A 57,202-nucleotide genomic window follows, 5' to 3' on the forward strand; every position below is an offset into this window, starting at 1 on the left:
CCGAAGCACAACCAGCCCGGTACCGCTCCCGCGGCCCGCACTCTCGCGCTGACAAAGGAATACATTACGCACCCACCCCCCACCCCCGCAACACGAACCCACATCCCGGGCGTGTCCCCACACCAAACCACCAAATTCTGCGCTTGCGGTGCTCACACGGTCGTCGCTGCGCACGCACTCGAATCGGCTCCTTCTGGAGAAAAAGACCATCCTCCACCCCACCTGCTCTCGCATCCCGGGCGCGCCGTCGCGCAAGGACCCGCTTCCCCAGATGCTTGAATAGTGGGGTGAATCAGAGCACCCCCCATTCCCCTTCCCCGGCAGACTTCGGTTTTGCGGTCGAGCACCGTCTTGAGAGAGGCGGTACCTCGGGAAGTGCAGGGCAACCCCTCGGACGCACCGGCACGATCACGACACCGCACGGTGAGATTCAGACTCCGGCGTTCATTCCAGTCGGTACCAAGGCGACGGTGAAGGCGACGTTGCCTGAGACAGTGGCTCAGCTCGGCGGCCAGGCGGTACTCGCGAATGCCTACCACCTCTTCCTGCAACCGGGGAGCGACTTGGTGGACGAAGCAGGTGGGCTCGGCCGCTTCATGAATTGGGACGGGCCGACCTTCACCGATTCCGGAGGCTTCCAGGTGATGTCGCTCGGCGTAGGCTTCAAGAAGGTCATCTCCATGGAAGAGAATGCGCACCGCAGCGACGACGTCATCGCGAAGAACAAGGAGCGTCTCGCGCACGTCGACGAAGACGGGGTGACTTTCAAGTCATTCATCAACGGCGATACCCACCGCTTCACACCCGAAGTTTCGATGCGTATCCAGCATCAGCTGGGCGCGGACATCATCTTCGCGTTCGACGAGTGCACCACTCTGATGAACACTCGCGGGTATCAGGAGGACTCGGTCGAGCGCACTGAGCGCTGGGCTGTCCGATGCCTCGACGAGCATGCGGCGCAGACCGCTGCGCGACGGCACCGTCCATACCAGGCGCTCTTCGGCGTGGTGCAAGGCGCGCAATACGAAGACTTGCGCCGGCGAGCGGCTCGCGGACTGACCGAATTGACCGGTCAGCTGGCGCTGGAACAAACCTTCGACGGGTTCGGGATCGGCGGGGCGCTCGAGAAGACCGAGCTCGGCACGATCTGCAGCTGGGTATCCGATGAGCTCCCGGAGAACAAACCTCGCCATCTACTCGGCATCTCGGAGCCCGATGACCTCTTCGCCGCCATCGCCGCGGGAGCCGACACCTTCGACTGCGTCGCTCCGTCACGACAGGCGCGAGGGGGCACCATGTATTCGAGCAATGGCCGCATCAACGCGAAGGCCGGCTCTCAACGTCGACGCTTCGAGCCGCTCGACCCCCAGTGCGACTGCTACACCTGCGAGCACTACACAGCGGCCTACCTCCACCACCTGTTCAAGGCGAAGGAGATGCTTGCTTCGACTCTCGCAACGATTCACAATGAGCGCTTCATCGTGCGACTCGTCGATCGGATCAGGGACTCGATCGTGGCCGGGGAGTTCGCCGAGCTTCGCGACGACGTGCTCGGGCGGCAGTACGGCTCCGATTTCGCACGTAAGGCCGCGGCCCGCGCTGCCGCGGGTTAGGCCCGCGCGTCGGCAGTCCCTTCGGCCGCACGTACGGCCTTGATCACGCGCGTCGTGATCGGGAGGAGTACCACCTCGGCGAGCACCTTCACCACGTAGCCCAGGACGACGTACATGACGAAGTCAAGCCCGGTGATGACACCGGCGAAGGCGATCGTGCAGAAGAGCAGAGTGTCTACGAACTGCCCGGCGACCGTCGAACCGATGAGCCTCGTGCGCAGGAAGCGGCCCGACGTGCGCCGACGCATGCGGTCGAGCACCCAGGCGTTCAAGAGCTGCCCCGCGAGGAATGCGACCAGGCTTGCCGCCACGATCCGGGGCACGAACCCGAGCACGGCTGCGAAGGCTTCCTGGTTCTCCCACCCGTCGGCCGGCGGCGACACCTGTACCGCGAGGATCGTCAGCGACGCGAGCAACGCGAGTCCGAACGCTGCGTAGATCGCCTTCCGGGATGCCTTCAGCCCATACACCTCCGCGAGCACATCGCCCAGAATGTACGCGAGCGGGAAGAGGAAGACTCCCCCGTCAAACACGAGCGGCAGCGAGAAGCTACCGAACGAGATCGCACCGAAGGCGATCGGCTTGACCGCGACCACGTTCGAGATCAGCAGGATCCCGACGAAGATCGCGGAGATCGCCGCGTAGCGCGAGCCGAGCGCTGCAGCCCGAGCACCCGGAGTGAGGTACTGCTGCCGATCAGGTTCATTGTCATTGCGCACGATACCCGCCTCGGTCTTCGTCCTACTCATCGATCTGCCCTACTCCCAGTGCTCCGCGGATCATGTCCATGTTCAGTTTCGCCGCGACACGAGCACCGTTGCCCGCCGCGATGATGAGCTGCTGCGGGCCGGGCGGCACGATGTCGCCCACCGCGTAGACGCCTCGGATCGAGGTCTCTCCCTGCTCGCTCACTGTGATGAGCCCCCAGTCGTCACGATCGAGCGGCTGGTCTCCGAGGAACTCGACAGGAGCATGCCACCTCGGACGCACGAAGCCCCCCACCCGTGGAATCACCTCACCATCAGTGAGTCGCACGCCCGTCATATCGGCCTTCTCGCCCACGATGTCGTCGATCCTGCGTCGTTCGACCATGATCCCGATCGCAGCGAGCTGTCTCTCTTGCTCGGCGCGCACCGTATCCGCACCGTTCGTGAACACGATGAGGTCAGAACTGAAGCGGCTGATGAGCAGGGCCCTGGCGAAGAGATCGCTCGTTTCTCCGATGAGCACGAGCGGCTTATCTGTCTTCTCGAACCCATCGCACTCAACACAGCTGTGCAGAGCGGTTCCGTAGTAAGCACGGATCATCGGCAACGCCGGCAGCTCCTCGGTGAGACCTGCAGAAACCAGTACTCGACGGGCGATGAGGTCGACGTCTGCGGCACCCCTGATCCCGGTACCGCGCACTCTGAAGCCCAGTCCGTCCGGGAAGCCGACAGCCCGGGCCTCCTCGGCACTCAGCTGCACCACCTCTCGCACCATGGCCTGCGCGAATATCGCACTCGGGTATGACTCGAATTCTTCTCTCCCGAGGCGCCGCAGCTCGAGCGGCGGCGCACCGTCTCGAGTCAAGAAGCCGTGCGACTGCAGTGTTGCAGAGTGTCGCGGTCGGTTGCTGTCGAGGATCGCAATGCGTCGATTCGCCCGCACCAGGTTCAGCCCCGCGGAGAGTCCCGCCGGGCCGCCGCCGATGATGGCAACGCCGATCGGGGCGACGTTCGCGTCACCGATGCGGCCCTCGAGAGTCATGACGCCTCGGCACCGAGTTCCCGCTGCAAGCGGCGCAGACGTGCCAGGGTCTCGTCGCGTCCGAGCAGTTCGAAGGACTCGAAGAGCGGCGGAGACACCCGGCGCCCGGAGGCCGCAACGCGCAGTGGTCCGAATGCAACACGCGGCTTCAACCCGAGTCCGTCGATGAGCGCGGCCTGCAAGGCGCTCTGAATCTGCTCAGTCGTCCACGCCTCATCGCTGAGAACCTCGAGCGCTTCGAGGCCGGCCTGCAGTACCTGCGGAGCATCGCTCTTCAGCGACTTCATCGCGTCCTCTTCATAGACGAGCGCCTCGGAATTCGTGAAGAGGAAGCTCATGAGCCCGGCGACATCACGCAGTACGGTGACTCGGCTCTGCACGAGCGGTACCGCCCGTCGCACGATTTCGCGCTGGGTCTCGGACGGCTCGATCGGCAGAGCTCCTCCTGCGACGAGGTAGGGCAGGATCCTCCGCTCGAAGTCTGCTTCGGGCAGCAACCTGATCTGGTCAGCGTTGATCGCGTCTGCCTTCTTCTGATCGAAGCGCGCAGGGTTCGGGTTCACGTCGCGCACGTCGAACGCAGCGACCATCTCATCGCGGCTGAAGACATCCCGGTCAGGCGCGAGAGACCAGCCGAGCAGCGACAGGTAATTGAGCAGGCCCTCCGGGATGAAGCCACGGTCGCGGTGGTGCAACAGATTGGACTCGGGATCGCGCTTCGAGAGCTTCTTGTTCCCCTCCCCCATGACATAGGGCAGGTGACCGAACTGCGGGATGGCCTCGGCCACGCCGATCTCGATGAGCGCGTGATAGAGGGCGATCTGACGCGGCGTCGACGAGAGCAGGTCCTCACCGCGGAGCACGTGGGTGATTCCCATGAGTGCGTCGTCGACCGGATTGACGAGCGTGTAGAGCGGTGCGCCGTTCGGCCTGACCACGACGAAGTCGATAGTCGAACCCGCAGGGAACGTGATGTCGCCGCGGACGAGGTCGGAGAACGACAGGTCGACGTCAGGTACTCGGAAGCGCAGGGCTGGTTGACGACCTTCGGCTCGGAAGGCTGCCTTCTGCTCATCGGTGAGATCGCGATCGAAGTTGTCGTAGCCGAACTGCTTCGGGCGGCCGGCGGCCTCATTACGCGCGTCGATCTCTTCTGCGGTGGAGAAGCTTTCGTAGAGATGGCCTGCCGCGAGGAGGCGGTCAATCACGTCGCGATAGATCTCACCGCGCTGCGACTGCCGGTAGGGGCCGTGCGGCCCGCCCTCGCTCTGCCCGTCAAGGCTGATGCCCTCGTCCCAGTCGAGGCCGAGCCATCGCAGGGAGTCGATGATCTGGGTGTAGCTCTCCTCGCTATCGCGAGCGGCGTCGGTGTCCTCGATCCGGAACACGAACGTACCGCCGGTATGTCGCGCGTACGCCCAATTGAAGAGGGCCGTGCGCACCATGCCGACGTGAGGGGTGCCGGTCGGCGAGGGGCAGAAGCGAACGCGCACATCCGAGCCGGTGGCGGTCGAGAACTTGGATTCAGCAGTCTGTGACATCGCAGTCATTCTATCGGGACGAACCACCGTGGCGGCGAGCGACGCTCTTAGAGTGACCGGCGAATGAATTCAGCGACCGACCCGGCCCAGGGCGAGGATCGCCATCGCCGCAGTAAGCAGCATCGCCCCGGCAATGAGCGAGAGCACAGGGAAACCTCCGGCGGTGAACAGGGCTCCGGAGGCAGCGCCGAAGAGCGCACCCGCCGCGTTCATCGCCGTGTCCGATTGTCCCTGGCGGCGTGGCCGCAGCGCAGACGGAGTGAGATCCGTGAGCAGTGCCGCACCGGCGACCGTCGCGGCACACCATCCGACACCGAGCAGCACAAGCGCGGTCTGCACGACCGGGACATTGTCGCCTGCGATCGCCGTGCCCACCGCAGCAAGCGCCAGAACTGCGACCCCCGTCCACATCACCGGTACGGCGCCGAAGCGCCCGGTCGCGGCTCCTGCGAGTGGAGACAGTGCGTACATGCCCGCAATGTGCAGGCTGATCGTCACGCCGACAAGTGTGATGCTGCCGCCGTGTTCGACCAGGTGCAACGGTGTCATCGCCATCAGACCCACCATGACGGTGTGAGACAGAGCGATGACACCGATCACGAGGAACTGGGCGCGGGTGCCCTCCGGTCCGATGAGCGGGTGGTCTCCGTCGCTCACTCTGGCACCGTGTGGCGCAGTACCGTCAGCCTGAGCACGAGTGAGCGCCTCGGCTTCCTCTGCCTCCAACCTGCGCGCCTCGATCAACGGGTCGGGTCGCAACCCTCCCCAGACCGCGATGGCCGAAAGGAGCTGCGATGCGACGACGAAGACGAACACACCGGAGAGAGCTGGGATCCCGACGAAGGCGCCAACAACCTCCCCCGGACCGGCCAGGTTCGGCCCTGCAACCGCACCGACGGTGATCGCCCAGACGACCAGCGAGAGATCCCGCGCACGATGCTCGGGCCGGGCAAGATCTGCGGCGGCGAAGCGAGCCTGCAGTTGCACAGCTGAGGCGATGCCGATGAGGCCTAGCCCGAGGAACAGGAGCGCACCAGTCCCGGTGACCGCAGCTGCGATCACCGTGAGTGCCCCCACGGCCGCTCCCAAGTTGCCTGTTGCGAGCGAAATACGGCGGCCGCGCTTCGCCGCGAAGCGAGCGAGCGGAATTCCGGCAGTGGCAGCCCCGAGTGCACTCATCGTCGCGCCGAGACCCGAAAGCGTACCGCTTCCGGTGACCTCTACGATCAGGAGCGCTCCAACTGAAAAGGACGCACCGATTCCGAGACCGCCCAGGATCGTCGAGAGCGCCAGAATCGCAACGATGCGGCGCTGGGCGCGGTCAGTCTCCCGGCTCCGGGAGAGTCCGATGGTCATTCCGCATCCGCGGGAACAAGACCCCAGCAGCTGCCATCGACTCGAGAGAGCATGCGTTTCGCGAGACGCACCTGCGGGCTCTCATTGGCGGTGTCCATAGACACGAGCCCGATGGTGCGTGTGCGAGGCGGATCCAGTTGAATGGCCGCAGTGCCCTCGGGAAGCGCAGGGGCCGCAGCGAGTGCGAGACCGGGAACCATCGCCACGGCGCCGCCTGCGGCAGCCATGGCGAGCATCGCGGGAACGTTGTCGGTCTCCTGGATGATGTCCGGTTCGAACCCCTCCTCTCCGGCAGCCGTGGTCAGATACCCGCGGCACTTCTCGCAGCCGGCGATCCAGTGGTCGGAAGCAAATTCACTGAGGTGCACGCTGTCGGCCTCGATCCGGTCTTCCGTGACGACGAGACGCATCTCCTCCCGCCACAGCGGTGTGAAGATGCTGCCGGCCGGCAACTCGGTCGTGCCCTCATAGTCGAAGACGAGTGCGCAGTCCACCTCACCGTCGCGCAGCATCTCAACCGCGGGAGGCGGTTCGGCCTCACGGTACTGCAGCGAGATCTGGGGAGCCTCCTCCGACAAGGCCCGCATGATCGCCGGCACGATGGTCGCGGAGGCGGAGGGGAAGCCAACGAGTCTCAGTGTTCCGGCACGCTCGCCGCGGAGGTCATCGATCGCGGCGAGCGCTGCGTCGATCTCGGTGACAACGGTGCGCCCGTGATCGGCCAAGATCTGACCTGCCGTGGTGAGCCTGATGCCCCGACCAAAACGCTCGATGAGCGGCACGGCGAGCCGCGTCTCCACGCGCTTGATGCGTTGACTCACCGCCGGCTGGCTGAGGCCGAGACTTGCGGCGGCGGCGGTGAGCGATCCGGTTGTCGCCAGGGCGTGCAGGATCCGAAGCTCGGTCGAATCGATCGAGCCGACGGGGTCATTACGGTTCGCACTCATAGGAGCGATTCTAACTCGAACATAACCAGAAGGAAAGCGACAGATAAGAATGATTCTGTTTGATTATGCACAGGAAGTGGCTAGCCTGACGACATGATCACCGCGCCCGCACGCTTCCAGAGCCAGAGCCTATTCGCCTCGGTACCCGGATACCTCTCCGCGTGCACTGGTGGTCTACCGAGCCACGAGACGACCGCCGCCGTGCGCCGCTTCATCGACGACTGGTCGGAGGGGCGACTCGATGCCGTGGAGGTCGGTCGATCTCTGGAGCGCTGCCGTTCTCTTTATGCAGAGATTTCAGGAGTGGACCGATCGCGCGTCGCAGTCGGCACTCAGGTCTCGCAGTTCGCATCGGTCGTCGCCACCTCCGTGCCCGACACCGCGGAGGTTCTCTGCGTCGAAGGCGACTTCGCCTCCCTCGTGCACCCCTTCGTGCAGCTTGCCGACCGCGGCATACGCGTGCGCTACGTGCCGCTCGACGACCTGGCCGATGCGGTTGCCCCCGAAACCGCACTCGTCGTCTACTCGCTCGTGCAATCGGCGACCGGTCAGGTCGCCGACTATGAGACGATCGGTTCCGCGGCCGCCGCTGTCGGAGCCCGCACGTTCGTCGACCTCACGCAGTCGCTCGGATGGCTGCCCGTCGGAGCAGACAACTTCGACTTCTCGGTATGCCATGCCTACAAGTGGTTGTGCGCACCGCGTGGCACCGCATTCCTGACCGTACGGGCGGGCCTGGACGAGACACTCACTCCGCTCGCGGCCGGATGGTGCTCGGCCGACGACGTCTGGAGCTCGTGCTACTCCCAGCACATGCCACTCGCGGAGAATGCCGGACGCTTCGACCTTTCACCCGTGTGGCCCTCGGTGCAGGGCACGGAGGCGGCCCTGCGGCTCTTCGCGCACCTCGACCCGGCGGAAGTGCACGACCACGACCTGCGGCTGGCCGAGGCCGCGCGATCTGCGCTGCATCTCCCGCCGAGCGACTCGGCGATCGTCACCTGGGCGGATCCTGACGGCTCAGACCTCGCTGCCCTGCGCGCATCAGGCATCACCGCCTCCGGACGTGCCGGCAATGCTCGCGTCGCCTTCCACCTCTGGAACGACGATGCCGATGTTGCGCTCCTGGCACGTGCGCTCGGACGATGACTCGCCGCTCGATCAGCCGGCAACGGCCAGCGCTGCGTCGCGCTTGTCTTGCTCGGTGGCAACGAGCTGACCGCAAGCCCCGTCGATCTCCTTGCCACGGGTGTCCCGCAGCGTCGTCGGGATCCCTGCCGCATTGAGTCGATCGACGAACTCGCGGGTGACTTCACGCGTCGACGATGTCCAGATCGAGCCCGGAGTCGGGTTGAGCGGAATCGGGTTCACGTGCACCCAGCCGCGGCCGCGCTCGTTCAATCGCTGAGCCAAGAGCTCCGCACGCCAGGCATGATCGTTCATGTCTTTGATCAGCGCGTACTCGATGGACACCCGCCGCCCGGTCTTCTCGTAGTAGGCGTAGGCCGCATCAAGCACCTCATCCACCTTCCACCGACTATTGACCGGGATGAGGTCGTCGCGCAACTCGTCGTCGGGCGCATGCAGCGAGAGCGCGAACGTGATCGGAATGTCTTCGTCGGCGAGCTTCCGAATCGCGGGCGCGAGGCCGACGGTCGACACGGTGATGCCGCGGGCGCTCATGCCGAGCCCCTCGGGCGACGGCGCGATCATGCGGTGCACCGCGTTCATGACGCGCTTGTAGTTCGCGAGGGGCTCACCCATGCCCATGAACACGATGTTGTTCACGCGCTCGGGCTCCGCACCGTTCCCAGATTCCCGCATACGCCCGAGTCCGCCCTCGGCGATGACCCGGTTCGCCTGCACCACCTGATCGAGAATCTCCGCGGTCGACATGTTGCGCGTCAACCCGGCCTGACCCGTCGCGCAGAAGGGGCAGTTCATGCCGCACCCGCACTGGCTCGATACGCAGAGCGTGATGCGCCCCGGATAGCGCATGAGCACCGATTCCACGAGCGCCCCGTCGAAGAGCCGCCAGAGGAACTTGACCGTGGCCCCGTCATCGGTCACGAGGCGCTTCACCTCGGTGAGCAGTGGCGGGAAGAAGGCCTCCGCCAGTTCTTGCCTGCGATTCTTCGGGAGATCCGTCATCTCCTCCGGATTCGTCGTGCGATGCTCGAAATAGTGCACCGAGAGCTGCTTCGCACGAAACTTCGGCAACCCCATCTCCACGACCTTGGCCTCGCGCTCCGCGAGCGTCATGTCGGCAAGGTGCGTATCGGGCTGCTTCACGCGCGGCGACGCAAACTGCAGTGTGGGGCGCCCGTCAGGGTTCGTGATCTGCTTCCAACCTTCGGCCTTCGGGCGCACTTGGACCCCGCTGGTCGCGGCACTGGCCTCGGCCCCCGGCTGCGGCCGACGCTTGGGTCGAGTCGGCCGGAACTCAGTCGGCTGCGTATCGTGGTTGAGCTTATTGGGATCCATCGCCGTCTATTGTCTCATCTGCGCGCTGAACACCCTCATCGGCCCTATCTCGCCCGAGCCTGCCGCCGCCTTCGGCGCATCTGGGCCCGGTGCGAGAGCCGTCGTCGCATCTTCACGACCACGAGGGCGAACGCCCCGATGACGAGCAGACTGAGCAGCGCCGAGCTCACGACGGTGTCGGAGATGATGTCGAGGATTCCGATGAAGGTGATGGCGAGCAGCAGGAGCATCTCGCGAAGCTCGTTGCCGAACTGCTGCTGCCGGGCGGGGCGCCCACGCACCACTGCAAGCTGCTGACCGGTGAGCCCGAGCCGCGCCCGTGTCGATGAATCGACGAACACGGTCGGAATATCGGGGTTCACCCCGAGCGTCTCCCTCACGCCCGGAAAGCGACTATCCCAGCCGCCTCCCGCCACACGGCGCCGCTCGTCGCGCACGTCCTCGGGCACCTCGAAGGCCTTGAGCGTCACCTTCGGCACGTCACCGCTCGCGTCGGCGGCTCCTTCGAGTACCACGTAGTCGCCGCTCGCGACGCCCAGCAACTGCAGCGATAGCGAGCTCATGAGGCAGACCTCCCGCTCGGTGCTTGAGGGGTCTGCGAGTGTCACACGGAAAGAGACATAGTTCGGCTCGCCGAGCAGCACGTCGACAGCGCGTGGTCGGGTCACGCGTACAGGACGGAGCAGGACCCGGTCTCCGAGCTCAGCTCCGATCCCCATCCGCAGCATCTGGTCGACCTCGGCGAGCCGCGGATCGGGATCCCCGACCTCGTCGCTCTTCACCCGGTAGACCGTGGCAAGCGCACGGGGAGCTCGTCCACCAGCAGCACCCGGTGAACTCAGCTCGGCCGACACCACTTCGACGTGCCTGGGGTGGCCGAGCTGCCGGTCGACTTCGGCCCCCAGACGCACAACCGAGCGCCCACGGCGATCCAGCAGATCGTGGGTACCCGTCACCACCGCCTCCACGACCGGGACTCCGCGATCCGGATCCGCCTCGGCGGTCGGCTCGAAGAGCTCGATGAGGGAGCCGTAACGGCGCGGCTGCTCGTCCATTTCGTCGGGGAGACGCGCGAGCTCATTACTCTCGACGACAAGGCCCGTTCCGCGCAGCAGCTCGAGCGATCGGCCAGGATCGATCCCGCTCCCCACGGCACCCTCGGGAGAACCGCCGAGTGCATCCGACACCGTCGGATCCCGAAGCAACCGCTCGAACATCGCCCGCTGCGTGGGCATCCACCGCTCCGGTGTGACATCGTCGGGGCGCTGCTCGCCGGGTGCGCCCATGACCCAACCATGCTCCTCATGAGCCAGGTACCCGTGCAGTGCGACATATGCGTAGGCCCCGCGCAGTCGTTCACCCGTCTCCAGCACGATCGGAAATTCTGAGGAGTCGATCCATACGCGTCGGTACCAACCCCGCTCAGTGCGGTCGACGGTGCGCAACTGCGAAGGATCCAGGAACTGCACGACCGTCTCCGTGACCGCACCTGCCTCCGGATACACGGTCGCCGGCACATACCCGAGCCCGGAAATGAAGCTGCAGAATCCCACTCGGAGCCCGGTCGCCCGGGCCCGGATCGCGGGAACGAGCAACGTTCCTGGCGCGGCGTCGAACTTATGCCGCATCTGGGAGGGCGCAGCGTTCGAGCCGATGGCAAGCACGGGCACCCGTCCGTCGATCAGCACGCCGAAACGTTCCTCGAGCACGCTATTCAGGCGAGGCAGTACACCCGTCGACAAGTTCATCGCCTCGCAATCGGCAGGTCCGACACGTACTCGGCAATGCCCGAGACGAAAAGGCCGCGCACTCTCCCAATCGAGAGCCTCACCTTCGGGATCTCGGACTTCCCAAAGCCGATCGGACGTCACGATCACCGAGCGGTCGGGACGTGCCCCGGGGTAGTTCAACGGTTGCGCGCGCGGCGCGTGCTCGGCAGCGTACTCTTCGTGGTCGATATCGCTCGTGCGCGAACCCATGCAGCACTCCTCGTCGTCATGTCGTCGTGCTGACGACGAGGCTATCGCACGACGCCCTGGCGACGCCCGCTCAGAGCAGTCGCGAACGGATCAGGAACCGTTGCCCTTCCGGAGCTTCGAGCGAGAAACCGCTTCCCCGCCCGGGCACCGCGTCGACGGTCAGGTGCGTGTGCGACCAGACACCGAACTGTTCCCTGGACATCCAGAACTCGATCTCACGCGGATCATCGGCCGCGCCTGATCCGCGTTCAACGGGCACCTCGGGACCTGTTCCGTCCGTGGCTTGCTGTTCATCGAGCGGCGGCAGTTCGAGCGTGCCGAGCAGCACGTCTTGTCCGCCTGTCCGAAACTCTCCGAGCTGGTAGCACATCGGCGAGCTGCCGTCGCAGCACCCTCCCGACTGGTGAAACATGAGTGGGCCATGCATCCGCCAGAGCTGATCGATGAGCTCGATCGCGCGGGGTGTGAAGGCGAGACGGCTGTCCGTCTCGCCTTCCACCTCGGGCCGCGCGTCGACCTGGCCGGGGATCGGTTCGTTCCCTGCGGCGGTCGCAACTCCGGCCGTCGCATCGCAGGTGTCTTGCACCGTCTCCTCGGACATCGTGCGCTCCTTCCCGCTTCCTGCGAGCGCTTCTTAGAAGAAGCCCTGCGCATTCTCGCTGTAACTGACCAGCAGGTTCTTGGTCTGCTGATAGTGGTCGAGCATCATCAGGTGGTTCTCACGCCCGATGCCGCTCGACTTGTACCCACCGAACGCGGCGTGCGCCGGGTAGGAGTGATAGTTGTTGACCCAGACACGTCCTGCCTGAATCGCGCGGCCCGCCCGGTATGCGGTGTTTCCGTTGCGGCTCCACACGCCGGCGCCGAGGCCGTAGAGGGTGTCGTTCGCGATCCGCATCGCGTCGTCGAAATCGGTGAAGGTCGTCGCCGACACTACCGGCCCGAAGATCTCCTCCTGGAAGATGCGCATCGAGTTGTCGCCGCGGAAGATCGTCGGCTGGATATAGAAGCCGTCGGCGAACTCTCCGCCGAGATCCTCCACCTCGCCGCCGATGAGCACCTCAGCGCCCTCATGACGACCGATGTCAAGGTACGACTTGATCTTCTCGAACTGATCATTCGAGGCCTGCGCGCCGACCATCGTGTCGGTATCGAGCGGGTTGCCCCGCACGATCCGCTCGGTGCGCTCGACTACCGCGTCAAGGAAGTCCGTCGCGATCGATTCCTGAATGAGCGCGCGCGACGGGCAGGTGCAGACCTCACCCTGGTTGAGCGCGAACATCGTGAAGCCTTCCTTCGTCTTGTCCCAGTAGGCGTCATCTTGCGCCATGACGTCTTCGAAGAATACGTTCGGGCTCTTGCCTCCGAGCTCGAGCGTCACGGGAATGATGTTCTCCGACGCGTACTGCATGATCAGTCGACCAGTCGTCGTCTCGCCGGTGAACGCGATCTTTCGGATGCGCTTATTCGATGCGAGCGGCTTACCGGCCTCTGCACCGAAGCCGTTCACGATGTTGACAACGCCCGGAGGCAGAAGGTCGCCGATGAGCTCGAAGAGCACGAGAATCGACGTCGGTGTCTGCTCGGCCGGCTTCAGCACCACGCAGTTGCCTGCGGCGAGCGCTGGTGCGAGCTTCCACACGGCCATGAGGATCGGGAAGTTCCAGGGAATGATCTGCCCGACGACTCCGAGCGGCTCGTGGAAGTGGTAGGCGACGAGGTCTTCGTCGATTTGGGAGATTCCTCCCTCCTGCGCTCTGATCGCTCCTGCGAAGTAGCGGAAGTGGTCGATCGCGAGGGGGAGGTCGGCGTTCAGTGTCTCGCGCACTGCTTTTCCGTTGTCCCAGGTCTCGGCGACGGCGAGCATTTCGAGGTTCTCTTCCATGCGGTCGGCGATCTTGTTGAGGATCACCGCACGCTCGGCCGGGCTCGTCGTGTTCCATGCGGGAGCGGCGGCGTGCGCGGCGTCGAGTGCCACCTCGATGTCTTCCGCGGTACCTCGTCCCACCTCGCAGAACGCCTTGCCGGTCACTGGTGTGACGTTCTCGAAGTACTGACCTTTGACGGGGGCGACCCATTCGCCACCGATGTAGTGCTCGTAGCGGCTCTTGAAACTCACGAGCGAGTCTGGCTGGCCGGGTGATGCGTATACAACCATGATCATCTCCTTTGACGACGTAGTGCGAAATTCGGGCTTGTTGGGCTCGTACCGTCAGCTTAGGTCGGTGGAGGTTGCATCAAGGTTGCACAGAGATTGCCCGCTTGAGAGCAGCGTCTCAATTCCTTGGCGAGGTGCGGATGCTTCACCTACGGCTCATCTGTAGCAAGAGTCTCGAGTCTGGCTACGATGCGCGCTCGCCTCGGTGAGAGTCTCGGGAGCACCTTGAGGAGCGTCTGCCACACCTCGATATCTTCCGGAGCCCACTGCTGCGCATAGGCGTAGAGCCCGTCGGGCGCGGCGCCCTGCAGCATCGCCTCGCGGAGGGTTCCGTCGACCTCGCGCCGGAGCCCCTGCACGATCGGAGCCTCAGACGCTGGCAGCGCCGGTCCCTCGTAGGCTGCGAGCGCGACGCGGTGGGCTCCGCGAGCGAGCGCCGAAAGTACCTCGGCGGCGTCTACGGCAAGCGGCGCCTTCGGAGCGCGGCGCTCCGAAGGCTCGGACGTGAGTCGGTACGGACGTGATTCGAGGTGGATCGGAATCTCGGCCTCTTGAAGCCAGCGCCTGAGCCGAACGATCTCGGGCCTCAGGGTCTGCCCTGATCCACCAGCCCCGTACACCTCTGCCGCAAGTTCGTCGGCGCTCAACCCACGTGGCGCGAGCGCGAGCGCGAGCAGGATCTCGGCGTGTCGGCCAGACAGCGCGTGCTGGGTGTGACCAACCTCGAGCACCGCGGGGTCTCGTCCGAGGAGCATGAGGCGCGACTGCTCGCCTAGCCGCGGTTCGGGGTCGCCGCTGCTCGCAGCGTCGGGCGTCGCTCCACTTGCCCTGCTGCGAGTCGCTCTCCTGCTTGTCGCCCGCTCGCGCGACTCCATCTCACTCCTGATCGTCTCGAGCCTGAGCTCTGCTGAGATCGCGGCGAGCGTCGCGTCGACCATCGGCATGATGTGTGGCGCGGCCACCTCGTCACCGCCGGTTACGTCGATGACGCCGATAATCGAGCCGGTGATCGGGTCGCGTATAGGGGACGCGGTGCAGCTCCACTGGTGCACAAAGCGATTGAAGTGTTCGGCACCGAGCACCTGTATCGCGTGATCGAGTTCGAGCGCTGACCCTGGCGCAGACGTCCCGACCGCGCTCTCCGACCAGTCCATACCGGCCATGAATCCCATGTCCTCGGCAGCCGAACGCAGCTGCCGATCGCCGTCGACCCAGAGGAGCCGCCCGCTCGCGTCACCCACCGCGATGATGAATCCCGAATCGCGGGCCTGTTCAAGCAGCAGCCGCTCGAGGGTCGGGATCACGCGTCCGATCGGCTGGCGAGCCCGTTCCTCGAGTACCTGCTCGGCAGTGAGCGCGGGTCCGTCTGGAACCCGATCGGGGTCGATGGCCCCGTCGCCTGCCCGCAGCCACGAGTCGAACACCACCGGCCGCACTCCCGTGCGCTCGGTGAAGCGGCGGCGCGAATCGGGGTCTCCCGAGATCGCCAGGCGGTCGCTGAGGAAAAGCTCGTGGGCGCGCTCGAGCTCAAGACGCCGCGCACGAGCGGACTCGCCGCGACGCAGGGCCTGCCAGACGCTCGGCACCGTCGCCTCCTGTGGTCGTTGTGACCACACCATACCGGAGGGGGTTCCGCTTGCCCAGGGCGGCCACAGGCGGTCCCCGAGTTCGGCCGCAGCGGCGGGCTACACCACCTTGTTGCGGAGGATCCCGACGCCTTCGACCTCGACCTCGACGGTATCGCCCGCCTCGAGCCTCCCGACGCCTGCCGGAGTCCCGGTGAGAATCACGTCGCCCGGCAGGAGGGTGAAGGCCGCAGAGGCGTGCGCGATGATCTTCGCGACATCGTGAATGAGCAGCGCGGTTGAGCTGTGCTGCCGCTCCTCACCGTTCACACGAGTGGTGACTTCGGTGTCCTCGAGATCCAGATCAGTCTCGATGACCGGCCCGAGTGGGCAGAACGTGTCGAAGCCTTTGCCGCGCGCCCACTGTCCGTCTTTGATCTGGATGTCTCGGGCGGTAACGTCATTGGCGCAGGTAAAACCGAACACCACCTTGAGGGCGTCCTCGACCGGAACGTCCTTCGCGACCGCGCCGATGATGACGGCGAGCTCGCCCTCGTACTCCACGCGCTCCGAGATTGCCGGGCGCACAATGGCGTCATCGGGTCCGATGATCGAGGTGTTCGGCTTCAGGAAGAGCAGCGGCTCTTCAGGAGCGTCACTTGATCCACCGATACCGGTCTCGCCCGCCATCTCGGCAACGTGATCGGCGTAGTTCTTCCCGACGCACACGATCTTCGAGCGAGGAATCACCGGCGCCAGTAAACGCACGGTCTCGAGCGGGAAGCGCCGTCCCGTCGTGTCATAGCCCGCCATCATCGGATCGCCCGAGAGTTCGACGACATCAACACCGCCGTGCTCGCCCTCGTCGAGCACACCGAACGAGATCTCGCCGTCTTCGAGCTGGAAACGTGCGACCTTCATCGTGTACCTCCTGCAACGATCACATCGACCCAGCCGTGCGGGTCCTCGCGGGTGCCGAACTGGATGCCGGTGAGTTCCTCGCGCAGCGACATCGTCAGTTCGCCGGGGGCCTGATCGCCGAAGTCAACGATCGTCCCTTCCTCACCCTTCAGCTGGCCGATCGGAGTGATGACCGCCGCGGTACCGCAGGCGAACGCCTCCACGATCGAACCATCGGCTGCCCCGTCGCGCCACTCCGACACGGTCACAGCGCGCTCCTCAACCTTCAGGCCGCGATCCTGCGCGAGACGGATCAGGCTCTTGCGAGTGATGCCGTCGAGAATGTTGCCGTTGAGCGCGGGCGTGACCAGTGTGCCGTCGCGGTGCACGAGCACGAGGTTCATCCCGCCGAGCTCATCGATCGTGTCGTCTGTCGCAGAGTCGGTGAAGAGCACCTGCGCGCAGCCGTTCGCGACAGCCACACGGGTCGGCAGCAGTGACGAGGCGTAGTTTCCTCCGCACTTCGCAGCTCCGGTGCCTCCGCGGCCTGCGCGTGCGAGGTCGCTCGACAACCAGATCGACACCGGCTTCACACCGCCCGAGAAGTAGGGGCCGGCCGGGCTGGCGATCACCATGAAGCGCGCACGCTCGGCGGCCCGCACGCCGAGAAAGCTCTCGTCGGCGATCATGAACGGACGGATGTAGAGGCTTTGGTCGGCTCCGCCCGGCACCCAATCGGCGTCAGTCGTCACGAGCTCGTGAATCGCTCTGACGAACAGTTCGACCGGCAGCTCTGGCAGTGCAAGACGAACCGCACTCTCATTGAGCCGCCGCGCGTTCTCCTCAGGCCGGAACGTCACGATGGACCCGTCCGGCGCCCGGTAAGCCTTGAGTCCCTCGAAGATCTCCTGGCCGTAGTGCAGCACCGAGGAGGCCGGATCCATCGGAATGGGACCGTACGGGACGACTGCAGCGTTGTGCCATCCGTCTTCGCGCGTCCACTCAATCGAGACCATGTGGTCGGTGAAACGATCCCCGAATCCCGGGTTCTTGAGGATCGCCTCGCGCTCAGCGGCGGGAAGACGATCTGCTGCGGTGTGCGCGAATGCGAGGTCGGTCATGGGACGAACGCTTCTTTCTCGATGATGATGCTGGCCGGCACAGCGCCGGAGTCTGGGAACCAGTCGAGCTGGTCGAAGTTCAGTGCAGCTGGGAGATGATCGCGTCACCGATGCCCGAGGTCGGTCGGACATCGTCACCGCGGTCGGCGAGATCCGCGCGAACTGCTGCACGCACGCGCTCGGCCTCGTCGTGGAGCTCGAGATGGTCGAGCATGAGCGCCGCGGAGAGGATCGCCGCGGTCGGGTCCGCCTGCTGCTTCCCCGCGATGTCGGGAGCAGAGCCATGGACGGGCTCGAACATGCTCGGGAACGCGCCGTCGGGATTGATGTTGCCGGATGCCGCGAGCCCGATGCCGCCGCCGATGGCGCCGGCGAGATCCGTGAGGATGTCTCCGAAGAGATTATCAGTCACGATGACGTCGAAGCGAGAGGGATCTTGCACCATGAAAATGGTCGCCGCGTCGACATGCATGTAGTCGACAGCGATATCCGGGTACTCGGAGGAGACGGCACCGACCACCCGCTGCCACACGGCGCCGGCATGCGTCAGCACGTTCGTCTTGTGCACCCAGGTGAGCTTCTTGCGCTCGCGGCCCTGCGCGACTTCGAAAGCGTAGCGCACGATGCGTTCGACTCCGTAGGCAGTATTCACCGACACCTCGGTCGCAACCTCGGCGGGAGTGTTCTCGCGCAACCGGCCGCCGTTACCGGCGTAGGGCCCCTCGGTCCCCTCACGGACCACGACGAAGTCGACTGGTCCCGGCTCTGCGAGTACGGAGTCGACTCCGGCGAACAGCGTGCAGGGACGCACGTTGGCGTAGTGGTCGAAGTCGAAGCGCAGCTTGAGCAGCAAACCACGCTCGATATTCGCATTCTTGAGACGTTCGTCGCCGGGAACACCTCCGACGGCTCCGAACAAGATCACGTCGTGTTCGACGAGCGCGGCCTCCTCATCGGCGGGAAGCGTCTCCCCGGACGCGAGGAAGCGATCCACCCCCAGCGAGAACTCAGTGCGCTGCAGCTCGACGTCGCTCCCGGCGAGCACCGCATCAAGCACGCGGTTCGCCTGCTCGACGACCTCCGGCCCGATACCGTCTCCTGGGATAACTGCGAGCTTGATGGTGCGCGTCACTGGGGCTCCTCGGGTAGCGCGATGAAAGGTCCACGCACCAGCTTACTCCGGCGAACACCAGCCGGTTCACTGGCTTCCCGGAGGGTTCTCGGGGACACTGGCCGAAACACCGGCGCGATGCACACCCGGGAGTCCAACACCATGACCAGTTCACGACCGACCTCACGGCTCGCACGTACGAGCGCTGTACTGACGAGCGCCGCGCTGCTCGCGCTCTCGACTCTCGCAGCCTGCGCCAACACGGAACGCGACCCGGATCCGTCGCCGACGCCAAGCCCCACTCCAACCGCATCCGCTCCACCCGAAACCACACCACCGACGTTCGACCGGCCGGTGATTGCCAGCAACCTCGACGCACCGTGGTCGATCGCCTTCTTCGACCGCACTCCGCTCGTCAGCGAGCGCGACAGCGGACGCATCCTCGAACTCGACGATGCCGGCGGCTCTCGCGAGGTCGCCGTGATCGATGGCGTGCGCGCAACAGGCGAGGGCGGCCTGCTCGGAATCGTGGTGCACGACGACTTTCTCTACGCGTACTTCACCTCGGAAACTGGAAACCGAATCGAACGCTCTGCGCTCTCGGGCGAGCCGGGATCACTGACGCTGGGCGATCCCGAACCGATCATCGAGGGCATCCCTTCGGCCGCCCATCACAATGGCGGCCGAATCGCCTTCGGCCCTGACGACATGCTCTACGTCACCACAGGCGACGCGGGGAACACGGCCCTCGCTCAAGACCGGGAGTCGCTTGCAGGCAAGATCCTCCGTATGGCCCCGGAAGGCGATGCACCTGCCGACAATCCGTTCGAAGCGTCCCTGATTTACAGCTACGGACACCGCAACCCGCAGGGCGTCGCCTGGGATGACGACGGCACGATGTACGCCTCGGAGTTCGGGCAAGACACCTGGGACGAACTCAATGTGATCGAACCCGGAGGCAACTACGGCTGGCCGATCGTCGAGGGCATCGCGGGCGTCGACGGCTACATCGACCCGGTGCAGCAATGGTCGCCCGTTGACGCCAGCCCCAGTGGAATCGCGATCGTCGATGGCAGCATCTGGATCGCGAATCTCCGCGGCGAGCGCCTGCGCGAAGTGCCGCTCGACGATCTCGCGAACTCCTCCGAGCACTGGGTCGGCGAGCACGGACGGCTCCGAGCCGCGGTGCAGGCACCCGATGGTCGGCTCTGGGTCGTCACGAACAATACGGACGGCCGAGGATCCCCCGCAGGCGACGATGATCGCGTGCTGCGCTTCGATTAGGGATCTACGATTCTTATTCCACCGCCCGTTCCCGAGAAGGAGGTCCTCGTGAAGCTCCACACCACCCAGAGCTGGGATGAGATGTTCCTCCGGATTGCGGTCAGGAGCTGACGAGGAGTAGAAGCGTCGGCACAGATAGTGCGCGAGGAGGGACTTGAACCCTCATGTCCGAAGACACTGGAACCTAAATCCAGCGCGTCTGCCAATTCCGCCACTCGCGCGAGCCACCCCAGCTTACCGGCTACGGAAGCCAGGTCTCTGCCAGGATGGTCTGGTGCTCGAAACTGCCCTGACCCCGACGAACTGGGTCACGCTCCTCATCGCGTGGGTCGCAGCGATCGCAAGCCCGGGGCCAGATATTTTCCTGCTGATGCGCATGGCGGTACGAGAGCGACGAGCCGCGGTGCTCGCCGCTCTCGGCATCATGACGGGCAATACGCTCTGGATCGTCGCGTCGGTGCTCGGCATCTCGCTCGTGCTGGCCGCGCTGCCCTGGTTGCTTCCCGTATTGCAGACAGCCGGCTCGCTCGTGCTGCTCTGGCTCGGTGCGATGAGCCTCCTCGGCGGCATTCGAGGCCTGCGCTCTGAGCACCCGCTCGAGGGCGGTGAGCGCCCCAAGCGCCCCTATCTGCTCGGTTTCATCACGAACATCGCCAACCCCAAGGCGCTCATCTTCTTCACGGCACTGCTCAGCCAGTTCCTCCCGGCCGAAGCAACGGCGGTGGATCGCATCGCGATCATCTGGGTCATGCTGCTGAGCGGCCTGCTCTGGTTTGTCGGGGTGGCTCTCGCCTGCTCCGGTCGAGCATTTCGGCACTGGCTGCGCCGCGCGGCCCCGTGGTTCGACATCGTCGCGGGTCTCGTGTTCATGGCGGTCGCAGTGCTCGTGCTCGCCGAGCTACTGCTCACGTACCTGCGCTGAATCAGTCTTGACCCCGCACTCCCCCGCATCCGGCGTCTGCGCTACCACCCCGTGGTGAGCACCCGGTCGAGCTGTTCGACGACGAAGTCGGCGCTCTCAGGGGTGAGACACAGCGGCGGCTTCACTTTCAGCACGTTGGATCGTTCCGATGTGGTCTGCACGATCACCCCGAGCTCACGCAGGCGCTCACAGATTGCGGCGGCTTCGGCCGTTGCCGGTTCCCAGGTCTCGTGATCCCGCACCAGCTCGACACCGAGGTACAGACCCGTTCCGTGCACCGGTCCGATGATCGAGTGCCGTGCGGCGAGCGCCCGGAAGCCGGACGCGAGGCGATCCCCCACCTCGCGCGCGTTCTCCTGCAGCCCCTCGCGCTCCATCGCATCAAGTACGGCCAGCCCCACACGGCACGACAGCGGGTTGCCGCCCGCTGACGAGAAGAACTGCCCGTGCGTCGCGAGCGCATCGGCGATTCGCTGAGACGTGATGACTCCGCCGATCGGGAACCCGTTGCCCATGGGTTTCGCGATCGTGATGATGTCGGGCATGACACCGGACTGTTCGAAGCCCCAGAAGGTCGACCCCATGCGCCCGAAACCGACCTGCACCTCGTCAGCGATGCACAGCCCGCCTGCGGCGCGCACGCGTCCGTAGACATCGGCCAGGTAGCCTTCGGGTAACAGCACGCCTCCGGCATTGCCGAGCACCGATTCGCAGATGAAGCCTGCGACATCTCTCCCTGCGCCCGCAAGTCGGTCGAGGTCGGCGCCGAGGTCGGCGGCGTAGCGCGCACCGACCGTCGCATCGGAGGCTTCACCGCGGTGCGTACCGCGGAAGCGGTTCGGCACGTCGGCTACGTGGATCCAGTCGGGCCGATCTTCGAGGGCCCTCGGGTTGTCGAAGGCACTCGTCGTGACGGCATCGCTGGCCATCGTCCAACCGTGGTATGCCTCGCGCAGCGCGACGACGGTCTTGCGTCCGGTCGCGGCCTGTGCCAGACGCAGGGCGAGATCGACGGCTTCGGACCCGGAATTGACGAGCAGCACCGTGTCGAGCGGATCGCCCCCTTCGCCGCCTGTGCGCGCGGCATCCGGAAGCAGTGCGAGCAGTCGCTCGCTGTAGTCGGCGAGCTCGCGATACAGGAATCGAGAGTTGGTGTTCAGGATCCGGATCTGCCGATTCACCGCGTCGGCGACACCCGGGTGCCCGTGTCCGAGCCCGGCGACATTGTTGATCATGTCCACGTAGGCGCGGCCGGTGGTGTCGATGAGGTGGTGCTGCCAACCGCGTTCGATCTGCATCGGTCGCTCGTAGTAGCGCTCCTGCGCACTCGCGAAGATGCGCTCCCGGCGCAGCTGTTCGTCGCCCGATTCGTCGCGTTCGGCACGCGGTTCGAGGCCGAGCAAGCGGGCAGGATCGAGCGTGAAGCGGCGCCAGGCCGGCACGCGCTCCGGGGCGACGAGCTGCGCGCGCCCGGGAGTGGATCCGGATCCTGCCGGCCCCTCGGCGAGGATCTCGAGCATCGCGTCGAGTCGGAACAGCCCGACAGTGAGAGAGCGGGGCGAAGCAGATGGGCCGAGTTCGCCGAGCGGGTCGCCGACGCCGACTTCGGCTCCAGAGTGGATCGTGCGCCCATCGACGGCGGGGGTGAGGAGCGGACCTCCGTCACTATCGACGGCGACGATCGTCATCAGCCAGTGAGCCGAGAGCTGCAGCGTCACGGTTCCCGGCGAGGCGATGGCGACGCGTCCGGCAGCAGGAGCCATAAGGCGAAGCGCGGATCCGGCACGCACACGGATCTCGGTTTCGAGCGGCCAGGTCTCGGCGGCGTCCGTGCGGTCAGCGACCGTGCGAGTGAGGCGATAGACGCCGTACGGCAGCACCGCCGCCCCGGCACCGCTCCGGAAGGCCTCCTGCACGAGCAGGTGCTCGGCCCCCGGCTCCGTCCAGCGCCCACTGGCCAGATCCTCGGATTCGACCCCGGGATCAAGCATCACGACTCCGCCGTCGAGATCGGGGAGCAGCCGTGCAAGCGATGAGGTGACGGAATCGCTCGCCACTGCCGCGGCGGGGCTGTTCGCCGTGTTCGATGCAGGATCGCCCATCGCCGGGGCAGCGACCAGTGCGAGTCCGGCACCCTCCGGTACTCCGACGAAGCCGAGCCTCGCAAGCACATGCTCGGTCATCTCGGCGAGCGGCAGCGCGGTCGCCGCGTCGAAGATCGCCTGTTCACCGGCGACGCGTTCCCGCGCGTAATCGTTGCCGCCATCGATCTCGAGTTGGCGCCACCCGCTCGCCACGAGAATGGCGCCGCGGAGCACCACGAGCGGCCAGACTGCGCGCGCCTCAGCAGCGGAAAGCGGCGCAGCTCGATGGAATGCAGCGATCGTGTCGAGCACACGAAGCGGACGGTCGGGTTCGTGATGCAGCATCGAGGAGGCCGCTACCGCGAGCTCCGAGACCCGCCACCCGTAGGCGAGGTCGCCCAGGTCGATGATCGTGCGCGGATGCAGGCGCGCGTCGTCGCTGCGCAGCCCCATCACGTTGTCGTCGGTGAGATCACCGTGGATCGGCTGAACGGGCAGCACGTCCTGCACCGGCGCCAATGCCGCCTGCGCCTCGGCCGCAGCGGTGAGCACCCGGTCGCGCAATCGTTCATCGGCGATGGCCGAGGAAAGCTGCATGGTCTCGTCGTGCGCCGCACTCATCACCCACATGTGTTCACGGTCGAGCCCCGGATGCTCGAGCTCTGTGAGCGCATTCACCGATGCGGCGGCGAGCGCACCGAATTCCTCGAGCACCACGGGCGCGAAGTATCCGGCGTCGACCATTGCCTCACCGTCCGCGAACTCGCTGCGCCGTACGGCGAAGCCGCCCCAGCGCTGCGTCAGGTTGCCGTCGAGCCCGGGCAGCACGGCCGGAACGGTGAGCCCAGCGGCACGGTAGGCGTCGATCGCGAGATGCTGGGCGGCCCGTGCGTCGTCGCCGAAGACGGGGTTATCGACGCGAAGCACACTGCGCGTCCCATCGTCGGCTGCGAGCACGAAGTTGCGGTCTTGGTTGCTACCAAGCTCCGTCGCCCGTGCGCGAACCCCGTACAATTCGAGCGCGATCCGCTCGGCGTCGGTTTCGGAGATATCGGGGCGAACGAGTCCGCCTGCCCCGCCGGTCGATGATGCCACCATGAGTGCTCCGTACTCCGTATCTCTGCGCCGTGTCAGTGTCCTGCGGTTATGCCACCAGGAGTTCAGCGCGTCTGCAGGCGCTCAGCTATCGCCGGTGCCAGAGCGGTGAACGCACGGCGCCGGTGAGACAACGCGTCCTTCTCCTCCGGGGCGAGCTCCGCCGCCGAACGGCTCTCCCCCTCCGGACGGAAGATCGGGTCGTAGCCGAAGCCACCGTGCCCGGCGCGCTCCCGCAGCACGGATCCCTTCCAGCGTCCGACTTCGACGATCCCGTCGAGCCCGCCGTCAGGACTCCCGGGCGGCAATGCCAGCGCGGCTGCGCACACGAAGGCGGCAGAGCGATGCTCGTCGGCGAGATCTGATAGCTGCCACAGCAGCAGATCCACATTCGCGTCGTCGCTGCGTGCGGGCCCGCCCCAGCGTGCAGAAAAGATTCCTGGGCACCCGCCGAGCACGTCGACGGCGATGCCCGAGTCGTCGGCGATCGCGGGCAGCCCTGTGTGCGCCGTCGCCGCCCGCGCTTTGAGCAGGGCGTTCTCCTCGAAAGTCACGCCGTTCTCGACGGGCTCTGGGCCGTCGTAGCCGATCAACTCGATGCCGGGCACGAGGGGTGCGAGTACGCGGCGGAGCTCTTCGAGCTTGTGCGCGTTGTGCGACGCGAGAACCACCTGAGTCATCGAGATCAGCGCCGCTCGTCTGAGGGAGCAGGTGCGGCGCCCGTCAGTACCGCCTGCTGGATCTCACGCAGCTCGGACGTGCTCTGCAGTGCCAGATCCAGCAAGGAGTCGAGTTCGTCGCGTCGGAACGGAACGCCCTCGGCGGTTCCCTGCACCTCGACGAAGTCGCCCGAACCCGTCACGACGACGTTCATGTCGGTCTCGGCCTTCGAATCCTCGACATAGGCGAGATCGGTCATCGGCACCCCGCCGACGATGCCGACTGACACTGCTGAAACGCTGTCTCGCAGTGGCTGCGCCCGCTTCGCGATGTGCCCCTGCTCCCGCGCCCACTCGATGGCGTCGGCGAGTGCGACGTACGCTCCCGTGATCGACGTCGTGCGAGTCCCGCCGTCGGCCTGAAGCACGTCGCAGTCGATGACGATGGTGTTCTCTCCGAGCGCCTGGGTGTCGATGATGGCTCGCAGACTCCGGCCGATCAGGCGCGAGATCTCGTGGGTGCGTCCGCCGATCTTTCCCTTCACCGCCTCGCGCTGCATGCGCTCGTTCGTGGAGCGCGGCAGCATCGAGTACTCGGCCGTGACCCAGCCCCGCCCCTTGCCCGTGAGCCAGCGCGGCACGCCGGGAGTGAACGACGCCGTGCACAGCACTCGGGTCGCGCCGAACGAGATCAGTGCGCTGCCTTCGGCCTGGGAGCTCCAGCCCCGCTCCACGGTGACGGGTCGCATCTGCTCCGCGGTGCGGCCATCGGCTCGGGTGGTCTCGGTCATGGTGCCTCCTGGGGAATCTCGAAGTGAGGTCGGTTCTGCGGGAGTTCGATTGCGCCGGTGGGCGCGTGATCGACGGCATCGATGCCGATGCCGAGCAGACGGTGGGCAAGTTCTGCGAAGCCTGCCGTGTCTCCGCCGGTGGCTTCGTAACGCAGCACAGGCTCGCCGGCAGTATCGGAACGCAGCATCCCGGTTTCGGTGAGTGTGCGGTAGACCTCGTTCGCGGTCTCGATGTCACTCGACACCAGCGCCACTCCGCGTCCCATCACCTGCCCGATAGCGCCGCGCAGAAATGGATAGTGCGTGCATCCGAGCACGAGCGTATCGATATCCTGTGCGACGAGCGGAGCGAGATACTCTTCTGCGATCTGCAGCACTTCCGGGCCCGACGTGCGCCCGGCCTCGACGAGCTCGACGAAACGCGGGCACGCGCGGGTCTGCAGCGAGATATCCGGACGCATGGTGAACATGTCGTCGTACACGCGCGACTGGATCGTACCCTGCGTTCCGATGAGGCCCACCCGACTATTGCGTGTGATCGACACCGCGCTGCGGACCGTCGGGCCGATCACCTCGACAACGGGTACGTCGTACCGCTCGTAGGCGTCACGCAGCACCGCAGCCGATGCCGTGTTGCACGCGATCACGAGCAACTTCACCCCCTGGGCGACGAGGTCATCGAGAATCTCGAGCGCGAAGCGCCGTACCTCAGCGATGGGACGCGGGCCATAGGGCGTGTGAGCCGTGTCGCCGACGTAGATCATCGACTCGTTCGGCAGCTGGTCGCGAATCGCGCGGGCGACGGTGAGCCCGCCCACGCCCGAGTCGAAGACGCCGATGGGCGCCTCGGGCGATACTGAACCGACGGACACCAGTCCAGCCTAGCGCGCCGACTTGATCCAGGTACGGCGATGCAGCGCGCTCAGTCCGTGCTCATCGATTCCCGCATAATGCGCCTTCGCCCCATACCCCTTGTTCGAGTCCCAGGCGTAGTGTGGTCGATCCCCATGGGCCTCGCGCATGATCGCGTCGCGCAACACCTTCGCGCGCACGGATGCGGCTGCGACCGATGCACAGCTGCGATCCGCCCCCACCCGCGTCGTCACGTTCAACGGCGCACGCAGCGCCGGGGTCAGCCAGTCGTGCGAACCATCAAGCAGAATCACTGCTCGATCAACCGGCACGCCGCCACGATGGAGCTCGAGCAGGGCCCGCCGTGCAGCGGCTCCCAGCATCGCAATGATGCCGTGCTCATCGATCTCGTGAGCCTCTCCGAAACCAACGGCCCCGGCTCCCCAGGCCTCGACCAGGGGGTGCACTGCCTCGCGTCGCTTCTCGCTGAGCAGCTTCGAGTCCCGCAAACCTGGTGGGAATCCGTCGGTGCCTGCGAGCACCGTATGGACCCCCACGGCAACCGGACCCGCGATCGCTCCGCGTCCGACCTCATCAATACCGATGACCAGCGACTCTCCACGAGCGAAGCACTCGTACTCGAAGTCGAGTGTCGGGTCTTTCGAGGGAGCGTTCCGGACCTCGACCGGGGGCGTCGTCGACGCTGCACTCTCTGGCACGGACTCCCCGGCCGGGTCAGCGTGCACGAGCCTCTTCCACGCCGGTGAAGACCTGATCGGGGTTGCCGAGCCAGCCGAACCGCTCGAAGGGCCAGTTGAGGAGGAAGGCGCGTCCCACGATCTCCTCCTCCGAGACGAAGCCCTTGCCCGGCTGGTCTTGGTTGTACCGAGAATCCTTGCTGGCGTATCGGTTGTCGCCCATGACCCAGACCGAACCGTCGGGTACCGTGACCTCGAACTCCAGACCGGACGCAGCGGTCTGCCCCTCAGGGAGCTTGATATAGGTCTCGTCGAGCGGAACACCGTTCACCGTCACCCGACCATCGGCGTCGCAGCAGGCGACCGTGTCTCCCCCGATGCCGATGACTCGCTTCACGACATATTCGTGGCTGGTATCCGCAGCGAGTCCGACTGCTTGGAGCACCTGCCCGAGCGGACCCGACTCCGGCGGCTGCTCATGCGTACCCAGCCAGCCCCCCGGATCTTGGAATACGACGATGTCGCCGCGCTTCACGTCGACAAAATTGGGCACGAGCTGGTTCACCAGGATGCGATCGTCGACCTGCAGCGTGTCTTCCATCGACCCTGACGGGATGTAGAAGCTGCGGACGAGAAAGGTCTTGAGCAGAAAGGACGCGACGAACGCGATGAGCAGGATCACCAGCAGATCGCGTATGAAGCTGAGAGCGCCGCTCCGTCGTCTACTCGCAGCTGCGCTCATGTTCCGCTCACCTCTCGCGTTCTTCGTGCCCGGCCGCATGGCCGCGCGGCATCACCAACAGTGCGGCATCATCCACAGTACAGACGACTCAGGCCCCCGAACCTGTGAAAGGCGGGAGCCTGAACCGTGAGAATCGCGGAATTACGCCTCGCGCTTCTCCTTGATCTTGGCCTTCTTACCGGTGAGACCGCGGAGGTAGTAGAGCTTGGCCCGACGCACGTCACCACGGCTGACGACCTCGATCTTGTCGATCGCGGGCGAGTGCACGGGGAACTTGCGCTCCACACCGACCTGGAAGCTGATCTTGCGGACCGTGAAGGTCTCGCGAACGCCTTCGCCGTGCCGAGCAATGACGATGCCCTGGAACACCTGGATACGCGAGCGGCTGCCCTCGACGATGTTCACGTGCACCTTGACGGTGTCTCCGGCACGGAACTCGGGGATGTCGCTCTTGAGCGACGCGGCATCGACCTGGTCGAGCTTCTGCATGATGTTCTCTCTCTGCGCCCGCCGCAAGTCGGGGTCGCGGATATCGTGTTCTTCAAAAGTATGGGTGCGCGTTCACGGTTCGTGCGGACCCTTGCGGCAGTGCCGCACCGTGGCACAAGGAACTATTATGCCACAGAATCCGTTGACAATCGCACACTTCCGTTGATTCGTGCACCTGCAGAGCACGAGCCGGAATTCTCGCGTGAGCATACCCCACTGGCCGGGAGCCGCACCAGCACTCTCGCAGTGTCAGATGAGTGGGATACCGTCGAGAACACGACCCTGGGGGTGCCATGTCCATTGAGTTCCGCAACGTCACCAAGCGCTTTCCTGATGGTACCGCCGCCGTTGAGAACTTCAGCCTGACCATCCCGGCCCGCACCACCACGGTGCTCGTCGGCTCGTCCGGGTGCGGCAAGACCACGCTGCTGCGCATGGTCAACCGTCTCGTCGATCCGACCGACGGCGACGTACTCATCGACGGCGAGAGCGTGCGCGAGCGCGACCCCGTGCACCTGCGACGCAGCATCGGCTACGTCTTGCAGAGCGCCGGCCTGCTGCCGCATTTCACCGTGATCGACAACGTCGCCACTGTGCCGATACTGACCGGTGTGCCGCGAAACGAGGCCCGCGAACAGGCGCTCGGGCTCCTCGACCGAGTCGGTCTCGATCGCGCCATCGCTCACCGCTACCCCGCTCAGCTCTCGGGCGGTCAGCAGCAACGCGTCGGCGTCGCCCGCGCGCTCGCTGCGGAGCCCAATATCTTGCTGATGGACGAACCGTTCGGCGCAGTGGATCCCATCGTGCGTCAAGACCTCCAGGCCGAGACCATCCGGCTGCAGCGCGAGCTCGAGAAGACTGTCGTCTTCGTCACGCACGATATCGACGAGGCGTTCATGCTCGGCGACCAAGTGGTCATACTGGAAAAGGGCGCGGAGATCGCCCAGGTAGGCACTCCCAGCGAGATCATCGAACGACCGGCGAGCGATTTCGTCGCGAGCTTCATCGGGGCCGATCGTGGTACCCGGGCGCTGCGCACCAAGCAAACGCCGCACGGCACCGTACTCGTCGATGCGGCCGGCCGCACCCAGGGACGCCTCCTCACCGACGACACCGACAGCACCAGCAACACAGACAACATCAGCGACACGGACACTCGGGGGGCCGAGACATGAGTTGGGTGCTCGATAACCTCGAGCTCATCGGGTTGCTGTCGCTTGATCACTTACGGCAGAGCCTCATCCCCATCGTGCTGTCCGTGATTCTCTCAGTTCCGCTCGGTTGGCTCGCCTTCCGGTTCACCCGCCTCCGCGGCACGATGCTCACCCTCGTCGGATTGCTCTACACCATCCCCTCGCTCGGCCTGTTCGCGCTCCTCTCCGCCGCCCTCGGCATCCCGTTCCTGTCGGAGACTAACCTGATCGTCGCACTGACGATGTACGGCGTCGCGATCATGATCCGCTCGGTCACCGAAGGGCTTGAATCCGTCGAGTCCTCAGTGCGTGCCGCGTCGGTGGCCGTCGGCTTCGGTGCGTGGCGCAAGTTTTGGCAGGTCGATTTGCCGCTTGCCGGTCCGGTACTGCTCGCGGGTCTGCGGGTCACTGCCACTTCGACGATCTCACTCGCCACGATCGGCATATTGATCGGCGTGCAGAATCTGGGCTACCTCTTCACCAACGGCGCGCAGCGCCGCATCATCGCCGAAGTGCTCGCCGGCGTGGTGACAGTTGTCGTGATCGCCGTGCTCGTAGACCTGCTGCTGCGGTGGCTCGGTCGTGCGCTCATGCCCTGGCGTCACCAGGGGGCATCGGTATGAATCTCTTCCTCGAAGCCATCGCATGGATCTTCTCATCCGATCGTCTCACCGGGTCGCTCCCACTGCCGACCGCCATCGCGCAGCATCTGGGCTTCACCTTCGGGGCGGTGCTCATCGCCTCGATCATCGCGATTCCCGCCGGCTGGGCGATCGGCCATACCGGCCGAGGACGCGAGATCGCAGTCGGCCTGTCCGGGGCTGCTCGTGCGCTCCCCTCCCTCGGCTTGCTCGTGCTGCTCGTGCTCCTGCTCGGGGTACTCCACAAGACCGAGGCCGCGATCGTCGTCTTGGTACTGCTCGCAATCCCTTCGATTCTCGCTGGAGCCTATGCCGGCGTCGAGGCCGTCGACCGGGCGACCATCGCCGCCGGTCGCGCCGTCGGAATGACGGAGTGGCAAATCCTGTGGCGCATCGAGGTGCCGCTCGGCCTGCCCCTGCTTGTCGGCGGGCTGCGCAACGCGACGCTCCAGGTGGTCTCCACCGTCACGATCGCAGCGTTCATCGGGCTAGGTGGGCTCGGGCAGCCCATTCTGCAAGGAATCCCGCTGCGTCGCTTCGATCAGATTCTCGGCGCCTCCCTCGTTGTCGTGTGCATCGCCTTAGCCCTCGATGCGCTCCTGGCCCTGGGGCAGCGTCTCGTCGTCCCCAGAGGGGTGGCAGCCCACGCCCGCAACACCTGACCCGACCCCACGCACATGCTTCACTCGGAAAGGACCCACCTCATGACCATCGCACGACGCAGGTTCGCACTCGCAGCCGGCATCACCACTCTCACGACCATCACAGCCCTCGCATTGAGCGGTTGTACATCGGCAGATCCTCTGGAGCAGGGCGGGAGCTCCTCCGACGCATCGAACGACACCATCGTCATCGGCTCGCAGGCCTACTACTCCAACGAGATCATCGCCGAGATCTACGCTCAAGCACTCGAGGCGGACGGTTTCGAGGTCGAGCGCAACTTCAATATCGGTCAACGCGATGCCTACCTGCCCTCGCTTGAGGACGGAGCGATCCAGTTGCTGCCCGAGTACACCGGCAATCTCCTCCAGTTCTACGACCCCGAAACGGATGCGACTGAGAGTGAAGACGTCTACACCGAGCTGCAGTCGGCACTCCCCGAGAGTCTTGCGGTGCTCGATCAGGCTCCTGCCGCCGACCAGGATTCCTACAACGTCACCGAGGATTTCGCGGCCGAGCACGATCTTTCGACGCTTGAGGATCTCGCCGACGTCAACCATGTCGTGCTCGGTGGGCCCCCTGAGCTCGAAGAGCGCCCGTATGGGCCGAAGGGTCTCGAGAGCGTCTATGGCGCCTCCGTAGACTTCAGCGCCACCGGCGACACCACGGTCGAGGAGCTCCTCGCCGACTCGATCCAGGTCGCGAACGTCTACAGCGCCGATCCGCGCATCCAGACAGAGTCTCTGGTCACCCTCGAAGATACGAAGGGCCTCTTCCTCGCCTCGCAGGTCGTCCCGCTCGTCAACTCCGAGATTGCTGATGAGATCGCACCGACCATCAACGCGGTGAACGCAGAGCTCACGACGGAGGACTTGGTCGCCCTCAACGTCGAATCGACCGAAGACCAGCGCTCATCCGCCGACATCGCGACCGATTGGCTCTCGGACCAGGGGCTCCTCTAGTCCGGCTCATCGGTCTGCGGCCGCACTCGCCCTGCTACGTCTGGCAGCCCGGGCACCAGTACAGCTTTCGGTTGCCCATCTCTTCCAGCACGATATTGGTGCCGCACCGCTTGCACGGCGTGCCTTCGAGTTTGTAGACCCAGTGCCGCTCGTCGCGATCGAGGAGCGCACGCCGGTAGGCCTCCCCCTCGAGTCCGTCGATCGTCATCATCTGCCCGACCGTGATGCCGATCTCGAGCAGGTGCGACCAGTCGTCCCAGAGCGCCTCGAGCACCGTTCGATCGAGGGTGTTCGCCGGTGTGTGCGGGTTGAGTTCGGCACGGAAGAGCATCTCGGCTCGGTAGATGTTCCCGATGCCCGCGACGACCGACTGGTCCATGAGCACCAATCCGATGGGCGTCCGCTTCTTGCCGGCACGCTCGACAAAGCGCTGCCTCTCTTCCGGAGTGTCGGCATTGGCAGGATCGGGGCCGAGCCGCTGCAGCACCGCATCGACTTCGGCCGGTGTCAGCACTTCGCACGCGGTGGGGCCGCGCAGGTCTGCACAGACGGTGTCGTTGAGGAGCCGGACGCGCACTTGCCCTTTGGGTTCGGGAGGAAAGGTCTCACTCTGCGAAGCGGTGTCGTGCTCTGCCATACGCAGGCGGGTGCGACGCGGAGCCCCGATGGAGGTCACCGAGTCTTCGGCCTCGCGATCAACCGGCCGCGCAGTGTCGGGGCGCGAGTACTCCCCGGTTTGACCGAACTTCAGGTGGGTGTCGCCCTTGGCATGCATCTGGATCGACGGGTCGATGCGAATGTCGCCTGCGAAGTCCCAGGCACCGTAGATCCCGAGGTGCACACGCAGCCACTGCTCCTCCTCGAATTCGAGGAACATCTGCTTTCCGACGGCACGCGCGTCCGTCATCTCCCGGTGGCTCAAGATCGCCGCCCCCTGCGCGAAACGCCCCTGCGGACTGCTCACCTCCGGTGCCGTGCCGACGAAGTTCGCGGCGAACTGGCGCGCGATCCGGTGGACGGAATGCCCCTCAGGCATGCGAACCTCCATTCACTGCTGAGCCCCAGATTCTCGTAGGGGTCATAGCGAGTCGATGCGCTTACCCGCGATGGCTCCGGTCTGCTCGTATTCCCCGAGCTGACCGATGCGCCGCACATGCCGCTCATCTCCCGGGAACGGCGTCGCGATGAAGAGGTCGATGAAGCGGATCGCCTCACCGACCGTGTGCTGACGTGCTCCGATCGAGATGACATTCGCGTCATTGTGCTCGCGGGCGAGCTGGGCGGTCGCCTCGCTCCACACCAGTGCAGCGCGGATGCCCTCAACCTTGTTCGCCGCGATCTGCTCACCGTTGCCAGAGCCGCCGAAGACCACGCCGAGCGCCTCGACACCGTCGCGCTGGTCACGTGCAACGCCGCGTGCGGCGCTGATGCAGAACGCGGGGTAGTCGTCGAGCGGGTCGTACTCCTCCGGCCCGTGATCGACTACCTCGTGGCCCTGCTCACGCAGATGCTGCTGCAGCTGCTGGCTGAACTCGAGCCCGGCATGATCGGTCGCCACGTGAATGCGCATGGCCTCAATCCTACCGAGATTCGGACGGTCAGAACTGCGGGCCCCGCGAGCGTCCGCGCTTGAGCTCATAGAAGCCGTCGATGCCCGCGGCAGCGTGGATCCCGTCCCAGAGTCGCAGCGCCGCTTCACCGGTCGGTGCTGGCGTGACCACCGGCCCGAAGAACGCCACCCCATCGATCGAGATGACCGGCACTCCCACATCGGGGCCCGCGATCTCGAGCGCATGTTTCGTGGTCGCGCGTACCGCCTTGTCGAAGGACTCATCATCGGCCGCTTCGGCGAGCTCTGCGCGAAGACCAGCCGCCTCGAGCGACTCCGCAGTCATGACGTCGAAGTCGTCGCGACCACCGGGGTGGCGGCGAGTGCCCATCTCGGCATAGAAGCGTCCGACGGCCGCGGCACCGTGCTGCTCAGAGATCGCGGTCGCGATCCGCGCCGCCCGGTGACCCTGCTCGTGCAGCTCGACGTGGTACTCATTATCGTTGTCTTCGTTCACCACCGCCAGGCTGATAGGCCGCCAGTCGATCTCGAAGCCCCGGGCCTCGGCGACCTCGGCGGCCCACCGGCTGGTCATCCAGCACCACGGGCACACGACATCGAAATAGAACTCGACCGAAGAAGGCTGCACTGCATCGCTCATGCCTTCAGCGTAGCGATTGACATCGTGCGCGTACGAGGGGTTCGCGGTCAGCGGATTCCCCCGAAACTTCCGGTGTACTCAAGGAAGCGCACGGCACGCGAGGCCTAAGCTGGAGGCGTTCACCACACCCGCCGCCCAGGCGCCACGGTCGCGACCCCGCATCCGGCTTCGCGACCGGATCCGCCCCGACAGTCACGAAGGAGCACAGTGCCCGGAGAGAACCTCACCCGCGCCGAGGCCCGCGAGCGCGCCGCCATCATCACCACCCACGAGTACGAGGTCGCTCTCGACCTCGCCTCGGGACCGGATACCTTCCGCGCGGAGACGACCGTGCGTTTCAGCGCAGTCGCCGGCGAGGGCACGTTCATCGACCTGATCGCCGACTCAGTGGAGAAGGTCGAATTGAACGGGCAATCGCTCGACCCTGATGAGATCTTCGCGAAGTCACGCATCACTCTGACGGGTCTTGCCGCCGAGAACGAACTCGTCGTGGCCTCGACGCAGCGGTACACGAACACCGGCGAGGGTCTCCACCGCTTCGTCGACCCCGCCGACGGCGAGGTCTATCTCTACTCGCAGTTCGAGGTACCCGACTCCCGCCGAGTCTTCCCCGTCTTCGAACAACCCGATCTCAAGGCAACGTTCCGTTTCACGATCACTGCCCCGGCACGCTGGGAGGTGGTCAGCAACCAACCGACTCCCGAGCCGCGGGCCCTTGAGCGCAGTGGCGATACCGGCCGCGCCGATCCGGAGCCGCTCGCCGTCTGGGCCTTCGAACCGACGCCGGTCATGTCGAGCTACATCACTGCCCTGATTGCCGGCCCCTACCACGTCGAGCGCAGCGAACTCACCAGCAGCGACGGTCGGACGATTCCACTCGGAGTGTTCTGCCGCGAATCGTTGGCCGAGCACCTCGACGCCGACTACGTCTTCGAGAAGACGCGAGAGGGATTCGCCTTCTACGAGGCCGAGTTCGACTACGCGTACCCGTTCGACAAGTACGATCAGCTGTTCGTTCCCGAGTTCAATGCGGGCGCGATGGAGAACGCCGGGGCGATCACATTCACCGAGGCCTATGTCTTCCGCAGCCAGGTCACCGATGCGATGCGCGAGCGCCGAGTCGTCACGATCTTGCATGAGCTCGCTCACATGTGGTTCGGCGATCTCGTGACGATGCGCTGGTGGAACGATCTATGGCTCAACGAATCCTTCGCCGAGTACATGTCGACGCTGGCGACTGCCGAAGCCACTGAATGGAATGAGTGCTGGACGACCTTCGTCGCCTCCGAGAAGTCTTGGGCCTACCGGCAGGATCAGCTCCCGTCGACGCATCCCATCGTCGCTGAGATCCGCGACCTCGAAGACGTGCTCGTCAACTTCGACGGCATCACCTATGCGAAGGGCGCATCGGTACTCAAGCAGCTCGTGGCCTGGGTCGGCCGTGAGCCCTTCATGCAGGGCGTTCACGACTACTTCATCAAGCACCACCACGCGAACACTGAGCTCACCGACCTCTTGGTCGAGCTCGAGGCACGCAGCGGCCGCGATCTCAGCGAATGGTCGAAGCTGTGGCTCGAGACGGCGGGCGTCAACACGCTGCGGCCCGTCTTCGAGGTTGACGCCGATGGCGTGTACACGAAATTCTCGATCGCGCAGAGCGCTATCGACGAGTACCCCACACTGCGTCCGCATCGCATCGCAATCGGCCTGTACGACTTCGACGGCGACGCCCTGCGTCGAATGGAGCGCATCGAGCTCGACATCGATGGCGCCTCCACCGAAGTACCTGAACTCGTCGGCAAGCGGCAACCTGCATTACTCCTGCTGAACGACGACGACCTCAGCTACGCGAAGATCCGGCTCGACGAGCGATCCCTCACCACGGTCGAGACGAAGCTCGGCAGCATCGAGAGCTCCCTCGCCCGCTCGCTCGTCTGGGGCACCCTGTGGGATGCGACGCGCGACGCGGAGTTCCCGGCTTCACGCTTCGTCGACCTCGTACTCGCACATGTCGGCGAGGAGACCGCTTCGACGACCCTGCGTACTCTGCTGAACCAGCTCATGCTCGCGGCAAGCAGCTACGTCGCACCGGAGACTCGCGCGGAGACTCTGTCGAAGGTGGGGGACGCACTGTGGCAGCTCGCAGTGGACGCCGAACCCGGCAGCGACAACCAGTTCCAGTTCGTGAAGATGTTCGCGCACGTCGCCGCAACCCCTGAGCAACTCGATGCCGTACTCGCTCTCCTCGAGGGGGCCGTACCGCTCGAGGGACTCGATATCGACACCGACCTCGGCTGGGAGCTGCTCATCGCACTCGCCGCCGGCGGGCGGGCAACGCGCGAAGAGATCGAGGCAGCTCTCACCGACGATCGGACCGCGAGCGGACAGCAATCGGCGGCGCATGCCCGGGCAGCGCTTCCGACACCGGCTGACAAGCGGGCGGCGTGGGATGCCATCTTCTCCGAGAGCACTGCCTCGAACCTCATCGTGCGCGCGACCGGTCTGGGCTTCGCCCGAGCTCACGATCTGACTCTGCTCGAGCCCTATGTCGAGCTCTACTTCGACGCGCTGCTCACCGTGTGGGAGAGCCGCAGTTACGCGATCGCCGAAGAGATGATCGACGGGTTCTACCCCGGTTCGCTCGCAGACGAGAGACTGCGCGCAGCGACATCCGACTGGTTGGAGCGCAATGCCAGCGCCCCGGCAGCGCTGCGGCGCCTGATCACCGAGCACCTCGCCGGGGTGGATCGGGCCCTCGCGGCACAGCGAATCGACGGGATGGGAAGGCGGACGGCCTAGATGGGGATTCTGCAGCTCAACGAGTCGGTCGACGAGGCCGCGGAAAGTGTCGGATCGGCCTTCTCCTCTTTCGTCACCCAGTACGAGGTGCCGATTCGCATCGTATGCATCGTGCTCGGCGCGATCCTCATCCATTGGATCCTGCTCCTCATATTGCGACGCTCGATCGACCGCATCGTCGTCGGTGTGAAGAAGGCCCAAGGAGTGGATTCCACGCAGGAGCTCACCGCTGCCCCCAAGATGAGTGCTCGCGCTGTTCAACGCGCCCGCACGCTCGGCAGCCTGGGACGAAACTTCATCACCGCAGTCATCGTCATGGTGGCCTTCACCATGGTGATGGGAGAGCTGGGCTTCAACTTGACGGCTCTGCTCGCCTCGGCGGGCGTCCTCGCCGCCGGGCTCGCGTTCGGCGCACAGAACATCGTCAAGGACATTCTGAACGGCGTCTTCATGGCGTTCGAGGATCAGCTCGGCGTCGGAGACGTGGTCACGATCGGCGAGGTCAGCGGCACCGTCGAAGACGTCGGCATACGAGTGACGCAGGTTCGCGGAGTCGATGGCACACTCTGGTTCGTGCGCAACGGCGAGATACTCACCCTCGGAAACTCCTCGCAGGGATGGGGCCGCGCGCTCGTCGACATCACGATCGATGCCGACAACGACTTCGCGAAGGCCGAAGAGGTCGCCCTCACCGCTGCACGGCAACTGCTTTCCTCTGACCGCTTTGCCCGCAAGGTTGCCGGCGCTCCCGAGGTCTGGGGCCTCGAGAGCGTCTTCGGTGACCGTGCCACGCTGCGCCTCGCTATGCGTACACGCCCTGAGGCGCAGTGGGAGGTGCAGCGTGCGCTGCGCGCCGCGCTGAGCCGGGAATTTCATCAGAACGGCATCACCCTGGCGAAGGAACTGCCGGGAATCGGAGGAACCGCATGACCGAGCCGTCACCCGGGCGAGAGCACCTGCCGCAGAGCGCTCCCCAACCGAATCTGACGCTGCGCGTCGGCGAGAACGGTCCCGCAGTCACCGACACCGTCTGGGCCCAGATCGGCGGCACCGAAACCTTCGAGCGGATCACCCGCCGCTTCTATGACGGGGTACGCGCCGACCCTCTGCTTGCCCCCATGTACCCCGACGAAGATTGGGAGGGCGCGATCTGGAGACTACGCGCCTTCCTCGAGCAGTACTGGGGCGGGCCTACAACATACTCGGAGCAGCGCGGGCACCCTCGACTCCGCATGCGTCACGTCCCGTTCCGCGTCACCCCCGCTGCGCGCGACCGGTGGCTGCTGCACATGCACGCCGCACTGGATGAGGCACAGCTACCCCCCATGCACGACGCCGCGTTCCGCGACTACATCGATCGAGCCGCCCAGGCGATGGTCAACACCCTCGAAGCAGAGTAAGACTCGAAGCGGAGTTGGGCTCGATTTCAGTGCTCAGCGATGCGGTGGAACGACCGGTCGAAGTAGACGACAGGATCCCCCTGAACGCCCTCGACGACATCCAGCACTTCGGCGAGAACGAGTGATGAGTCGCCCACCTTCGCAACATTGAGCGATCGGCAGCGCAACGAGGTACGCGCCGCCGGAAGATAAGGCTCGCCCGTCGGGAGGTTCGCCCACCCCTGCTCCGGGGTGAAACGCTCGGAGCCAGAGCGAGCAAAGGTCTTGGCAATAGCGACATTGTCGGCTGTCAGCAGGTTCACGACATAGCTCTCTGCCTGCAGCAAACCACCCGCACTGCCGCGCGCCCGGGTCACCGAGAAAGCGAGAGCGAGCGGATCAATGCTCACCGAAGCGACGCTCGAAGCGGTCAATCCGACCGGCCCCTCAGGCGAATTCGCCGAGATCACAGCGATCCCAGCGGGATGCACTCGGAACGCGTCTTTGAACGCCTCTTGGGTCTCGTGATCGGTCACTGCACTCTCCTGCACGGAATCGCCTGAACTGGGTCCGGAACCACCCTAGGACCCCCGAGGCGAGAAGTCCCTGCGAGCGCAACGCAGTGTCATCCGCCGACTTCGAAAGCTTCGCTTTCTCGCTTGGTGCCCCACCCCACGCTTCACTCTGTGGGCAGCCGCTGCAGCGGCTGGGGCCACCGACCTCGAAAGCTTCGCTCTCTCGCTTGGTGCCCCACCCCACGCTTCACTCTGTGGGCAGCCGCTGCAGCGGCTGGGGCCACCGACCTCGAAAGCTTCGCTTTCTCGCTTGGTGCCCCCGGCAGGATTCGAACCTGCGACCAACGGATTAGAAGGCCGTTGCTCTATCCACTGAGCTACGGAGGCAATCGCATCGATGGTACTACGCGTCCGCCCACGCTGAACGCCAAGCCATCGTGACAGACAAAATCACACACCCACATCCTCACCACAGGATGCTCATAGGAAACACATACGAAAGCTCGCTTTCATGAACTGCAACGGGTCACTCACCCGACGCCCCTCCGCTGCTTTGCAGCCGAGTCCACATCCCTGCACCTCTCAGAGGAGGACCTGTGCCATCGACCGCTCTCACCCTCATCGCCATCGACATCGTCGCCGCGTTGGCCCTCAGCCTCGGGATCTACTACCCGAGGCACCGACGCCGGGACCTCGTCGTGGCATTCCTCGGAGTCAACGTAGGGGTACTCGCGGTGACCTCGATGCTCGGCAACGCGCAGATCGCCGCCGGGCTCGGTCTCGGACTCTTCGGAGTGCTGTCGATCATCCGCCTGCGTTCGTCCGAGATCTCGCAGCGCGAGGTCGCCTACTACTTCGCGGCACTGGCCCTGGGGCTCATCGGCGGCCTCGCCACTGAAATCGCGGTCTCCTCGGCACTCATGGCGTTGATCCTCATCGTCATGTGGGTGGCAGATCACCCGTCACTCCTCGGACGAAGCCGCCACCAGATCGTGCGTCTCGACCGCGCCATCGCTGACGAGTCCGAGCTGCGTGCCGACCTTGAGTCCCGCCTGGCGTGCACCGTCACCGCGATGACAGTGCAGCAGCTCGATCTCGTCAACGACTCAACTCTGGTCGATGTGCGGTACCGCATCGCGCAGCAGCCCAGCGCTGGCGAACGACGGCGCTGGCGCGCGGTTCAGGTTCATCGCGACCGCGGGCCGCTTCGAGGGAGCACTGCAGAAGCTTCCGCGCCGATCTCGCAACCATCACGCACTGCGGTTGGGAACCTATCGATGGAGACTGCACGATGACCGAACAGCGGCTGCCGGTCGACCGCTTCAGTTCCGTCGGTCTCGATGAGCTCGTCGCAGAGGCCTCGCTCATGACCCGAATCGACCGGAAGTACCTCGTGCCCCATGCTGACGCGGTGAGGCTTCTCGGCCGCCTCGACCCGAACACACGGGTGCTCGAAATCGATGGACTCCGTAAGTTCTTCTACGACTCGGTCTACTTCGACACCCCTGATCGCCTGAGCTACCGCTCGACCGCCCTACGGCGCCGGCGTCGCTTCAAGCTGCGCACCCGCTCGTACGTCGACACAGGCGGCACCTTCCTCGAGCTCAAGACGAAGAGCGGGCGCGGTGCGACAGTGAAAGATCGCATGCCCTACCTGCCAGACGATAGCTCCAGGCTGACCGCCGTTGGCCGCCGCTTCGTCGGTGCACGACTCGCCGAACTCGGCTACGACCTCGGCATCACCGAGACACTGTGCCCGTCGCTCGTGAGCAGGTATCAACGCATCACGTTGCTGCTGCCGTGCGGGAGCCGAGCGACAATCGACACGGCACTCCACTGGTCAACGCCGCATTCAGCACGCCTACCCACAACGGTCACGCCCCACCCAAATCCCACTGTGACGAGGACAGAATGCCCCGAGTCGCCAGGATTCTCCAAAATTGAGCTGCCGGAATTCACGATCATCGAGTCCAAGTCGTCACACCGCGCAAGCTCCTGGGACTCTGAGCTCTGGCGATCCGGACACCGACCGAACAGCATCAGCAAGTTTGGCACCGGCACAGCAGCCCTGCACCCCGAGCTCCCCGCCAACAAGTGGTCGCGCGCGCTACGCGGTCCGTTCACCACAGCCCAACGCACGACGGCACGATCCTGACACCCCGATTCTGACTTCCGCCCCTGCCACACCAGACCTGTAGAAACGAGATCATCATGCTCCGCGACTTCCGCATCTTCTCACCCAGACAGCACACGCCAGCACAACTGCACGCATCCGAGCCGGAATCGTCGACCAGGCCAAATCCTCGTCGCGTCGTCTTTCCGCTGCTAGCGGGCGGGTTCATCACGGTCGGCCTGCTCGCCGGCTGTTCGGCTCTCGGCACGGGCGCGAACGGTTCCTCCGCAGAATCCGCGCTGATCGCGAGCGCCTCGGCTTTTACGGGAGACCTCTCCCCCGAGCAGGTACTCGCTGAGAATGAAGATGCGACGACCGTGAATACTGACGAGTGGTCTGAAGGCGATGCGGTCGATGTCGAGTTCTCCGGCTCGGGGCTCGCCGGAGAGGCGGAGGGAGTGTCGGCCACAGGCTCGACAGTCACGATCTCCCAGGGCGGTGTCTACCGACTGAGCGGGTCACTCGACGGTGGCCTCGTAGTCGACGCACCGGACGACGCACTCGTCGTGCTGATCCTCGATGGCACCACCATCGAGAACGCGAACGGACCCGCAATCGAGGTGCGATCTGCGGACGATACGGCGATCCACCTCGCCGAAGGCAGCACAAACTCTGTGTCTGACGCGGCATCCTACGCGGACGACGCAGAAGCGAATGCCGCGATCTACGCCGATACCGACCTGACCGTATCTGGCGACGGTGGGCTCACGGTCGACGGACATGGCAACGATGGCATTACCTCAACGGACGATCTCGTTATTCTCTCGGGCGACATCGAAGTGTCTGCGGCCGACGATGCACTCCGCGGGAAAGACGCACTCGTGGTCGAGGGTGGTGTGCTCGACCTCACTGCAACCGGAGGCGATGGCATGAAAAGTGATCAGGAGGACGACGAGACTCGCGACTACATTCTCGTGAGCGGCGGAGACATCACGATCGACGCCGGCGACGACGGGCTCCAGTCGCAGACCGACACCGTGATCACAGGAGGCAGCATTACCGCTTCAGTCGCAGACGATGGGGTGAAGGGCGAACGGATCGTGTCGGTCGGCGGCGGCGAGATCTCAGTCACGAAATCGACCGAGGCTATGGAGGCAGCGAATATCGGGATCTTCGATGGCACCGTCGACCTTGCTGCGAGCGATGACGGCATCAATGCCTCGGGCAACACCGCGAGCACCACCGAAGATGCTGCGGCATCCGAAGACGCGTCAGTGGACCCGAAAACGATGGACCCCGAAGAGGCGGCCCCAGAAGGGATGGGCCCCGATGCGGTGGGGCCCGAGCCTGGAAACCAGGGCGGCATCCCCGGAGGAGGCGGAGGAGACATGGCCGACACCGGTGAGCGCCTCGAGATCTCGGGCGGCACAGTCGTCGTCGATGCCGAGGGCGATGGGCTGGATTCGAACGGCTCACTCATGATCAGCGGCGGTGACGTCTCGGTACACGGCCCCACCCAAGGCGGAAATGGCGCGCTCGATGCAAACGGCAGCATCTCCGTCGCGAGCGGCACGGTGTCGGCGTTCGGTGCCGGGGACATGGAAGAAGTTCCCGAGGACGACGGTCAGAGTTGGGTGGCCTTCAGCGGAGCGGTCGAAGCCGGTCAAACTGTCGAGATCGTCGACGATACCGGAGCTGTTGTCGCGTCGGCGACCGCTCGGAAGAATGCTGGCTGGGTCTTGGTCTCGAGCGAGGCGATCGCGGCCGATGGTCAGTACACCGTGAAGATCGATGGTTCCGCGTCGGGTACCGTGAGCGCGGGCGAGTTCGAGGGCGGCTTCGGCGGTGGTGCCGGGGGCAGGGGCGGCCCGGGCGGTGACGTGCCTGAGAATGTCGGGGATGCGGCCCCCGCTCCGCGCGCATAGTCTGGATGCATGGCACGCATTCTCATCATCGGGGGTCACGGGAAGATCGCACGGCTGCTCGCACCGCAGCTCGTCGAACACGGAGATGCGGTGGTCTCGGCGATCAGGAAGCCCGAGCAGGTCGCTGACATCGAAGAGACCGGCGCGAAGGCATTGGTCGCCGACTTCGAGACCCTCGATGTCGAGCAGGTCGCGGCGCTACTCGCGGATCAAGACGCGATCGTCTGGTCAGCTGGCGCAGGCGGCGGCGATCCCGAGCGCACCTATGCGGTCGACCGCGATGCCGCGATCCGCACGATGGCGGCCGCTGAACAAGCCGGGGTGCGCCGCTTCGTGATGGTCTCATACTTCGACGCAGGGCCTGACCACGGGGTCGACCCCGAGAACTCGTTCTTCGCCTACGCCGAGGCGAAGGCTGCGGCCGATGCACACCTGCGCGATTCCGGCCTCGACTGGACGATCCTGGGCCCGAGCTCACTGACGCTCGAGTCCGCGACCGGCACCATCGATGCGCAGGCGGAGACTTCGCGCAGCGTCTCGCGCGAGAACGTTGCACGCGTCATTCGCGCCGTGCTCGACGATGACTCGACGATCGGCCGCACGATCCGCTTCAACGACGGCGAGACTCCGATCTCTGACGCGATCCGCGTCTGAGTCGCTTCATCAGCACGCCGCGCCGAGGCCCGAAAAGCGCCACCAACGCAAAAACGATGCCCTGGGCCAGCACGATCATGGCTCCTGACGCCGTGTCGAGATAGTAGCTCGCGTAGAGTCCCACGAGCGCGCACAGCGCGGCGATGACCGGGGCAATGATGAGCATGCGTGCAAAGCGGTCGGTGAGCAGGTACGCAATCGATCCCGGGATCACCAGCATTGCCACCACGAGTACGACGCCGACGGCCTGCAGCGCAACGACCGAGGTGAGCGCGAGCAGTGCGAGCAGGAGCGCCCCGATCATCCTCGGGTTGAGACCGATCGCATGCGCATGGGTCGGGTCGAAGGCCCAGAGAGTGAAGTCCCGTCGCTTGATGATCAGCGCTGCAAGCGCGATGGCGCCGAGCGCAGCGACCTGCACGAAGTCTGCCCATGAGACGCCGAGGAGATTGCCGAACACGATGTGACCGAGATCCGTCTGCGACGGCGTGACGGAGATCAGCACGAGACCCAGCGCGAAGAGTGTCGTGAAGACGATGCCGATCGCGGCATCTTCTTTCACCCGGCTCCCATCGCGTACCGCTCCGATCAAGATCACCGCGATGAGGCCGAAGATCACCGCGCCCACCGCGAAGGGCGCTCCCACGAGATAGGCGAGCACGACGCCTGGCAGCACGGCGTGGGAGATCGCGTCGCCCATCAACGACCAGCCGATGAGCACCAGCCAGCACGACAACACGGCGCAGACCACGGTGGCGATCAGTGTGGTGGCGAGCGCCCGCACCATGAACTCGTAGGCGAACGGTTCGAGCAGCAGGTCGATGATGTTCATGCACGCTCCTCCCCCGCGTCGCCGTCGAGGCCGAAGGCGAGAGCGAGGTTCTCCGGACGCAGCACTTCCGAAGTGTCTCCGTGCATGAGCACGCGGCGCATGAGCAGGATCGCCTCGTCCGCGAGTCTGGGCAACGCATGCAGGTCATGGGTCGAGACGAGTACCGTGGCCCCCTCATCGGCAAGCTCTCGGAGCAATCGGGTGATCATCGCTTCGGAGGTGCGGTCGACTCCGGCGAACGGCTCGTCGAGCAGCAGCACGCTCGCTCCCTGGGCGATGCCGCGTGCGACGAATGCGCGCTTGCGCTGCCCGCCCGAGAGTCGTCCGATCTGCCGGTCGGCGAGGTCGGTCAGCCCGACGCGCTCGATCGCGCGATCCGCCGCCTCATGGTCGATCCGTCTTGCGCGGCGTGAGAAGCCCATCCGCCCGTAGCGTCCCGTCATCACTACCTCGCGCACCGAGATCGGGAACGCCCAGTCCACCGCTTCGCTCTGCGGCACGTAGCCGACGATGCCGTCTCGACGGGCTCGACTCGAGGATCCGCCACCGATGCGAACCGAACCTGTCTCAGGCGCGACGATACCCATGATCGTTTTGAACAGCGTCGATTTGCCCGAGCCGTTCATGCCGATCAGCCCGCAAACACGACCGGAGCCGACGACGAGCGAAGCGCTATCGAGCGCGAGTACTTCGCCGTAGCGGACGGTCGCATCGTGCACTTCGATGGCCGGAGGTGTCGGGGAGCTCATGGCGGTCATCGGGGTTCACCGCTCGTGAGCCCCGAGATAATGGTGTCGGCGTCGTGCCGAATGAGTTCGAGGTAACTGGGCACCGGCCCGTCGGCCTCCGAGAGCGAGTCGACGTAGAGGGTGCCTCCGAACCTGGCATCGGTTGATTCCACGACCCGCTGCATGCCGGCATCCGAAACGGTCGACTCGCAGAAGACAGCGGGAACGTCGTGCGCCTCGACGAAGTCGATCACCGCGGCCACGCGTTGCGGAGTCGCTTGCTGCTCAGCGTTCACTGGCCAGAGGAACTGCTCTGCAAGCCCGGCATCGCGGGCGAGGTATGAGAAGGCACCCTCGCAGGTGACGAGCGCACGTTGCGCCTCCGGTATCTCGCCGAGCTCCGATTCGAGCAGTGATTCGACGCTCTGCAGCTCGGCCTTGTAGGCCTCGCCGTTGGCGGCGAACTCGGCTGCATACTCGGGTGCCAGCTCCCCGAAGGCCGCCACCAGGTTGTCGACGTAGACCTGCGCCTCAGTCGGACTCATCCAGGCGTGCGGGTTCGGGGCCCCGTCGTATTCACCGCCATCGCCGTCATCGTCGCTTTCCGCGATGGGGATCGCATCGATTCCTTCGCTCGCCACCACCCGCGGCGCGTCGAGGCCCTGAATGAATTGGTCGAACCACGCTTCGAGACCCATCCCGTTGTCGATCACGAGGTCGGCTTCCACAGCCCGCTTGAGATCGCCCGGGGTCGGCTCGTATCCATGAATCTCTGCTCCGGGCTTGGTGATCGATTCCACGCGGAGGCGATTCCCCGCGACATTCTCGGCGATATCTGCGAGCACCGTAAACGTTGTGAGTACGACCGGTCGTTCATCGGCGGCCGTTGAGGCCGGCTCCGGCTCGGTCTCCGGCGCAGAGCAGCCCGCGAACATCAGTAGCGACCCGAGCAGGAGCGGTGCAGCCACCGCCGGTGTCAGTCTCCCGAACCTCATCGCCCACCCATCTCTCACATCCATCACCATCTCGTGTTCCGACATGTCGCATGCGCTGCGCAGCGCATGCCCGCCATGGAAGAATCATAATGTTCGTCATGACGAACATTCAAGTTCACTATACCTACGTGCGCCTCGCGGCGCCCGCGTCACGGGACCCGGTCGCGCGGTAGGATCGTGGGGTGCCACGCCCCGTTTCTCCCCGGAATTCTTCCGATCCAGGCAGCTCGGCGCCTGGACGGGAGCGCCTCCCATTCGAAGTGTGGGCGCTGGTAGCAGGCGGCTTCGCGGTGGCGCTCGGCTACGGCGTCGTCGCTCCCGCGATTCCGCAGTTCGCACTCGAGTTCGGAGTCACGAACTTCGCCGCCTCAGCAATTGTGAGCGCGTTCGCATTCATGCGCCTGGTCTCGGCCCCGCTCGCCGGCTGGGTCGTCTCGCGCATCGGTGAACGGCGCACCTACATCACGGGCATCCTGATAGTCGCGGCATCAACGGGTGCGGCCGCCTTCGCCATGGATTACGTCCAGTTCGTCGGGCTGCGCGGCGCCGGTGGCATCGGTTCGGCGATGTTCTCGATCGCCTCAACCGCGCTGATTGCGAAGGTCAGTCCACCCGCGTCACGCGGTCGCGTCGCAAGCCTGAACGCGGCGGGCTTCCTGCTCGGTGGGCTGCTCGGTCCGGTGCTCGGCGGCGTGGTCGCCGTGTTCGGGTTGCGCGCTCCGTTCGTGCTCTACTTCTTCACCCTGCTCGTCGCCGCCACGGTGGTGGCATTCGCACTGCGCGGTTCGCTTGCGGCCGGCCGGCCGGAGCGGCGCGGCGCAGCGAGCTCCCCAGCCGACGAGCTCCGCTTTCCCGAGGCACTGCGGATATCCCAGTACCGTTCGCTGCTGCTCTCGGGATTCGCGTTCGGTTGGGCCTCATTCGGAGTGCGCGTCTCGGTCATTCCAATCCTCGTCGCCGTCTCCTTCGACGGTGACGCAACGGTCGCGGCATGGGTACTCGCGGCCTATGCCGCCGGCAACGCCGTGTTGATCTTCCCGTCGGGACGGTGGAACGACACGATCGGGCGAAAGCCCATGCTGTTGACGGGTCTCGCGATCCTCGTCGTCGCATACATCGCGATTCCGCTCTCGCCGACCATCTGGATTCTCGCCGGCGTCATGTTCGTCTCGGGCGCCGGGTCCGCGCTCGCGAATCCGGGCCAGCAGGCTGTGCTCGCTGACGTGCTTGCGAGGCGGCGCGGCGGCGGAGCCGTGGCCGGCTTCTCGATGATGACCGACCTCGGAGGCGTGCTCGGCCCCGCGATTGCCGGCGCAGCAATCGACCTTGCAGGGTTCGGGTGGGCCTTCGGCATCACTGCCGGGCTGCTCGCCGCGGCGACAGTGGCCTGGGCGATCGTGCCCGATTCGCGAATGCTGCAGAAGCAGTGATCCGACAGAGGTGCTGATCGCGCGGAAGCACTAATCACGCGGAGTCAGTCATCCCGCAGCAGCGCTCAGCCTTCCAGGTCGTCGACGCCGGGCATCCACGCCAGCCCCGGTTTGCCCCAGCCGTTACGCCGCTCAGCCTTCTGCGCGCCACGGTTCTCGGGGTGCACGAGCCGGTCGACATACAGCAGCCCTTCGAGGTGGTCGAACTCGTGCTGCAGAATGCGCGCGAACCAGCCGCTTGCGGTGACCTCGAAGGCGTTGCCGTCGACATCCTGCGCACGCAGCAGTGCCCGCGGCGAGCGCCGCAGCGCGAAGCGCTCGCCCGGGAACGAGAGGCAGCCTTCGATCTCGTCTTCACCGGGCAGTCCCGGAGACGGCGGAGCGATCCACAGCTCCGGGTTGATGGCGACACCGCGTTCGGGGGCCTCGTCTTGGTCGTCGTAGATCCACACGAACACGCGCTTCCCGACACCGACCTGGGGCGCTGCGAGTCCGACTCCTGGGGCGGCCTCCGTCGTTTCGAACATGTCATCGACGAGCTTTCGTAGGGCGTCGTCGAACTCGGTGACGGGGGCGGCAGGGCTATGCAGCACGGGTTCGCCGCAGATCGTGATGGGAAGAACAGCCATGCCTTCCAGCCTAGAGCGTGCATGCTCCCCACGGCATCGTCGGATGTGGAAGAATTGGCAGGTCAACCGCTTTGATAGACCGGGTGCAATTATTGCCGCAGGGTGTTCCCGAGCTGCGTGCACCAGGTCGTCCGACCAGACATGGAGACGCTTCCGCATGTCCCGCACCTTGCCCGCGCCGCTGCGCTTCACAGCGCAGCGTTCAACGATCCTGCGATCGGCTGCTCTTCGCAGAGCACTCACCGTCACCGCGACGCTCGCCCTCGTCGCACCACTCGCCGCCTGCGCTTCGGGAGGCGCGGGCAGCGACGAGACGCGCACCTCGCTCGTGTATGCCACCGGCGACGCCGAGCCCGACTGCCTCGATCCGCACGTCGGCGGCAACTATCCGCAGGCGCTGATCGGCTCACAGGTGCTCGAGTCGCTCGTCGCACTCGATGAGAACCGCGAGATCGTTCCCTGGCTCGCGACCGACTGGTCGGTGAGCGACGACGGGCTGACCTGGAACTTCACCCTTGACGCAGAGGCCGAATTCACCGACGGCACCCCAGTTGACGCCGAGGCGGTGAAGGCCAACATCGAGCACCTGCAAGACCCCGACACCGGCTCGTCGACCGGGTACCTTGCCGTGGCGCAGATCGAGGAGGTCGAGGCCGTCGATGCGACGCACGCACGGTTCCACATGACGCGTCCGGATGCCGCGCTGCTCGAATCGCTCGCACAGGTCTGGGTCTCGATCCAGTCGCCCGCCGGCATCGAGCGTGGCCAGGAAGAGAACTGTCTCGCCCCGATCGGCACGGGTCCCTTCATCGTTGACGACTGGGTCAAGCAGGATCGCGTCGAGTTGAGCCGCAACGCCGACTACCGCACCCCGCCCGGTGGCGGCGACGTGCCTCCGGCTGATGCCGTCGAGACGGTGAGCTGGCGCTTCATCCCTGACGCGACCTCGCGCTTCGCCGCGCTCGAGAGCGGACAGGCCGATGTCATCGACAACCCGCTGCCCGAGCAGATCGTGCGGGCTGAGGATTCCGATGATCTCGCCCATCTCGATGCCCCGCGCCCCGGAGCCAGCAACCGCATCGAGCTCAATTCGGCTCAGACCCCCTTCGACGACAAGCTCGTGCGCGAAGCGTTCATCGCGGCCGTCGATATCGACTCCGGCCTCGAGACGCTCTTCGAGGGCACCGCGCCTCGTTCCTACAGTGCGATGTCGAGCGTCGAACCCCTCTCCGAGCAGGCTGAGGACGCGTACGTCTTCGACCAGGATCGTGCGAACGAGCTGCTCGACGAAGCCGGCTGGACGGAGAAGGACGAAGACGGAATCCGCACGAAGGACGGCGAGCGCCTGACGCTGCGGTTCCCCGTGAGTACCAACCAGTCGGTGGCAGCCGAGCAGGCGCTGTTCGAACAGATTCAGGCGAACGCAAAGGATGCCGGGTTCGACGTGCAGATCAGTCTGCTCGACCTCGGCGGCTGGTACGCAGCGCTCGCCGCGAACGAGTACGAACTGGTCAGCGCTCCGTACACGAAGATCGGCCCCGACGTGCTGCGCTTCCTCTACCACTCTGACGCCACGGTTCCTGCGCCGAGCGGATACTTCGCGAATCTGTCGCAGGTGAAGGATCCGGAGCTCGACGCCCTGCTTGAGTCGGTCGGCTCGGAGACCGATGAGACGGCACGCGCAGAGGCGGCACAGGAGGCCCAGCGCTTCATCGCCGACGAGTCGCTGATCCTGCCGCTCTACGATCAGCAGAATCACTTCCTGACGCGTTCGGACCTGCAGGGCTTCCACGCTCTGCCGACCGTCAGCACTCCGGTGCTCGCCGACGTCGTCGCCGGCGGCGCCGAGTAACGCGGACCACGGGAGCGAACCGAGGAGCGCGAACGGATGAGGAGGGTACGCCTGCGTGCAGTTGTGCAACGCATCGGCGGCGCATTCGCGGTGCTCTTCACCGTTGCGACGCTGGCGTTCGTCGCCCTGCAGTTCATTCCCGGCGACCCGGCCGATGCGGCCGTCGGCGGCCCGGGCAGCCAGACCAGCGCTGAGGCGTTGGAGGCGGCCCGGGCCCAGTACGGACTCGACCGCCCGATTCCGATTCAGTACCTCGCGTTCCTCGGCAGGCTCCTCGTCGGTGACCTCGGAGACTCGTATGCGCAGAAGATCCCCGTCTCCCGAGTGATCGTCGACGCTGCGGGCCCCACTCTCGTGCTGGCGCTTTCCGCACTGCTGGTCGCCTGGGCGATCGCGCTCGTGAGCGTCATCATTGCGAGCGGGCGTTCGCGCATCTCGCGCTCGATTGCTTCGGCGATCGATCTCGTCTCGGCCTCCCTCCCCAATTTCTGGCTCGCGACGCTGCTGGTGCTGCTCTTCTCGGGTGTGCTGGGCTGGTTGCCGGCGGTCTCGACCGGCCGACTCGACGGGCTCGTGCTCCCTGCGCTGGCGCTCGCCATCCCGACCGCAGGCTTCCTGGCGCAGGTGTGCCGGGCCGGAGTTGACGACGCCCGCTCAGCGCCGTTCGTCGAAAGTGCGCGAGCACGCGGCGAAACCGAACTGGGGGTGAGGATCCGCCACGTGCTGCGCCACGGAGTGGTTCCCGGACTCAACCTGACCGGCTGGGCGCTGGGTTCGCTGCTCGGCGGCGCCGCGGTGATCGAGGTGATCTTCGCCCGGCCCGGCCTTGGCCGCACACTGGTGACGGCAGTGCTGCAACGCGACCTCCCCGTGGTGCTCGGCGTGGTGCTCTTCGCCGCGCTGGCGTATGTCGTGGTCACTCTTGTCGTCGATCTCGTGATCGCTCGCGTAGACCCGCGCACCGAAGACCGCATCGAACGGGCGGTGGGCGTTGCGTAGTCGGGTTGCGGTTTCGGAGGTCGTCGCACTGATCATTGCGCTCGCGATCGTGGTCTGCGCCGTAGCGCCCGGCCTGGTTGCACCGCACGACCCGCTCGCGGTCGACCCTGCGCAGGCGTTCCGGGCGCCCGGACCCGGCCACCTCTTCGGCACGGATGATTCCGGCCGCGACGTGTTGAGCCGCGTGATCTACGGAGCCCGCGAATCACTCATGATCGGACTCATCGCCACCGCGCTCGGGCTCGGCATCGGCATGCTGCTCGGCGGGCTCGCAGGCGGCAGTCGGAGTCGGTCAGCAGCACCGATCCGATTCGCCTCCGATCGCGTCATCGAGGCGCTCTTCGCCTTCCCCTCGCTGCTGCTCGCACTGCTCATCATCGCCGTTCGCGGGCCAGGCCTCGTCTCAGTGGTGATCGCAGTCACCGTTTCCACAGCCCCTGGCTATGCCCGGCTCGTGCGCGGCGGGGTGCGTCGTTCACTGGCATCGGGGTCCGTTGAGGCCGCTCGTCTACAGGGTGATCGCGGCCCTCGAATCTGGGCGTCGCTCGTACTCCCAGAAGCGCTGCGCCCCGTACTCGTTCTCGCCACGCTCGGTGTCGGGCACGCAGTGATTCTGGCCGCGGCGCTCGGATTCTTGGGGCTCGGTGCTCCGCCGCCCGCACCCGAGTGGGGAACGATGCTGAACGCCGGACGCCCCTATCTCACAAAGGCGTGGTGGCTGACCGTACTCCCGGGGCTCATGATCCTGACCGTGGGGCTCGTGACGACCGTACTCGGGCGCGCAATCGAGCGCAGGGGGAGGTTCTCATGAACGCGACTCCTGCACCCGCCGCATCTCGCATCGTCGCGCGGGTCTCGGACCTGTCGATCTCCTTCCCCGGCGACCCTGACCCCGTGGTGTCGGGGGTCTCCCTGACCGTCCACGCGGGTGAGTGCGTCGCGCTTGTCGGAGAATCCGGATCGGGCAAGTCCCTGACAGCGCGCACCCTGCTCGGCCTGCTGCCGGAGCGGGCGCGACCACGCTTCGAGCTCCTCGAGGTGGCTGCTCCCCGCTCGACCGCATACTCTCTGGCATCACCGAATACCGTCTCGACGGCTCCGGATCCTGTACCTGCCCCCGACCCAGGTTCGCGTCGTTGGAGCGCCCTCCGCGGGCGAACACTCGCACTCGTGCCCCAAGACGCTCTCGGGGCGCTCGATCCGCTCCGGCGCATCGAGCACGAGGTCGGAGACCCGCTGCGGCTGCACCAAATCGCACGCGGGGAGGATCGGCGGGCGCGCGTCATCTCAGCGCTCGAATCGGCCGGAATGCCCGAAGCGACCAGCCGCCTGCGTCAGCGCAGCGACGAGCTCTCGGGCGGACTCAGGCAGCGAGCGCTCATCGCTTCAGCGCTCATCGCCGATCCTGATCTGATTATTGCTGACGAGCCGACGACCGCCCTGGACGCCGGTCACCGCAGTCGAGTGCTCGCCGAGTTGCGCCGTCGGGTCGACGCCGGAGCCGGGGCGCTCCTCATCACCCACGACCTCGCGAGTGTGCGCGACACCGCCGATATCGTGCACGTGATGTGTGAGGGGCGCATCATCGAGTCCGGGAAGCCGGAAGACGTGCTGACCTCCCCGCGCGAGCCATTCACACGTGAGCTGCTGGCGGCCGCTCCCGGGTCTCAACCGCGCGGCTCGCGCCTGCTCGAGTCAGGCGTGCATGCGTCGATGCGGGGCGCCGGCAAGCCTGCAGCCCCAAGCTCTCCCGTTCTCGCACTCGATGGCATCGGGGTCTCCTTCCGGAGCGAGGGAACCACACGCACCGTCCTGGCGGGGGCTTCACTGGAGGTCGGTCTCAGCGAAACGGTCGGGCTCATCGGCGAATCCGGATCCGGTAAGACCACCCTCTTGCGCACCGCGCTTGGCCTGTTGACCCCCGACATCGGGAGGGTCCGAATCGCGGGCGTCGACTGGGCTGCTGCTTCGTCCAGCGAGCGGCGTGCACTCCGACGCCGCATCGCCTTCGTTCCACAGGACCCCCTCGAGACGTTTCCGACCGGCTCCTCAGGCATGTCACTTCTGCGCGATGCGCTGCGTGCCGGAGGCCTCCCCCGATCTGCACGAGTCTCGCGCGCAGTCGCCCTGGCCGACGAGGTCGGCCTGTCCGAACGCATGCTGCTGCGCCCTGCCGCCGAGCTCTCCGGCGGTCAACGTCAACGACTCGCCATCGCTCGGGCCCTTGCCCGCGAACCCGAGGCACTCCTCCTCGATGAACCGGTCTCGGCACTCGACCTGACCGTGCAGGCCCGAGTGCTCGACCTGCTCGACGACCTCCAGGCCGAGCACGACATCGGCTACCTCTTCGTCTCGCACGACCTCGATGTCATCACGCACATGAGCGATCGCGTGCTGCGCCTCTCGGACGGACAACTGCTTGCCGAGACCAGCCACGGGTAGACTGAGGCGTCGGCGGAGCACCCGCCCGGGCACGCACCCGCTGCCCGACCTCCGAAAGCAAGGATCGCGCATGCCGAGCACCCCCGCCGAGCAGATCGTCTGGATCGACTGCGAGATGACGGGACTCGACGTCGACCGCGACGGACTCTGCGAGATCGCCGTCATCGTGACCGACTTCGATCTCAGCCCGCTCGACCAGGGATTCGAGATCGTCATCGATCCGGGCAACGAAGCGCTCGACCACATGAACGACTTCGTACGCGAGATGCACACGGCCTCCGGCCTTCTTCCCCGCATCGAGGGCGCCGCGTCCGTCGCCGCTGCTGAGGAACAGGTCATCGCCTACCTGAAGCGCTTTGTCACCGCAGGCAAGCGGCCGCTCGTCGCCGGCAACACGATCGGTATGGATCGACGCTTCATCGCCAAGTACATGCCGAAGCTCGAGACGATGCTGCACTACCGCAGCATCGACGTGTCGACGATCAAGGAGCTGAGTCGTCGCTGGCACCCCGCTGCGTACTTCGAAGCCCCCGCGAAGAACGGGGGCCATCGAGCTCTCGCCGATATCGCGGAATCGATTCGCGAGCTCGCCTACTTCCGCGATCTCGTCATCGTGCCGGCTCCCGGCCCCGAGAAACCCGCGGCCGAGGCAGCGGCTCGTGCAACGGAGGAGCACTACGCCGCACTCATCGATGGGCCGGCCGACGCTTCCGCCGAAGCTGGTCCCGAGGCTTCTGCCGACGCCGACTCCGTTTCGGGCTCCGACTCCCACCCTTCGTCCGAGGCTGACTGACTCTCACGCTGCTCCAGCGCCGGACTTTGGTTGACTTTGGTGTCGCATTCCGCGCCATGCGACACCAAAGTCAACCAAAGTTGAGATCGATCCGGCGGCAACCGGAAGCACCCTTCGAAGTCCCTTACTCGACGAGCTTGCCGGTGGTCGACACGTCGCGGATCAGAGCCGCGATCTCGTCGGGTACGGGCGGGATCGCCTCGCGAACCACGCCGTCGTTCGGCGACCAGACGAGGTTCATTCGAAGCTCGGGGTCCGACTCGGGGTAGTCACTGCGGTTGTGGCAGCCGCGCGTCTCGCGCCGCTCGAGAGCGGCCTCCAACGTTGCGCGTGCGGCGAGCGCCGATGACTTGAGGTCGAAGGCGTGCACGAGGTCCTGGAACCCTGCGATGTCGGGGTGGATCCCGATGTCCCGCATGCGCTCCTCGATGCCGTCGAGCTCGGCGAGCCCGGCACGAAGACCCGCTTCGTCTCGAACGACTCCCGCGTACTCGGTCATGGTGTCGCGAATCGCACGCTGGAGTGCGCGCACGTTCTCGCTGCCGTCGGAGTCGAGCAGCCCATCGATCTCGCCCCGGGCCTGTGCAATGGCTGCGGCAGAGCGCTGTTGTGCGCCAAGGGCTCGCGCGTGGGCGACGGCTGCCTGGCCGACAATGCGCCCGAAGACCAGCAGCTCGATGAGCGAGTTGCCACCGAGCCGGTTCGCTCCGTGCAGTCCACTGGAGGCCTCTCCGATGGCGTAGAGACCGACGACATCGGTGCTGTGGTCGCTCGGTCGAACCCAGACTCCTCCCATCGAGTAGTGGGCAGTCGGGGCGATCTCGATCGGGTCGCGCGTAATATCGAGCATCTGCAGCTCGAGCAGGCTCTGGTACACCCGGGGCAGGCGTTCCATGATCGTCGTACGCGGCAGGTGCGAAACATCGAGCCAGACTCCGCCGTTCGGCGTTCCGCGCCCCTCCTTGATCTCGGTGAACGCCGCGAGCGCCACGCGGTCGCGCGTCGAAAGCTCCATGCGTTCAGGGTCGTAGCGCTCCATGAAACGCTCGCCGAGCCCGTTGCGGAGGATCCCGCCCTCGCCTCGTGCCGCCTCAGAGACGAGCGTGCCCGCGGCGTTCTCGGGCTCGAGAATGCCTGAGGGGTGGAACTGCACGAGCTCCGGATCTCGCAACCGACCGCCGGCTTCAACGGCGAGACGGAATGAATCGCCGGTGTTCTCATCGCGCCGTGAGGAGGTGCGGCGCCAGATGCGGTTGTGGCCGCCGGCTGCGAGGATCACGGAGTCTGCGTGGATCAGGTATCGCGTCCCATCGACGACGTCGAATCCGTAGGCGCCGAAGACCACGTTGTCGTGCACGAGGATGCGGGTGATGTAGACGGTATCGAGGATCGGGATGTCGAGCTGCTCGGCTCGAGCGACGAGCGTACGCTGGATCTCGAGCCCCGTGTAGTCGCCGGCGAATGCGGTGCGCCGGTAGGTGTGGGCCCCGAAGAAGCGCTGCGAGATTCGGCCGTCCTCTTCCCGGGCGAACGCCATGCCGTAGCGTTCGAGATCTTCGATGCCCCGACGAGCACCCCGCGCGACGATCTCGACGGTGTGCGGGTTCGCAAGGAAGTAGCTTTCCTTGATCGTGTCGGCGGCGTGCTGCTGCCAACTGTCGTCTTCGTCCATCGTGCCGAGCGCGGCATTGATCCCACCCGCGGCAAGTGCGGTGTGCGCGTCGTGTCGGGGCCGTTTGCCGACGGCAACGACGTCGACGCCCTCCTCTGCTGCCTCGATGGCTGCGCGGAGACCCGAACCTCCGGTGCCGATGACGAGCACCGATGTCGAGACGAGTCGTTCGCGGGTTCTGCTGGATGCATGATTCGTGTTCACGGCATCCAAGTTAGGGAAGGTACTTCGATTACTCCAATGCATAATCAGAGTCGTAACGATGCGTTTAGACTATTGAGCATGAATCTCGAACAACTGCGCAGCTTCTCGGAGGTCGCGAGGATCGGCCATTTCACACGCGCCGCGGAGCACTTGCACCTGGCCCAGCCGTCGCTCAGCAGACAGATCTCCTCTCTCGAGAACGAACTCGGCTCGGAGCTGTTCCACAGAGTACGCGGAGGTATCACCCTGACACCGGCCGGCGAGGCCCTGCTGCCGCTCGCGAAGCGCATCCTCGCCGATGCCGAAGCCGTGCGTCGCGAAATGGCAGAGCTCGCGGGCCTACGTCAGGGCCGGGTGCGTCTCGGGGCAACGCCCACGCTGTGCATCAGCCTGGTCGCAGAAGCCGTGACGACGTTCCACGCAGCCCACCCGGGCATCGAGCTCCATCTCAGCGAACGAGGGTCGCGCGCCCTCATCGACGAACTGTCGAGCGGCGCGATCGATCTCGCTCTGGTCACCGCCTCCGATGTGCGCCCCGCACCTCAGGTCGCACTGGCGCAGACCCCGATCTTGACCGAGGAGCTCGTCGTGATCTCGTCGGCGTCCGCTCCCCCGATCGTTTCGCGAGACACAATTACGCTGCAGCAACTCGCCCGCCTCCCCCTCGTTGCGTTTCACGCGAGTTACGACCTTCGAGCCGCGACCGATGCCGCCTTCCGAGCAGCGCGTGAGACGCCGAATATCGTGCTCGAGGGCGCTGAGATGGACGCCGTTCTGCGTCTCGTGGAACGCGGCCTCGGTGTCGCCGTCGTGCCGGCGATGGTGCTCATCGACCGTCCGCGTCTCCGCGGAATCCGCCTCGCCGATCCTCACCTGACCCGCACCATCAGTCTCGCGCACCGTTCGGACGTCGCCCCATCTCGCGCTGTCGAAGCCATGCAGAGCACGCTCCTCGCAACGGCGGAGCATTTGGTCGAACGTGGGCTCGTGAGTCGCGCTGTTTGACCCGAAGCACGCGGCGCCTCATCGGCGCGGAGTATGACCTTTCCGCAGGATCGCGTTCAGCACCCACCGCTCTCCGAACGTCCACGCCGTCGTCGTCATGAGGTACAACGCCGCGGCGAGTGGCACGAACGCGGCGATGACCGCGGTCATGAATGGGAGGAAGCTCATCGCGCGCATCATGCCACTGAGATCAGGCATCGCAGGATCTCCCGGGCGCTGCCCCTGTCCCGGAGCAGTCGGCATCGGAGGTGTCGGCTGCGCTGGCTGCTGAGGCGCCAGCAGCCGGCGAGAAGCTTGCGCGACCACTGCGATCACCAAGATGATTCCGATGTGCACGAGGGCGTGCGGGAGCATCAGTGCTGCCGTCCCCGCGGCTCCGCCCGTGAGCATGCCGACGAAGCTGCTGCCGAGCGGAATCCCCAGGAACGCA

The 57,202-nt window shown here is 65.7% G+C and carries 52 protein-coding genes and 2 tRNA genes (1 of these 54 cut by a window edge); 22 read left to right on the forward strand and 32 right to left on the reverse strand.

Translation table 11 applies throughout. The features are described from left to right. The first annotated feature begins 287 nt into the window (after positions 1-287). Positions 288-1,613, forward strand: coding sequence for a tRNA guanosine(34) transglycosylase Tgt (tgt, locus tag ACUYV6_RS10045; protein ID WP_449278534.1), 1,326 nt, complete (start codon positions 288-290; stop codon positions 1,611-1,613). Here the strand turns inward: tgt and ACUYV6_RS10050 are convergent. The 5 genes from ACUYV6_RS10050 to ACUYV6_RS10070 form a co-directional block, all read right to left on the reverse strand. After that, the gene (locus ACUYV6_RS10050; protein ID WP_449278535.1) at positions 1,610-2,362 is read right to left on the reverse strand and encodes a queuosine precursor transporter; all 753 of its coding nucleotides are present in this window, start codon (positions 2,360-2,362) and stop codon (positions 1,610-1,612) included. The genes tgt and ACUYV6_RS10050 overlap by 4 nt on opposite strands. Further along, positions 2,355-3,362 carry an NAD(P)/FAD-dependent oxidoreductase gene (locus ACUYV6_RS10055; protein ID WP_449278536.1) on the reverse strand — a complete coding sequence of 336 codons (1,008 nt, stop codon included), beginning with the start codon at positions 3,360-3,362 and terminating at the stop codon, positions 2,355-2,357. The genes ACUYV6_RS10050 and ACUYV6_RS10055 overlap by 8 nt, the downstream gene beginning before the upstream one ends. Continuing rightward, on the reverse strand, positions 3,359-4,903 hold the full coding sequence (gltX, locus tag ACUYV6_RS10060; RefSeq protein WP_449278537.1) for a glutamate--tRNA ligase: 1,545 nt from the start codon (positions 4,901-4,903) through the stop codon (positions 3,359-3,361). Before gltX ends, ACUYV6_RS10055 begins: the two co-directional genes overlap by 4 nt. A 69-nt stretch (positions 4,904-4,972) precedes the next feature. After that, on the reverse strand, positions 4,973-6,259 hold the full coding sequence (locus tag ACUYV6_RS10065) for an MFS transporter (protein WP_449278538.1): 1,287 nt from the start codon (positions 6,257-6,259) through the stop codon (positions 4,973-4,975). Then, positions 6,256-7,206 carry a LysR family transcriptional regulator gene (locus ACUYV6_RS10070; RefSeq protein ID WP_449278539.1) on the reverse strand — a complete coding sequence of 317 codons (951 nt, stop codon included), beginning with the start codon at positions 7,204-7,206 and terminating at the stop codon, positions 6,256-6,258. Before ACUYV6_RS10070 ends, ACUYV6_RS10065 begins: the two co-directional genes overlap by 4 nt. A 93-nt stretch (positions 7,207-7,299) precedes the next feature. On the opposite strand from ACUYV6_RS10070, the gene ACUYV6_RS10075 reads away from it, so the two are divergent. Next, positions 7,300-8,355 carry an aminotransferase class V-fold PLP-dependent enzyme gene (locus ACUYV6_RS10075; RefSeq protein WP_449278540.1) on the forward strand — a complete coding sequence of 352 codons (1,056 nt, stop codon included), beginning with the start codon at positions 7,300-7,302 and terminating at the stop codon, positions 8,353-8,355. Positions 8,356-8,367: 12 nt separating this feature from the next. Here the strand turns inward: ACUYV6_RS10075 and rlmN are convergent, their stop codons facing one another. The 8 genes from rlmN to ACUYV6_RS10115 all read right to left on the reverse strand — a co-directional run bounded on the left by rlmN (position 8,368) and on the right by ACUYV6_RS10115 (position 18,545). Further along, positions 8,368-9,690: a 23S rRNA (adenine(2503)-C(2))-methyltransferase RlmN gene (gene rlmN / locus ACUYV6_RS10080; protein WP_449278541.1), complete on the reverse strand. Its 1,323-nt coding sequence runs from the start codon at positions 9,688-9,690 to the stop codon at positions 8,368-8,370. 44 nt (positions 9,691-9,734) lie between these two features. Then, the gene (locus ACUYV6_RS10085) at positions 9,735-11,669 is read right to left on the reverse strand and encodes a hypothetical protein (protein WP_449278542.1); all 1,935 of its coding nucleotides are present in this window, start codon (positions 11,667-11,669) and stop codon (positions 9,735-9,737) included. 70 nt (positions 11,670-11,739) lie between these two features. Further along, positions 11,740-12,270: a DUF779 domain-containing protein gene (locus ACUYV6_RS10090; protein WP_449278543.1), complete on the reverse strand. Its 531-nt coding sequence runs from the start codon at positions 12,268-12,270 to the stop codon at positions 11,740-11,742. A gap of 33 nt (positions 12,271-12,303) precedes the next feature. After that, the gene (exaC, locus tag ACUYV6_RS10095) at positions 12,304-13,827 is read right to left on the reverse strand and encodes an acetaldehyde dehydrogenase ExaC (RefSeq protein WP_449278544.1); all 1,524 of its coding nucleotides are present in this window, start codon (positions 13,825-13,827) and stop codon (positions 12,304-12,306) included. 149 nt (positions 13,828-13,976) lie between these two features. Then, the gene (locus ACUYV6_RS10100; RefSeq protein ID WP_449278545.1) at positions 13,977-15,413 is read right to left on the reverse strand and encodes a hypothetical protein; all 1,437 of its coding nucleotides are present in this window, start codon (positions 15,411-15,413) and stop codon (positions 13,977-13,979) included. A 99-nt stretch (positions 15,414-15,512) separates the two neighbouring features. Then, positions 15,513-16,313, reverse strand: a complete 801-nt coding sequence (locus tag ACUYV6_RS10105) for a fumarylacetoacetate hydrolase family protein (protein ID WP_449278546.1) — start codon at positions 16,311-16,313, stop codon at positions 15,513-15,515. Beyond that, entirely contained in the window at positions 16,310-17,413 is a 1,104-nt protein-coding gene (locus ACUYV6_RS10110) for a branched-chain amino acid aminotransferase (RefSeq protein ID WP_449278547.1), read from the reverse strand. The genes ACUYV6_RS10105 and ACUYV6_RS10110 overlap by 4 nt, the downstream gene beginning before the upstream one ends. Positions 17,414-17,492: 79 nt before the next feature. Beyond that, positions 17,493-18,545, reverse strand: a complete 1,053-nt coding sequence (locus ACUYV6_RS10115; RefSeq protein ID WP_449278548.1) for a 3-isopropylmalate dehydrogenase — start codon at positions 18,543-18,545, stop codon at positions 17,493-17,495. Between the two features lie 141 nt (positions 18,546-18,686). Between ACUYV6_RS10115 and ACUYV6_RS10120 the strand changes: the two genes are divergently transcribed. Beyond that, the gene (locus ACUYV6_RS10120; protein ID WP_449278549.1) at positions 18,687-19,808 is read left to right on the forward strand and encodes a PQQ-dependent sugar dehydrogenase; all 1,122 of its coding nucleotides are present in this window, start codon (positions 18,687-18,689) and stop codon (positions 19,806-19,808) included. A gap of 139 nt (positions 19,809-19,947) precedes the next feature. Here the strand turns inward: ACUYV6_RS10120 and ACUYV6_RS10125 are convergent. Next, a tRNA-Leu gene (locus ACUYV6_RS10125) sits at positions 19,948-20,029 on the reverse strand. Between the two features lie 53 nt (positions 20,030-20,082). Between ACUYV6_RS10125 and ACUYV6_RS10130 the strand changes: the two genes are divergently transcribed. Further along, the gene (locus ACUYV6_RS10130; protein ID WP_449278550.1) at positions 20,083-20,730 is read left to right on the forward strand and encodes a LysE family translocator; all 648 of its coding nucleotides are present in this window, start codon (positions 20,083-20,085) and stop codon (positions 20,728-20,730) included. A 41-nt stretch (positions 20,731-20,771) separates the two neighbouring features. Here ACUYV6_RS10130 and ACUYV6_RS10135 read toward each other — a convergent pair whose 3' ends face one another. From ACUYV6_RS10135 to rplS, 7 genes are all read right to left on the reverse strand, one after another. Continuing rightward, a complete protein-coding gene (locus tag ACUYV6_RS10135) occupies positions 20,772-23,912 on the reverse strand; it encodes an aminotransferase (RefSeq protein ID WP_449278551.1) in 3,141 nt (1,046 codons plus the stop codon). A 62-nt stretch (positions 23,913-23,974) separates the two neighbouring features. Then, positions 23,975-24,589 (reverse strand): non-canonical purine NTP pyrophosphatase, encoded by a 615-nt coding sequence (locus ACUYV6_RS10140; protein ID WP_449278552.1) that lies wholly within the window; start codon positions 24,587-24,589, stop codon positions 23,975-23,977. A 5-nt stretch (positions 24,590-24,594) separates the two neighbouring features. Then, a complete protein-coding gene (gene rph, locus ACUYV6_RS10145; RefSeq protein WP_449278553.1) occupies positions 24,595-25,359 on the reverse strand; it encodes a ribonuclease PH in 765 nt (254 codons plus the stop codon). Beyond that, entirely contained in the window at positions 25,356-26,231 is an 876-nt protein-coding gene (gene murI / locus ACUYV6_RS10150; protein ID WP_449278554.1) for a glutamate racemase, read from the reverse strand. The genes rph and murI overlap by 4 nt, the downstream gene beginning before the upstream one ends. 9 nt (positions 26,232-26,240) lie before the next feature. Continuing rightward, on the reverse strand, positions 26,241-26,930 hold the full coding sequence (locus ACUYV6_RS10155; RefSeq protein ID WP_449278555.1) for a ribonuclease HII: 690 nt from the start codon (positions 26,928-26,930) through the stop codon (positions 26,241-26,243). A 16-nt stretch (positions 26,931-26,946) separates the two neighbouring features. Then, positions 26,947-27,651 (reverse strand): signal peptidase I, encoded by a 705-nt coding sequence (gene lepB / locus ACUYV6_RS10160; RefSeq protein WP_449278556.1) that lies wholly within the window; start codon positions 27,649-27,651, stop codon positions 26,947-26,949. A gap of 141 nt (positions 27,652-27,792) precedes the next feature. Next, positions 27,793-28,140 carry a 50S ribosomal protein L19 gene (gene rplS, locus ACUYV6_RS10165; protein WP_449278557.1) on the reverse strand — a complete coding sequence of 116 codons (348 nt, stop codon included), beginning with the start codon at positions 28,138-28,140 and terminating at the stop codon, positions 27,793-27,795. A 293-nt stretch (positions 28,141-28,433) separates the two neighbouring features. Here rplS and ACUYV6_RS10170 point away from each other — a divergent pair, with 293 nt between their 5' ends. Genes ACUYV6_RS10170 through ACUYV6_RS10185 form a run of 4 tightly spaced genes read left to right on the forward strand, consistent with a single transcriptional unit; the run spans position 28,434 to position 31,596 of the window. Continuing rightward, entirely contained in the window at positions 28,434-29,315 is an 882-nt protein-coding gene (locus ACUYV6_RS10170) for an ABC transporter ATP-binding protein (protein WP_449278558.1), read from the forward strand. Next, positions 29,312-29,956, forward strand: a complete 645-nt coding sequence (locus tag ACUYV6_RS10175; RefSeq protein ID WP_449278559.1) for an ABC transporter permease — start codon at positions 29,312-29,314, stop codon at positions 29,954-29,956. Before ACUYV6_RS10170 ends, ACUYV6_RS10175 begins: the two co-directional genes overlap by 4 nt. Then, the gene (locus tag ACUYV6_RS10180; RefSeq protein ID WP_449278560.1) at positions 29,953-30,636 is read left to right on the forward strand and encodes an ABC transporter permease; all 684 of its coding nucleotides are present in this window, start codon (positions 29,953-29,955) and stop codon (positions 30,634-30,636) included. Before ACUYV6_RS10175 ends, ACUYV6_RS10180 begins: the two co-directional genes overlap by 4 nt. A gap of 42 nt (positions 30,637-30,678) precedes the next feature. Next, entirely contained in the window at positions 30,679-31,596 is a 918-nt protein-coding gene (locus tag ACUYV6_RS10185) for an ABC transporter substrate-binding protein (protein WP_449278561.1), read from the forward strand. A gap of 34 nt (positions 31,597-31,630) precedes the next feature. On the opposite strand, the gene ACUYV6_RS10190 is transcribed toward ACUYV6_RS10185, so the two are convergent. Genes ACUYV6_RS10190 through ACUYV6_RS10200 form a run of 3 tightly spaced genes read right to left on the reverse strand, consistent with a single transcriptional unit; the run spans position 31,631 to position 33,806 of the window. Continuing rightward, positions 31,631-32,632: an Fpg/Nei family DNA glycosylase gene (locus ACUYV6_RS10190; protein WP_449278562.1), complete on the reverse strand. Its 1,002-nt coding sequence runs from the start codon at positions 32,630-32,632 to the stop codon at positions 31,631-31,633. Positions 32,633-32,674: 42 nt separating this feature from the next. Continuing rightward, complete coding sequence (locus tag ACUYV6_RS10195; protein ID WP_449278563.1) at positions 32,675-33,166, reverse strand: ribose-5-phosphate isomerase; 492 nt, start codon at positions 33,164-33,166, stop codon at positions 32,675-32,677. Between the two features lie 28 nt (positions 33,167-33,194). Continuing rightward, entirely contained in the window at positions 33,195-33,806 is a 612-nt protein-coding gene (locus ACUYV6_RS10200; protein ID WP_449278564.1) for a mycothiol-dependent nitroreductase Rv2466c family protein, read from the reverse strand. 207 nt (positions 33,807-34,013) lie between these two features. Here ACUYV6_RS10200 and pepN point away from each other — a divergent pair, with 207 nt between their 5' ends. The 3 genes from pepN to ACUYV6_RS10215 are packed head-to-tail and all read left to right on the forward strand — an operon-like array spanning position 34,014 to position 38,005. Next, a complete protein-coding gene (pepN, locus tag ACUYV6_RS10205) occupies positions 34,014-36,605 on the forward strand; it encodes an aminopeptidase N (RefSeq protein WP_449278565.1) in 2,592 nt (863 codons plus the stop codon). After that, positions 36,606-37,535, forward strand: coding sequence for a mechanosensitive ion channel family protein (locus ACUYV6_RS10210; protein ID WP_449278566.1), 930 nt, complete (start codon positions 36,606-36,608; stop codon positions 37,533-37,535). After that, on the forward strand, positions 37,532-38,005 hold the full coding sequence (locus tag ACUYV6_RS10215; protein ID WP_449278567.1) for a globin: 474 nt from the start codon (positions 37,532-37,534) through the stop codon (positions 38,003-38,005). The genes ACUYV6_RS10210 and ACUYV6_RS10215 overlap by 4 nt, the downstream gene beginning before the upstream one ends. Positions 38,006-38,031: 26 nt before the next feature. Here ACUYV6_RS10215 and ACUYV6_RS10220 read toward each other — a convergent pair whose 3' ends face one another. Beyond that, positions 38,032-38,520 (reverse strand): flavin reductase family protein, encoded by a 489-nt coding sequence (locus ACUYV6_RS10220; protein ID WP_449278568.1) that lies wholly within the window; start codon positions 38,518-38,520, stop codon positions 38,032-38,034. A gap of 290 nt (positions 38,521-38,810) precedes the next feature. Further along, positions 38,811-38,886, reverse strand: a tRNA-Arg gene (locus ACUYV6_RS10225). A 209-nt stretch (positions 38,887-39,095) separates the two neighbouring features. Here ACUYV6_RS10225 and ACUYV6_RS10230 point away from each other — a divergent pair. The 4 genes from ACUYV6_RS10230 to ACUYV6_RS10245 are packed head-to-tail and all read left to right on the forward strand — an operon-like array spanning position 39,096 to position 43,191. Beyond that, positions 39,096-39,794, forward strand: a complete 699-nt coding sequence (locus ACUYV6_RS10230; RefSeq protein ID WP_449278569.1) for a DUF4956 domain-containing protein — start codon at positions 39,096-39,098, stop codon at positions 39,792-39,794. After that, entirely contained in the window at positions 39,791-40,654 is an 864-nt protein-coding gene (locus ACUYV6_RS10235) for a polyphosphate polymerase domain-containing protein (RefSeq protein WP_449278570.1), read from the forward strand. The genes ACUYV6_RS10230 and ACUYV6_RS10235 overlap by 4 nt, the downstream gene beginning before the upstream one ends. A 56-nt stretch (positions 40,655-40,710) precedes the next feature. Next, on the forward strand, positions 40,711-42,537 hold the full coding sequence (locus ACUYV6_RS10240) for a carbohydrate-binding domain-containing protein (RefSeq protein WP_449278571.1): 1,827 nt from the start codon (positions 40,711-40,713) through the stop codon (positions 42,535-42,537). A gap of 9 nt (positions 42,538-42,546) precedes the next feature. Next, positions 42,547-43,191, forward strand: a complete 645-nt coding sequence (locus tag ACUYV6_RS10245; protein WP_449278572.1) for an SDR family oxidoreductase — start codon at positions 42,547-42,549, stop codon at positions 43,189-43,191. Here the strand turns inward: ACUYV6_RS10245 and ACUYV6_RS10250 are convergent. The 3 genes from ACUYV6_RS10250 to ACUYV6_RS10260 are packed head-to-tail and all read right to left on the reverse strand — an operon-like array spanning position 43,148 to position 45,746. After that, positions 43,148-44,023, reverse strand: coding sequence for a metal ABC transporter permease (locus ACUYV6_RS10250; protein WP_449278573.1), 876 nt, complete (start codon positions 44,021-44,023; stop codon positions 43,148-43,150). The genes ACUYV6_RS10245 and ACUYV6_RS10250 overlap by 44 nt on opposite strands. Continuing rightward, positions 44,020-44,772 carry a metal ABC transporter ATP-binding protein gene (locus tag ACUYV6_RS10255; RefSeq protein ID WP_449278770.1) on the reverse strand — a complete coding sequence of 251 codons (753 nt, stop codon included), beginning with the start codon at positions 44,770-44,772 and terminating at the stop codon, positions 44,020-44,022. Before ACUYV6_RS10255 ends, ACUYV6_RS10250 begins: the two co-directional genes overlap by 4 nt. Positions 44,773-44,777: 5 nt before the next feature. Then, a complete protein-coding gene (locus tag ACUYV6_RS10260; RefSeq protein ID WP_449278574.1) occupies positions 44,778-45,746 on the reverse strand; it encodes a metal ABC transporter substrate-binding protein in 969 nt (322 codons plus the stop codon). Positions 45,747-45,928: 182 nt separating this feature from the next. On the opposite strand from ACUYV6_RS10260, the gene ACUYV6_RS10265 reads away from it, so the two are divergent. Further along, complete coding sequence (locus ACUYV6_RS10265) at positions 45,929-47,176, forward strand: MFS transporter (RefSeq protein ID WP_449278575.1); 1,248 nt, start codon at positions 45,929-45,931, stop codon at positions 47,174-47,176. Between the two features lie 65 nt (positions 47,177-47,241). Here the strand turns inward: ACUYV6_RS10265 and def are convergent, their stop codons facing one another. Then, positions 47,242-47,805, reverse strand: coding sequence for a peptide deformylase (gene def / locus ACUYV6_RS10270; protein ID WP_449278576.1), 564 nt, complete (start codon positions 47,803-47,805; stop codon positions 47,242-47,244). 157 nt (positions 47,806-47,962) lie between these two features. Between def and ACUYV6_RS10275 the strand changes: the two genes are divergently transcribed. The 5 genes from ACUYV6_RS10275 (at position 47,963) to orn (ending at position 53,891) form a co-directional block, all read left to right on the forward strand. Beyond that, the gene (locus tag ACUYV6_RS10275) at positions 47,963-49,657 is read left to right on the forward strand and encodes an ABC transporter substrate-binding protein (RefSeq protein ID WP_449278577.1); all 1,695 of its coding nucleotides are present in this window, start codon (positions 47,963-47,965) and stop codon (positions 49,655-49,657) included. Positions 49,658-49,693: 36 nt separating this feature from the next. Next, entirely contained in the window at positions 49,694-50,656 is a 963-nt protein-coding gene (locus ACUYV6_RS10280; RefSeq protein WP_449278578.1) for an ABC transporter permease, read from the forward strand. Continuing rightward, the gene (locus tag ACUYV6_RS10285) at positions 50,649-51,467 is read left to right on the forward strand and encodes an ABC transporter permease (RefSeq protein ID WP_449278579.1); all 819 of its coding nucleotides are present in this window, start codon (positions 50,649-50,651) and stop codon (positions 51,465-51,467) included. Before ACUYV6_RS10280 ends, ACUYV6_RS10285 begins: the two co-directional genes overlap by 8 nt. After that, positions 51,464-53,098, forward strand: coding sequence for an ATP-binding cassette domain-containing protein (locus tag ACUYV6_RS10290; protein ID WP_449278580.1), 1,635 nt, complete (start codon positions 51,464-51,466; stop codon positions 53,096-53,098). The genes ACUYV6_RS10285 and ACUYV6_RS10290 overlap by 4 nt, the downstream gene beginning before the upstream one ends. Positions 53,099-53,168: 70 nt before the next feature. Then, positions 53,169-53,891 (forward strand): oligoribonuclease, encoded by a 723-nt coding sequence (gene orn / locus ACUYV6_RS10295; protein ID WP_449278581.1) that lies wholly within the window; start codon positions 53,169-53,171, stop codon positions 53,889-53,891. A 124-nt stretch (positions 53,892-54,015) separates the two neighbouring features. Here the strand turns inward: orn and ACUYV6_RS10300 are convergent, their stop codons facing one another. Continuing rightward, the gene (locus ACUYV6_RS10300; RefSeq protein WP_449278582.1) at positions 54,016-55,767 is read right to left on the reverse strand and encodes an L-aspartate oxidase; all 1,752 of its coding nucleotides are present in this window, start codon (positions 55,765-55,767) and stop codon (positions 54,016-54,018) included. Positions 55,768-55,845: 78 nt separating this feature from the next. Here ACUYV6_RS10300 and ACUYV6_RS10305 point away from each other — a divergent pair, with 78 nt between their 5' ends. Then, positions 55,846-56,772, forward strand: coding sequence for a LysR family transcriptional regulator (locus ACUYV6_RS10305; protein WP_449278583.1), 927 nt, complete (start codon positions 55,846-55,848; stop codon positions 56,770-56,772). 18 nt (positions 56,773-56,790) lie between these two features. Here ACUYV6_RS10305 and ACUYV6_RS10310 read toward each other — a convergent pair whose 3' ends face one another. Further along, positions 56,791-57,202, reverse strand: partial view of a YidC/Oxa1 family membrane protein insertase gene (locus tag ACUYV6_RS10310; RefSeq protein WP_449278584.1) — the 3' portion only. 410 nt of this gene lie beyond the right edge of the window; only the last 412 of its 822 coding nucleotides appear in the window; its start codon lies off the right edge, out of view; its stop codon occupies positions 56,791-56,793.

It is taken from the genome of Leucobacter sp. GX24907 (assembly GCF_053567335.1).

Coding starts and splice junctions, on each gene's coding strand:
- ACUYV6_RS10055 (WP_449278536.1), bottom strand. CDS start 3,362: ATGACTCTCGAGGGCCGCATCGGTGACGCGAACGTCGCCCCGATCGGC.
- ACUYV6_RS10105 (WP_449278546.1), bottom strand. CDS start 16,313: ATGAAGGTCGCACGTTTCCAGCTCGAAGACGGCGAGATCTCGTTCGGT.
- rph (WP_449278553.1), bottom strand. CDS start 25,359: ATGACCGAGACCACCCGAGCCGATGGCCGCACCGCGGAGCAGATGCGA.
- ACUYV6_RS10070 (WP_449278539.1), bottom strand. CDS start 7,206: ATGAGTGCGAACCGTAATGACCCCGTCGGCTCGATCGATTCGACCGAG.
- ACUYV6_RS10190 (WP_449278562.1), bottom strand. CDS start 32,632: ATGCCTGAGGGGCATTCCGTCCACCGGATCGCGCGCCAGTTCGCCGCG.
- ACUYV6_RS10275 (WP_449278577.1), top strand. CDS start 47,963: ATGTCCCGCACCTTGCCCGCGCCGCTGCGCTTCACAGCGCAGCGTTCA.
- gltX (WP_449278537.1), bottom strand. CDS start 4,903: ATGTCACAGACTGCTGAATCCAAGTTCTCGACCGCCACCGGCTCGGAT.
- lepB (WP_449278556.1), bottom strand. CDS start 27,651: ATGAGCGCAGCTGCGAGTAGACGACGGAGCGGCGCTCTCAGCTTCATA.
- ACUYV6_RS10260 (WP_449278574.1), bottom strand. CDS start 45,746: ATGAGGTTCGGGAGACTGACACCGGCGGTGGCTGCACCGCTCCTGCTC.
- ACUYV6_RS10290 (WP_449278580.1), top strand. CDS start 51,464: ATGAACGCGACTCCTGCACCCGCCGCATCTCGCATCGTCGCGCGGGTC.
- ACUYV6_RS10245 (WP_449278572.1), top strand. CDS start 42,547: ATGGCACGCATTCTCATCATCGGGGGTCACGGGAAGATCGCACGGCTG.
- ACUYV6_RS10120 (WP_449278549.1), top strand. CDS start 18,687: ATGACCAGTTCACGACCGACCTCACGGCTCGCACGTACGAGCGCTGTA.
- ACUYV6_RS10170 (WP_449278558.1), top strand. CDS start 28,434: ATGTCCATTGAGTTCCGCAACGTCACCAAGCGCTTTCCTGATGGTACC.
- ACUYV6_RS10075 (WP_449278540.1), top strand. CDS start 7,300: ATGATCACCGCGCCCGCACGCTTCCAGAGCCAGAGCCTATTCGCCTCG.
- ACUYV6_RS10175 (WP_449278559.1), top strand. CDS start 29,312: ATGAGTTGGGTGCTCGATAACCTCGAGCTCATCGGGTTGCTGTCGCTT.
- ACUYV6_RS10280 (WP_449278578.1), top strand. CDS start 49,694: ATGAGGAGGGTACGCCTGCGTGCAGTTGTGCAACGCATCGGCGGCGCA.
- ACUYV6_RS10090 (WP_449278543.1), bottom strand. CDS start 12,270: ATGTCCGAGGAGACGGTGCAAGACACCTGCGATGCGACGGCCGGAGTT.
- ACUYV6_RS10210 (WP_449278566.1), top strand. CDS start 36,606: ATGGGGATTCTGCAGCTCAACGAGTCGGTCGACGAGGCCGCGGAAAGT.
- ACUYV6_RS10085 (WP_449278542.1), bottom strand. CDS start 11,669: ATGGGTTCGCGCACGAGCGATATCGACCACGAAGAGTACGCTGCCGAG.
- ACUYV6_RS10240 (WP_449278571.1), top strand. CDS start 40,711: ATGCTCCGCGACTTCCGCATCTTCTCACCCAGACAGCACACGCCAGCA.
- def (WP_449278576.1), bottom strand. CDS start 47,805: ATGGCTGTTCTTCCCATCACGATCTGCGGCGAACCCGTGCTGCATAGC.
- ACUYV6_RS10305 (WP_449278583.1), top strand. CDS start 55,846: ATGAATCTCGAACAACTGCGCAGCTTCTCGGAGGTCGCGAGGATCGGC.
- ACUYV6_RS10180 (WP_449278560.1), top strand. CDS start 29,953: ATGAATCTCTTCCTCGAAGCCATCGCATGGATCTTCTCATCCGATCGT.
- ACUYV6_RS10215 (WP_449278567.1), top strand. CDS start 37,532: ATGACCGAGCCGTCACCCGGGCGAGAGCACCTGCCGCAGAGCGCTCCC.
- ACUYV6_RS10135 (WP_449278551.1), bottom strand. CDS start 23,912: ATGGTGGCATCATCGACCGGCGGGGCAGGCGGACTCGTTCGCCCCGAT.
- rplS (WP_449278557.1), bottom strand. CDS start 28,140: ATGCAGAAGCTCGACCAGGTCGATGCCGCGTCGCTCAAGAGCGACATC.
- ACUYV6_RS10185 (WP_449278561.1), top strand. CDS start 30,679: ATGACCATCGCACGACGCAGGTTCGCACTCGCAGCCGGCATCACCACT.
- rlmN (WP_449278541.1), bottom strand. CDS start 9,690: ATGGATCCCAATAAGCTCAACCACGATACGCAGCCGACTGAGTTCCGG.
- ACUYV6_RS10235 (WP_449278570.1), top strand. CDS start 39,791: ATGACCGAACAGCGGCTGCCGGTCGACCGCTTCAGTTCCGTCGGTCTC.
- ACUYV6_RS10255 (WP_449278770.1), bottom strand. CDS start 44,772: ATGAGCTCCCCGACACCTCCGGCCATCGAAGTGCACGATGCGACCGTC.
- ACUYV6_RS10050 (WP_449278535.1), bottom strand. CDS start 2,362: ATGAGTAGGACGAAGACCGAGGCGGGTATCGTGCGCAATGACAATGAA.
- ACUYV6_RS10065 (WP_449278538.1), bottom strand. CDS start 6,259: ATGACCATCGGACTCTCCCGGAGCCGGGAGACTGACCGCGCCCAGCGC.
- orn (WP_449278581.1), top strand. CDS start 53,169: ATGCCGAGCACCCCCGCCGAGCAGATCGTCTGGATCGACTGCGAGATG.
- ACUYV6_RS10140 (WP_449278552.1), bottom strand. CDS start 24,589: ATGACTCAGGTGGTTCTCGCGTCGCACAACGCGCACAAGCTCGAAGAG.
- exaC (WP_449278544.1), bottom strand. CDS start 13,827: ATGGTTGTATACGCATCACCCGGCCAGCCAGACTCGCTCGTGAGTTTC.
- ACUYV6_RS10250 (WP_449278573.1), bottom strand. CDS start 44,023: ATGAACATCATCGACCTGCTGCTCGAACCGTTCGCCTACGAGTTCATG.
- ACUYV6_RS10110 (WP_449278547.1), bottom strand. CDS start 17,413: ATGACCGACCTCGCATTCGCGCACACCGCAGCAGATCGTCTTCCCGCC.
- ACUYV6_RS10200 (WP_449278564.1), bottom strand. CDS start 33,806: ATGAGCGATGCAGTGCAGCCTTCTTCGGTCGAGTTCTATTTCGATGTC.
- ACUYV6_RS10195 (WP_449278563.1), bottom strand. CDS start 33,166: ATGCGCATTCACGTGGCGACCGATCATGCCGGGCTCGAGTTCAGCCAG.